Origin of the sequence: Acidithiobacillus sulfurivorans (assembly GCF_018853815.1) — a bacterium.
Classification (GTDB): domain Bacteria; phylum Pseudomonadota; class Gammaproteobacteria; order Acidithiobacillales; family Acidithiobacillaceae; genus Acidithiobacillus; species Acidithiobacillus sulfurivorans.
In genome coordinates this window covers 1-57,671 of sequence record NZ_JAAOMP010000036.1, presented here as the reverse complement: position 1 = coordinate 57,671, position 57,671 = coordinate 1, and the positions used below count along the sequence as shown (strand labels likewise).

Below are 57,671 nucleotides of genomic sequence, written 5' to 3'. Positions count from 1 at the left end.
AAAGAAACGTGGCCAGAATAATCGTCATTACTTCAGGAAAAGGTGGCGTCGGCAAAACCACCACCAGCGCAGCTTTTGCCAGCGGCCTCGCGCTGCGCGGGTATAAAACGGTCGTCATAGATTTTGACGTGGGCTTACGCAATCTTGATCTCATTATGGGTTGCGAGCGTCGGGTGGTTTACGATCTCATCAACGTCATTCAGGGCGAGGCAAAGCTCCAGCAGGCCCTGATCAAGGACAAACACTGCGAAAACCTGTATGTGCTCCCCACATCACAAACCCGCGATAAAGATGCCTTGACCGTTGAAGGGGTTACCACAGTTATGGACGAACTGCGCAAAGACTTTGATTATATTGTCTGTGATTCGCCAGCCGGCATTGAATCAGGGGCGCTCATGGCCTTATATCATGCGGATGAGGCGATCGTCGTCACCAACCCGGAAGTTTCTTCAGTGCGCGACTCCGACCGGATTCTGGGCATTCTTGCTGCACGATCACGTCGAGCCGAACAGGGAGAAGAACCAGTCAAGGAACATTTGCTGCTGACCCGTTATTCCGCCAAGCGGGTGGAAGACGGTGAAATGCTTTCCATGGAAGACGTCAAGGAATTACTAAGGACGCCGCTATTGGGTGTCATTCCCGAATCAGAAGTGGTGCTGCAGGCTTCCAACCAGGGTATTCCCGCCGTGCATATGGGAAACACCGATGTGGCTGAAGCTTATAAGGATGTAGTAGCTCGCTTCCTGGGTGAAGAAAAACCCCTCCGATTTATTCAGGCTCCGAAAGTGGGTTTTTTCAAAAAGCTTTTTGGAGGCTGATATGTCCTTACTTGATTATATTCTCGGTTCCCGGAAAAAAACGGCCAATGTCGCCAAAGACCGTTTAAAACTTATTCTTGCCCATGAAAGGGAGGAAGGGGGACCTGATTTTTTGCCCGCCCTGCAAGAAGAATTACTGGCGGTTATTGCCAAGTATATTCCCGTGGATAAAAACAACATCAAGGTCAGTATGGAACGTAAAGGTGACTTTGAGGTGCTGGAACTGAACATCCTGTTTCCTGATCAGCATTAAGTTTTTATCAAAGGCTCGGGCCAAAGTCGCTGCAAAACACCCTCCAGGCCAACTGCCGCTTTTAGGGTGTTTTTAGCTTTAATTTTTCTCAGCGCGCAAATGATCCAGCCACTGACTGGAAATTCTTTCCAGTAAGCGATTCTGACTCTGACGTGCAGTCAGGTTATCCAGATCTACCCAGGCCAGGGGCTGGTCCTGGCCGGCGCAGGAAAATACCGCTTTGGTACGCTTGCCGGTTTCCGGATCAATCTGCCACTGCAAACACTGGGCGCAGACGCCTTTGAGCATACACTGCATCGGGCTTCCTACCGTGGCTACCGCTTCCAGATCACTGCGGAAATAAGCACTGAGAGATCCTTTCAGAGCCTGCTGAAAGCCTTTTAATAATCCGGTAGAACCCATGACCATCAAGCGATCTACCTGTTCCAAGGCTACCGCCCCTTGCACCGTACTCTGACCGGAAAGTTCAGCGGCTCCGTAGGCACGTAATAATTCCACCATATCACTGGCTTCAACACTTAAGTCCTGAGGACGATGCGTTGTAATCAGCGGGCCACTCCCCGTGCACCAGATAATCTGATCCGCCGCTTCTTCCAGCTCCCCCTGATTATCCAGTTCACTGGCTTTACCCAGGGCGGCGACATACAGGACCCGATTACCCGCAGCACGCAGCGCGGGACCGATATCGAGCATGACCGCAGCACCCCAACGTCCTGCCACCACCAAAATCGTTTTATTTTGGGGAATATCGGTCGGCGCTCCCGTCGGACCCATTAATATCAAGGGATCGCCGGGTTCCAGGCTACCTACCAGACGCGGTCCGGTTCCCCACTGCAGTACCATCAGACGCACCGCATCTTCTTCGACGCCAGCACCACTGACGGTCAGAACCGGAATCTGCAAGCGGGTATTATTCACAACCGGGCTATGACTCTCAAAAGTCTGCAGCCGGAAAAACTGGCCCGGCCGGAAATTACGGGCGGCCTGGGGGGCTTTAATCCACATTTCAGTTACCGCCGGATTACTGCGATCCACGCGCAACACCCGCATGGTCAGCAAATCCCGCAAGGTTTCCTGAAAATCTAACAGCTTATGTTGAGCTACCGGAGCGAGGGCGGTAAGGCTGTGCATGACCTGCGGATAACTGGCTTTAGCCGAGGCAATGGCCTTGACCACGCTACCATGAAACACCGGATGCGTATCACCAATGAAGCTGACGCGATGCGCTTGCTCATCCGTATAGGAAGTGAATGGACCGGCTTCCGGTGCCTTGCAGTGTTCAGCCACCTGCACCGCCTGGAGAGCGCTCTTGCCGTGGGCAACATGGGTCTGAAAATGATCCCCATCCAGCAGCAGGGTACCGGGATACTCTCTTTCATAAATGGTATTCGGTACGGTTCCCGCCGCAATAAACACCGCACGAGCAGGCAAACGCAACTCCTGATCACTGGTCAGCCAACGGCCTTCAGCTTCGCGCATCTGCCGGAATACCATGTGGGCAATGTGTCCATAGGTATCCAGTTCAGCACGCAAGGGGTCCAGACCCTCTGCGTAATACAGGCCCTCTTCCATGGCCTTGATCAATTCTTCATGGTTGCGCGTATAAGCCGGGGATTGCCGCATACCCTTGCGATAAGCCAGCGTGACCCCACCCCAGGATTGAATCAGGGGGACAAAATTCGGGGATTCTCCGGTTTCCTGCGCGCGTTCCCGTTCCTGGCGAACGGCCCGCCCGTGGGCAAGAAATTCTTCGAGAATTTCCGTGTCTTCGGCAGAAAGTCCGGCACGCATTTTTTCTTCCCCGACGCGCTGGGACATCTGCTCATAACGCTCAAGGGCTTTTTCAACCTGACGAATGTAATAGGCCTGTACTTCGGTGGCGGTATCCACTGCTGTGAGACCACCACCAATGACCACTGCCGGCAAGCGTACCTGCAAATTGGCGAGGCTGCTCTTTTTCCCGGCACCGGTCAGCTGCAGGGCCATCAGGAAATCACTGGCCTGACGCATGCCCCGCGCCAGACTTTCGCCCATGGGGACTACCCTGGGCAAACCCGCACCGGTGGCAATACAGACATGATCAAACCCCAGAGACCAGGCATCTTCCAGGGTGATGGTGCCACCCAAACGCACGCCACCAAAAATCTGAAAGCCGGGACGCCGGGCCAATGTCAGGTAAATGAGTTTGAGAAAGTTCTTGTCCCAACGCACGGTGATGCCATATTCCGCAACTCCGCCAAAACCCAGCAGAATCCGCTCGTCCAGGTCTTCCTGCAAGGTGCTCCAGTCACGAATCGGCGCGGTCAACCAGGCTTCCGGCAGCGGTTCGATTTTCAGTCCATCAATACCCACTACTGCACAGCCTTCCTGCAGCAGGTGCTGGGCCATGGTGAACCCCGCCGGCCCCATGCCTGCCACCAGCACCTTGCGCCCATTATATGGTTGCGCAGCAAATTGAACGGCGCGCAATGGATTCCAGCGGGTCAGCAAATCATACAGCTCAATCCCCCAGGGGAGATTGAGGACATCGGTCAAAATGCGGGTTTCAACCTGGGGAATGTTGACCGGGTCCTGCTTCTGGTACACACAGGCTTTCATGCAATCATTGCAGATGCGATGGCCAGTAGCGGGAACCATGGGATTATCAACCATGGCCATGGCCAATGCGGCCAGATTCAGTCCGTCCCGTTTGAGAATCTGCATTTCCGAAATTTTTTCTTCGAGGGGACAGCCCGTCAGGGTCACGCCCAGAGGATCAACCTTCAGGCCCAGTTCCGGCACGCCTTTTTTCTCGGGGAATCCCCTGGAGCAAAAATCACCGTCATGATCATGACAATAGAGACAATAATGGACTTCGCTCTGCACGCTGCGCGGGTCCATGCGCAAATCCGTCAGATGAAAGCTGTCGCGGCGACGCAGGGTGCCGTCGGGTGCCACAAATGGTGTACCGGGCACCTGATCGAGTTTTTTGAGTGGCACGAGGGCCTCATGATCTACCCGCTGGGGCAAACGGAAGCTCGACCAACCCGTAACCGCCAGAGCTGCCTGGGGATCCTGAAGAATCCGGGCACACCATTGGATCAGGCGCTGAATCTCCTCAGCATGGGTATTTTCATCCTTGAGCCAATCTTCACCGAGCCGGGAAATCGCCCACTCACGATCCGTATCTGGCCAGGCGCGTTGGCGTATCTGGCTATCCAGCCATTGATCAATATCCGCAAAAGTCTCCGGGAATTCTCCGCGATAACGCCGGGCGCGGCGCAACACAAAATGCTTTTTGAAATCCATGACGACATCATGACTGCGGGTTTGTGTCTGTAATTCAGATACTTCTTTTTCCAGACCGAATAAGCGGGTAATAAACTGTTCCAGATGGGGAGCCAGACGCAGCAGAAATTCGCTTTGTTCCTTACTCGCCGGAAGCAGGCCCTGGGCACGGTAATCATGCAGGGCTTCGGCAAGGGCGGTATCTGATTTATTCAGACTCGCAAAAAATTCCTGATCCAGGCGCGCAATGCCCTCATCTGTAAAAAGCTCTTTATATTCAAAACCAACTAAATTCAGCACCCGTATCTCCCCATTCGCGCAGAGGCATACACGCCATCCACTTTCATCAAACTGTCACATTTTGCTGGCATTATAGACGTATGTCACGTTTTCAGGACGAAACTATGCCTCATTACCGCAGTATTTTCCTGTCCGATGTCCACCTCGGGACCCGAGGCTGTCAGGCAGAAAGTCTGCTCGACTTCCTGCGCCACAATTCCTGCCAGCAATTATATCTGGTCGGCGACATCATTGATTTATGGCGACTCAAGATACGCTGGTATTGGCCGCGCAGCCACAATACCGTCGTCCAGAAAATCCTGCGTCTGGCGCGTTCGGGTGTCGTGGTCCGCTATATTCGCGGAAATCATGATCCCGTCTATGAGCTGCTCTCTGATTATGTTCAGGGTCAGGATGATGAGAGCATTTCCCTGGGCGATATTGCCATTCTCAGTGAGACCGTTCATGAAACCGCCGATGGAAAAAAACTCTGGGTCATTCATGGGGATCAATTTGATGCGGCCATGCGTTATGCTACCTGGCTGATTCATCTCGGTGATCATGGTTATACCCTGTTACTCTGGCTCAATCGCCTGCTGCAATCCGCCTTCCGTCGTCTGGGCCTGCGCCGGCACTGGTCCCTGAGTGCCTACATCAAGTACCGGGTCAAAAAGGCCGTGCAATTTATCAACGACTACGAACATCTGCTTGCCGAAGAAACCGCCCGCCGGGGTTATGCCGGGGTTATTTGTGGCCATATTCATCATGCTGAACAAAAAAGCATTGATGGCATACTTTACTACAATGATGGCGACTGGGTGGAAAGCTGTACGGCGCTGGTGGAACACATGGATGGCCAGATGGAAATTATCCACTGGCCCATCACCTTGCGTTTTGATCAGGATGTTGCCGCCTGAAACCGGTTTACGGGCTAAATATCCAGTCGGGAGACAAAGCGGGCGTTTTCTTCAATGAATCGCCGACGCGGTTCTACCGCATCACCCATCAACATGGAAAACACTTCATCGGCCGCGATGGCATCTTCCACGTCAACCCGAACCAATCTACGATTTTCAGCATTCATGGTGGTTTCCCAGAGCTGCTCCGGATTCATCTCACCGAGACCTTTGTAACGCTGTATTTCCACGCCCCTGCGGGCATCTGCCAAAAGCCAGTCCATCGCCTCCCGGAAACGCTGAACCTCGCGATTTTTCTCGCCCCTTTTGATTACTGCACCAGGATGCATGTTGCCTTCAATATTTTTGGCATATTCAGCCAGATGCCGGTATTCCCCTCCCGCGAAAAAATCCTGGTCAAAAAAACGGACTTCCTGACTGCCATGATGTTCACGCCGGACCACCAGTCGTAATCCGTCCGCTTCGCCGATTATCTCGACTTGATAATGTTCTGCGGGTAAAGCTGTTGCACTGAGGGCACTACGTAGCCATTCAGCAAACTGGTCCCAGTCGCCATTATGAGCGGTTTCTGCAGTAATGGGCGGCAGGGTTGCCAGCGCCCAGAGCAGAGTTGCGGGATAACGCCTTTCCAGACGCTGTACCAGAGCTTCAATATTCTGGTATTGCCGCATCATGCCAGCAAGCTGATCCACACTGACGGCTTCACTATTTGCAGAAAGGTGAAATTCAGCACCATGCATGGCGATTTCACGCAGATAAGCTGCCAGTTCCGTATCATCTTTGATATAGCGTTCGTCTTTGCCTTTTTTAACCTTGTATAAAGGTGGCTGGGCAATATATACATGACCACGATTCACCAGATCCGGCATTTGCCGGTAAAAAAATGTCAGCAGCAAGGTACGAATATGACTACCATCCACATCCGCATCCGTCATGATAATGACGCGGTGGTAACGTAACTTGGCCAGATTAAAATCTTCCTTGCCGATACCGGTGCCCAGAGCGGTAATGAGGGTGCCGATTTCATCCGAAGACAGCATTTTATCGAAACGCGCCCGTTCGACGTTCAGAATTTTTCCTTTGAGGGGCAAAATGGCCTGATGACGACGATCCCTGCCCTGTTTCGCAGAACCACCTGCCGAATCTCCTTCCACCAGATAAATTTCACAGAGACTGGGATCTTTTTCCTGACAATCCGCCAGTTTGCCCGGAAGGTTGGCAATATCCAGAGCCCCTTTGCGGCGCGTCAATTCACGCGCCTTGCGGGCGGCTTCCCGGGCCCGTGCGGCGTCGACGATTTTCGCGGCAATAGCCTGGGCTTCCTTGGGATGTTCATCCAGAAAAATAGTAAGGGCCTCGGCCATGGAAGATTCGACCACCGGTTTCACTTCACTGGAAACCAGTTTGTCCTTGGTTTGTGAGGAGAACTTGGGATCTGGCACTTTTACGGAAAGTACCGCTGTCAATCCTTCGCGAGCATCGTCACCAGTGATGGAAACCTTGGCTTTGGCCAGGGTTCCTTCTCTTTCCATATACTGATTGAGGGTGCGAGTCAGTGCGGCGCGAAAACCAGCCAGATGGGTTCCACCGTCATTCTGGGGAATATTGTTGGTGAAGCACAGCACGGTTTCGTTATAGGCTTCATTCCACTGTAGCGCCGCTTCTACAACAATCCCGTCGCGTTCGCCAGCCAGGGTGATCACATGCGGATGAATGGCGGTTTTACTGCGATTGAGATGTTCGACAAAGGCGCGAATGCCGCCGTGGTAATGGAAAATTTCTTCCCGGTTCACACGTTCATCCAGGAGCGTAATGTGTACTCCGGAATTCAGAAAAGCCAGTTCGCGCAGACGCTTGGCGAGAATTTCAAAGTGGAACTGGGTATCGGCAAAAACCTCCGGAGAAGGTTTGAAACGAATGAGGGAACCATGTCTGCTCGAGGCTTCTCCCCGGGCGATGGGAGCCAGAGGGGCGCCATCCGCATAGGACTGGGTCCAGACAAATCCATCCCGGTAAATGCGCAGCTGCAGGGAAATGGACAGGGCATTCACTACCGAAACGCCGACACCGTGCAATCCACCCGAGACTTTGTAGGAGTTATCGTCAAACTTGCCACCAGCGTGCAGGATAGTCATGATGACTTCAGCGGCAGAACGACCTTCTTCGGCATGAACATCTACCGGAATACCCCGTCCGTTATCACTGACACTGACCGAATCATCGTCATGAATGGTGACCACAATGGTATCGCAATGCCCACCCAGCGCTTCATCAATGGCATTATCTACCACCTCAAAAACCATATGATGTAAGCCACTGCCATCATCGGTGTCACCAATGTACATGCCCGGGCGTTTGCGTACTGCTTCCAGCCCTTTCAACACCTGGATACTGGAAGAGTCGTACTTTTGCGTCATATTACTATTTCCTTTTCAAGCTGGCCCTGGGCCAGATAAAAATGACTGCCTTGAACACCTGCCGGTATTTGTCCGGCTGCAGTCACCGCAGCAAAAACCTGTATATTGAGCACATTCAGTTGTTCAACCCACCAGTTTCTGGCGGATTCATCCAGCTCGGCCGCAAAATCATCAATCAATAGGGTCGGTAAAGCAAAACCAGCTTCCCTGAGCAGGAGCAACTGCGCAATGCGATAGGCAAGGCCCAAGACGCGCAACTGCCCACGGGAAAGAATATCCAGGGCCATTTTCTGGCGAACCCGAAAAACCAGATTGGCCCGGTGTGGTCCACTATGGGTATATCCCATTTCCCGATCCTGTCCCAGATCGCGCTGCAAACTTTCCTGCAAGGCCAATCCTTCTTTCCAGCCACTCTGCAGATGCAAACTCAATACCTCAGTAGCGCCAGACCAACTGGTCCAGAGTTTCTGCAGATAAGGCTCTATGCGTGTCAGATAATCCTGACGGCGTTGCTGAATACCTTCTCCGGCCAGAGCTAATGCCGAATCCCAGGGACTTTTGCCTTGGGGTTTTTTCAGCCAGGCATTACGCTGTGCCAGAGCTCGACGATATTCCCGAAAAACAGTGCCGTAGTATGGATCCACATAATAAATTCCCCAATCCATGATCCGTCGCCGATCATCCGCCGTGCCGGCAACAAAATGACTATTATCATCATGTAGGCTTTGCAGAGGCAGGATATCCAGCAATTCCCAGGCTGAATGGATAGACTCCCCATCATAACGTATTTCCCGCTCTTCGCCACGTCTGCGCATAGCCAGGAAATGATCAGACATCCGCACACTGAGCAGGTATTCCGAATCGCCTTCGCGCAGAACGTGGCGCGGTCCATGCCGCCAGGTTTGTCCGGTACCCAGAATGTGAAGGGCTTCGAGGACCGTACTTTTTCCTGCACCGTTGGCACCAATCAACCAGTTCCACCGGGCATGGGTGGAGAGTTGTAAATTCTGAATACAACGCAACGACTGAATTTGCAAAGTCTCCAGGGTCATCAGGCAGTTTTTTTCAGGACCGGATCAGAGCCGCACCGGCATCAAAATATAAACCGGATTATCCGAGTCCAGTGGTGTGAAAACGGCTGCACTGTTGCCGTCCTTGATGCGCATGCGAATATTTTCCTGAGAAAATATCTGGATGCTATCGGTGAGATAGCGGCTGTTGAAGGCAATGTTCATTTCATCATTTTGATATTCTACAGAAAGTTCGATTTCTCCTTCTTCCTGTTCTTCGTTACGACTGCTCAAGGTCATCAGATTTTTGCCCAGATGGACCTGGGTGGTGGGATTACGATCACTGACTAGTACTTCACTTTGTTGCAGGGCGCTTTTGAAGCTTTGGCGATCAAGAATCGCGAAAAAAGGATGTCCCTGAGGAATAACCCGCCGATAATCAGGATACTTGGCATCAATCAGTTTACAGGCAAATTGTTGATAACCATCATCCAGTACAAAACTGGTATCAGAAAGCGAGAGATGAATATTACCACCGTTGACAATACGCAGTAATTCCATGACGGCTTTGCGTGGAAGAATGCACTGGAAACTTTCGTCTTCCAGACTATTGGCAAATGGCAAAGTCATCATGGAAAGGCGATGACCATCCGTGGCTACCAGGCGCATTTCCTGACCTTGTACTTCGAGAAGAACCCCATTGAGAAAGATGCGGGCATCATTTTGCGCCATGGTGTTGGCGGTTACGGCCAGCGCCTCCCGAAATAAAGCGGCTTCGCAATCACCCTGGCAGCGACTGCTGTGAATATTGAGATAGGGAAATTGTTCAGCGGGTAGTACATGCAGGGTAAAGCGACTTTTAGCGGCTTTCAGTAACAGTTTTTCGCCATCCTTGTGAAACTCCAGAGGGGTGTGTTCTGGCAAGGCCCGGCAAATATCATAAAGTTTACGGGCAGGAACCGCGCAACTTCCGGGAGTATCTACCGGATGATCCTTGTCTACACTGAGCTGCACTTCCTGATCTGTGGCGATGAAACGGCAATGTTGTCCGGCAGCTTCGATCAGCACATGGGCAAGAATGGGTTGAATAGGTCTGCGATCAGCAATATTCGCCATATTCGCCAAAATGGGCAGTATGTCTTCACGATCCATGGTGAGTTTCATCAGGAAATGCTCCTTATGGTATTAATTAAATAAATTATATTCTTCTTTTTAACTACTATTATTATTAAGGGCCTGAAGGCCTGTGGAAAACCCACATAAGTCATTGTTAGGCGTATTTTTTTTGCATTAGACATAGCGCCGGTAAACTGTGGATAAGCCGGTATGATCGGGGATAAAAATGAGCGGCAGTTTTCATACATGCTCAGCACAGTACTTTTCCATGGGCTTTTCCACAGCTTGTTCCTTAACCCGGTCATGCGCCCAGTATCCGTAGCAAATTGTTATAATCTTCATTGATTTGAGAGTCTTCCTGACGAAGCTTTTCAATTTGTCGGCAGGCATGTAGTACGGTGGTGTGATCGCGACCACCGAAGGCCTCACCGATTTCCGGCAGGCTGTGATTGGTCAGCTCCTTGGTGAGCGACATGGCGACTTGGCGGGGGCGGGCAATATTACGACTGCGCCGCTTGGACTGCATGTCAGAGCCACGTATATGAAAATATTCGGCAACGACTTTCTGGATGTTTTCCAGGCTGACCATGCGTTTCTGAACGTCAATGAGATCCCGCAAGGCTTCCCTGGCAGTATCCAGATTGTACGGCTTATGGGTAAAATTGACGTGGGCGACGACCCGCCTTAACGCGCCTTCCAGTTCACGCACATGGGAGCGGATTTTTTCGGCAATGAAAAAAGCTACTTCTTCGGGTAGTTCTATGCCAATTTCTTCAGCCTTGCAAAGAACAATAGCCATACGGGTTTCCAGATCATGCGGTTGAATGGCGACGGTGAGTCCCCAACCGAAACGCGACTGGAGTCTTTCTTCCAGACGTTCGACTTCCTTGGGGTAGCGGTCACAGGTAATGATGATTTGTCGGCCACCATCAAACAGCGCGTTGAAAGTATGAAAAAATTCTTCCTGGGTGCGATCCTTGCCAGCAAAAAACTGAATATCATCAATAAGTAGGGCATCGAGTTTGCGATAACGCTGCTTGAAATCGTTGATGGTGTTATGTTGCAGAGAACGCACCATGTCCATGATGAAACCTTCGGCGCTGACATAAAGCACTTTGGCGTCTGCGTTGCGCTGGAGGATGGCATTGCCAACAGCTTGCATGAGATGGGTTTTACCAAGACCGACTCCCCCATATATGTACAGGGGATTGTAGGATTTACCCGGATGCTCGGAAACTTGTCGCGCTGCCGCTACGGCGAGCTGGTTGGACTTGCCCTCTACGTAGGATTGAAAGGAAAAGCCGGGATTGAGGCGATTACCGTTGCGCGGATCTGTACTGACGGGGCTGGGCGCAGTGCTGCTTTGGGGCTCCGGTGCAGGAGCCGCCGCTGTCGTATCCAGATTGAAGCGGAGCAGCATCCCCGGAGCCAGCTCGGCGAGAACGGCTTCCAGCAAATCCATCAGCCGTTCCCTGACCCACTGCATGACAAAGGGGTTGGGGGCAAACAGATGAAATTCGTTACCATGCAGCTCGCCACGCAAAGGGCGAAGCCAGGTATTGAACTGCTGAGGTGTTGTCTGTTCCTGCAGCTGTATGCAGAGAGCTTCCCAGAGGGCATCTCCGTTGTGCAGCGCGGATAAGTTTGAATCACGGCTCATACGTAACCTGGTCGAGTGCTTGGCGGTAAAATCGTGATGTTTGGACACGACAATCAGTCGCTGCAGTATAGCCAAGTGACACGATCTGCGCCAGTATATAATCCGGCCAGCCGGGATTTGTTAACTGAACAGGGCTAAATTTTTTTATTTATCCCTATAAAACCCAATATTAATAGTTTATCATCATGTTTTTTAAATGCTTTATTTGTTTATTTTATTTTATATACTTTATAAAAAATAATTTATTAACAGCGATAAAAATAATTTTTTATGATATTTTTAATAATAATTCATGATCCGTTTTAGATATGAAACAGGATAATTCATTAACTGTGGTATCTCTCTGATCTTACAAAGGAAGAATTCTTATGTCGAAGGGATCTGTCGTAATTACCGGGGCGGGCAGTGGGATCGGACAGGCCTTGGCACTGGCTTATGCGGAACCGGACCGGCCGCTGTTACTCCTGGGCCGCAGTCTGCAGAGCCTCGAAGCTACGGCAAGTCTGGCGCGTTCCCGAGGGGCTGTTGTGCGGGTGATGAAAGTTGATGTGGGTGATGTGACAACCCTGGACGCGGCGGCTCTAAATTTTTCGGATGAATTTGGTGAAATCAAGGTGTTAATTGCCAATGCAGGAATCAGTCATGGGACTCTGGCCAGGGAGCAGGATGATCGTCCGGTTTTTGCCGAAATCATCACCACCAATTTGCTTGGTATGGATAACACCTGTACGGCCTTCCTGCCTTATATGGCGCAGGGTGGGCGCATTGCCGGAATTGCCAGTGTCGCCGGGTTTCGTGGCCTGCCTGGAGCGGCTGCCTATTGTGCATCCAAGGCGGGAGTGATTGCCTATCTGGAAAGTCTGCGACTGGAATTGAGGGTACAGGGTATCCGTGTTTGTTGTATCGCTCCAGGTTACATTGCCACTCCGATGACGGCGGCTAATCACTATCCCATGCCCTGGCTGATGGCCCCGGAGCAGGCGGCGCAGAGAATGCGTAGGGCCATCGACCGTGGTCAGGCCTGGATGGTTGTTCCCTGGCAGATGGGGATAGTGGGAATGATTTTGCGGCACTTACCCATTGCTCTTTATGATCGGCTGTTTGCCCGGGTTGCAGGGAAGGCACGGAAAACTGGCTCTGCATAAGGCGTTTGGGTTCTGTGCCGGCCCCCTGAAACCGCAGCGGGATGAATAAGTTTTCCACAAAGCGTTTATAAGGAGCTTATGGCACTTTGTTCTTAACATGCTTTCGGTATGTTTTTTAATTTATTGGTTTTTAAAGAAAAATAAAGTTACAAAACAGGTGAAATCTGTTTCAGTAATGGAACAAAGCTTAAAAATCTGAGTTCTGCGGTTTATATCCACAAAGTTATCCACAGAAAATACAGCACAACCTGACGAAAAAGCCCCCATGCGGGGGCTGACATTTCTGGGGGGATGCAATTTGATCAGGCAGCTTGAAGTCGCGGCTTCACAAACCACATCTGGATCAGGCTCAGGAGCATTTCCAGCAAGGCAATTGGACAGGACAGAGCGCCACCAATCAGTACCAGCCAGACGAAAGCCGGATTCTGATGGGTCAGGAACCAGCCACTGAAATCTACGAGCATGGCAATAAAAGGCAGGATGATCAGTGGGTATTTGATGCTGTTGGGGAAGCGCGATTTGCTGAATATCCAGCCAGCCACCCAAAAAATTACGCCGAGCATGGTCAGGTGAATCATACCGTTCAGCAGCATGGTACTGAGGCTCATCCCCGTATCGACCTTGGCCACGGTTTTGACATCGCCGTAAGTAACCAAAGGCGGGTTGTGAAGGACCTTGGTCATGGCAACACTGTGACACTTCAAACAGTTTCCGGCGATCAAGGGTTTTATGGCCGAATTGTAATCCGCCTCGGTTTCGCCTGAAGCAATCCAGTGATTGACTGCGGCAACCATTTTCGGTTTATCGGCTGCCGACATCCCGGCGTAACCCATCATGCGCGGCAGGACGGTTTGCAGCGTGCTGGAACTGCGATTGCCATAATAATGTTCAGCAACAGCCTGTACTGTAAGGCCATTATTACCACCTACTGTAACGTATACATAGGCTTCTGCGACCAAAAGGCCCAATCCCACCAGGAAAATAAATCCCGTATGGACCAGTTTTTCTGCTAGACTCAACTCCGGCAATTGCCGCATGTGGTTTTCCTCCATGAATGATGTCGTTAGGATAGGATTTGCGTGGCAAGTGAAAGCAATTTTCCTGCCGGATTTGAGGTTTGTCCATGCACAATATTTTACTTCACGAACTCTCTGAAATTCCTCCTGTCGTGCTCAGTATTGCCGGTTCTGACCCTAGTGCTGGCGCCGGCATACAGGCTGATCTGTTAACTTGTGCCCGTCTTGGCGTCCACGCCTGCACCGCCATTACCGCGCTGACCATTCAGGACTCAGTCAATGTTCAGCGCTTTAGTCGGGTGGCCCCGGCGGAATGCCTGCAGCAGGCTCAGGTCATACTGGATGATATTCCGGTACGGGTGATCAAGATCGGGATGTTGGGCTCCGCTGAGATGGTCAGAGCCGTGGTCGAACTCCTGAATGCTTACCCGCAAATACCGGTGGTGCTGGACCCGGTCATGACGGCTGGTGGGGGTACTTCTTTGGCTGGCATGGGATTGCGGGAGGCTATATGCACGGAGCTTTTACCAAAGGTGACCATTATCACGCCCAACGGGCCTGAGGCGCAGGCTTTGACGGGCGCAGCAGACTTGCAGGCTGCTGCTGCACAACTCAATGCTCAGGGTGCCCAATGGGTTTTATTGTCCGGTGGACATGGCGAAGGCCCGAAGCTGGAAAACCTGGTTTTTCGGGGGGGCATTCTGCAGCAGACTTTTATTCAGGAACGACTTCCTCATCAATATCATGGTTCAGGTTGCACCCTGGCTTCTGCTGTTGCTGCGGGACTGGCCAAGGGTTTAGAAGTGATGCAAGCCATAGAAGGAGCCCTTGATTTCACCCATGCCGCGTTGCGTCATGCCTACCCTCTGGGGAGTGGTCAGTTTTTTCCCAACCGTTTTTATCATCCTGAAAGCAGCCATTGAAATGAGTGCAAAAACGCGCAATGCCATTGCCGGTTTATACGCCATTACCGATCCGCGCTGGATGCCGGAAGCGGTTTTTCTGGAAAAAGCCGAAGCCGCCTTACGGGGCGGGGCAAGGATTTTGCAGTATCGGGATAAGGGCGACCCCCGGCAGGACCATGCGCGGCGACGGCAGCAGGCGGGTGCCCTGCGTGAACTTTGCACTCAGTATGGCGCCCTGTTTGTGGTGAATGATGATCCCGAGCTGGTGCGAGCGGTTCAGGCCCCGGCTCTGCATGTCGGCGCAGACGATGCGCCTTTGGCCGGGTTGCGCCAGGCTTTTGGTCGTGATCTGTGCATTGGCGTATCCTGCTATGCTTCGCTGGCTAAAGCTCAGGAAGTCGTCAAGGCCGGGGCGGATTATGTGGCTTTTGGTGCTTTTTTTGCCTCGCCGAGCAAGCCGCAGGCCCCTCGCGTAGATCTGCAGGTTTTGCGAAAGGCCCGTGCAGAACTGGATATTCCACTGGTCGCCATTGGCGGAATTACCGAGGATAATGGCGGAGCGCTGATTGCTGCAGGGGCTGATGCCCTGGCGGTGATTTCCGGGGTGTTTGCCTCGGAACAGGTGGAAGCAGCCGCCCGGCGCTTTGCGGTATTATTTGATCATCCCAGGAATATTCCCAAGGAGTAATGATGACCCAGACTTCTCACGATTTATTCAAGGCAGCCCAGCTGTGTATTCCCGGCGGCGTGAATTCTCCGGTGCGGGCTTTTCGTGGTGTGGGCGGAGATCCCATCTTTATGGACCATTCCGAAGGCGCGTATTTTTGGGATGTGGAAGGCAAACGCTATGTGGATTATGTAGGCTCGTGGGGGCCCATGATTCTCGGTCATAATCATCCGGAGGTTCGGGCCGCCGTTCATGCCCAGGTGGATAAGGGTTTGGGTTTTGGTGCCCCCACCGCTATTGAAGTAGACATGGCCGAGATGGTTTGCCGGCTGGTTCCGGGTATTGAGTCGGTGCGCATGACCTCCAGTGGCACCGAAGCGGTGATGTCGGCTATTCGCCTGGCCCGGGGTTATACCGGCCGCGATAAAATCATCAAGTTTGAGGGGAATTACCACGGCCATAGTGACAGTTTGTTGGTAAAAGCCGGTTCCGGCGCCCTGACCCTGGGGCAGCCCTCCAGTGCCGGGATTCCTCGGGAAGTCAGTCAGGATACCCTGGTTCTCCCTTACAACGATTTGTCTGCGGTAGAACAAATGATGCAGCAATATGGTTTTGATGTGGCCACCATCATCGTTGAGCCGGTAGCGGGTAACATGGGTTGTGTACCTCCAGAGCCGGGTTTTCTGGAAGGCTTACGGGCGCTGTGCGACCAGTATGAAACGATCCTGATATTTGATGAAGTCATGACCGGCTTCCGGGTGGCGTTGGGAGGTGCCCAGAGCCTTTATGGGGTGCGGCCGGATTTGACGACTTTCGGGAAAATCATCGGCGGCGGATTGCCGGTGGGAGCACTGGGCGGTCCCAGGGAAATCATGGAATATCTGGCTCCTAATGGCCCCGTTTATCAGGCGGGGACCCTGTCGGGGAATCCGGTGGCGATGGCGGCGGGCCTAAAGACCTTGCAGTTGCTGAGCGAGCCCGGATTTCATGACAAGCTGGCCGTGCAAACCCGAAAATTGTGCGACGGACTGGCGGAGCGCGCCAAGGCTGCCGCTATCCCGTTACAGATTAATCAGGTTCCGGCCATGTTTGGCTGGTTTTTCAGCGACGAACCCGTACGCGGTTTTGATGCGGTCATGCGTGCCGACAGCCGGCGCTATGCGCGCTTTTTCCATGGACTGTTGGCGCAAGGCGTTTATCTGGCACCCAGTGCCTACGAAGCCGGGTTTGTTTCTGCGGCGCATGGTGATGCTGAAATCAAGGCCACCCTGGATGCTGCAGAATTGGTTTTGGCACAATTGAAGGAGGAAGCATGACCACTTTATTTACCCGCATTATCGCCGGCGAAATCCCTGCCCAGAAGCTGCTGGAAGACGAACATTATCTGGCCTTTCTGGACATCCGCCCGGTTCGTCCCGGACATACCCTGGTTATTCCCAAAAAGGAGCATGATTATATTTTCACCCTGGATGATCAGACCCTCGCCGGACTATTACCCTTTGCCAAACGCGTGGTTCCGGCGCTGGAAAAAGTCACCGGGTGCAAGCGGGTCGGGATTATGGTGGCCGGGCTGGAAGTTCCTCATACCCATATCCATCTGATTCCCATGAATGCTATTCCGGACCTGAATTTTGCCCATGCTACGGATACTCCGGCAACGGAACTGGCTGTCATGGGAGATCAGATTCGGGCGGCCTTACAGGGCTGAGGCTACCATGCCGATGCTGTTGCGCTATGCTTTGGTGCTGTTCCTGACAACCTTGCTGGGTGTCAACATGGCCTGGGGCAAAGGTAAAAACTGTCCACCCCAAGTGAATATCAATCAGGCCGGCACGGAACAGTTGCGCTGTTTGAAGGGGGTGGGCGAAAAGCGTGCTGTGGCTATTGTCGCTTTTCGCGAAGCACATGGCCCCTTTCCGGGGCCAGCCGCCCTGGGTGCCGTATTAAGCCCGAAAATTGTTGCCCGCCTACGGCCACAGATTATCACGCAAGGTCCGGATTGAGGGGGCCAGCCTGAGAACGGCTCTTGGCCGGAAGGCTTTTTGCTCCCACGTCCCTTGCCTGTTGTTCTAAGGCTCATCCTGCTGTCAGGAGAGAACTCGCCCTTTGGGCTCAGACAGCTCTCCTGACGGGCGCAGGATTTCACCAAGAACAACAACGGCGCGGGCCAAAGTCGCGGCAAAGCCTCCCGGCCAAGAGCCGTTCTCAGGATCAGTATTCACATCAAAATGATGTCGTACTGCTCTTGGGTATAGGTGGCTTCCGCCTGTACCTTGATGGGGCGGCCGATGAATTCCTCAAGCGCCGCAAGACTGGTGCTTTCTTCGTCGAGCAGTTTTTCCATAACCATGGGTGAAGCCAATACGACGAAACGCTCGGCAGGATAAGCCCGGCTTTCCCGGACAATTTCCCGCAGGATTTCGTAGCAGATGGTTTCTGCCGTTTTCAGAAAACCACGACCATGACAATAGGAGCAGGGTTCGCACAGGGTCTGGCGGAGGCTTTCGCGGGTGCGCTTGCGGGTCATTTCCACCAGGCCCAAGGCTGAAATCTGGGTAATATTGCAACGGGTGCGGTCATTCTGAATGGCTTTTTCCAGGGCGCGCTGCACCCGTCTTTTGTGTTCCTCATCATCCATATCAATGAAATCAATGATGATCATGCCGCCAATATTCCGCAGGCGCATTTGTCGGGCAATGGCAGCGGCGGCTTCCAGATTGGTTTTGAAAATGGTGTCTTCCTGATTGCGACGCCCGACAAATCCCCCGGTATTCACATCCACCGTTGTGAGCGCCTCGGTCTGATCAATGATCAGGTAAGCGCCGGATTTGAGGGTGACCCGGCTTTGCAGGGCCCTTTCAATTTCATCTTCCACATTGTAGAGATCAAAGAGGGGGCGCTCGCCGCTATAGTGCTCCATGCGGTCGGCGACTTCCGGAATGACGTGCTGGCAAAAACTCACTGCCGCCTCATAAGTCTCACGGGAATCAATGCGTACCCTTTCGATGTTGTCCGACATGACATCGCGCATCATGCGCATGGCGAGGTTCAAATCACTGTGAATCTGGCAGGGAGCATTGCTGTTTTCCAATTGGCGGCGGATCGAACTCCACAGGCGGCGCAGAAAATCAATGTCTCCGACAAAATCCTGGTGTTCAACCCCTTCGGCCAGGGTGCGGATGATGTAGCCACCGGCTTCATCAGCAGGAATGGCGGCTTTGAGTTCGTCCTTGAGCCGGGACCGTTCTTCCGGTGACTCAATGCGGGTGGAAACCCCGATACGGGGAACAAAGGGCATGTAGACAAGGTATCTTCCCGGCAAGGTAATCCGGGTTGTCAGACGCGCGCCCTTACTGCCGACCGGATCCTTGATGACTTGTACCAGAACTTCCTGACCTTCGTGCAACAGGGTACAAACATTGCGGACTTCATGATGACCGGGGCGGGTTTCAATGTCGGTTTCGCCGTTTAGTTCTTCGCTGTCATCCTGAATGTCGGCAGCATGCAAAAAGGCGGTGCGATCCAGTCCAACATCGACAAAGGCGGCCTGCATGCCGGGTAATACCCGGCGCACGACGCCTTTGTATATATTCCCGACCAGTCCGCGATGGCCGCTGCGTTCTACCTGCAGTTCCTGGAGTACGCCGTTATCTACCAGTGCGACGCGGATTTCCTGGGGGGTGACATTGATGAGAAGTTCTTCGCTCATGTGGATCCTGAAAATGCGGGTGGCGGAAAGCCGCATTGAGATAAAAGCCGGGCTGTTTCAAAAAGGGGCAAGCCCATGACGCCACTGAACGAGCCCTGAAGATGTTCGACAAAAATCGCACCCAAGCCCTGTATGGCATAGGCCCCCGCCTTGTCTGCAGGTTCCCCGCTGGCCCAGTAATCCGCCATTTCCTGGGGGCACATGCTGCGCAGGCGCACGGTGCTGCTGTGCAGGAGTTCATCGACCTGTCCATCATGCAGCAGGGCAACTGCCGTATGTACCTGATGGTTTTTCCCGCCGAGTGTCGCGTACATGGCATAGGCGTCGGCAGCGTCGCGGGCCTTGCCAAATGCTTGTCCGGCCAGAGCAACCACCGTATCGGCGGCAAGAATCAGATTTTCTGGATGACTTCCTGCCAGGGCCGTGGCTTTGCTGCGCGCCAGGCGCTGCGCCAGACGTTCCGGGGGTTCACCGGCTTGCGCTGTTTCATCGACATCGGCAACCTGCACCTGCGGGTCATAGCCCAGTTGCCGGAGCAGGGCCAGTCGCCGGGGAGAAGCCGATGCCAGAATCAGCTTGCTCACGAAGTGGGGCTGGCATTCACCAGAAGCAGCTCGGCGGTTCCCGCCGCCAGGCCGGAACCCGTTGCCAGGGCCAGAGACTGGTCGGGGACGCCATTACGCCGCAGATTGCGCAAAATGGCTTCGGCGCGCTGGGTGGCCGCATTGGCTCCCAGCGGCTGGGGAGCTACCCGCACCAGAATTTCATGGGCATTACTTTGCTTGAGAATGCGGGAAATAGCCTGCAAACGTTGTTCACCATCATTACTCAGACGGTTGTCGCTGCCAAAAAGACTATCGGCGGGCATGGAAACATGCACGCCATCGCTGGCGGCCTGCACCTGGGCATATACGGTCAAAGCCTTGCCATAAGCAGGCAGGCTCGTGGTGCTGGTGCTGGTAATGGCAGCACTGCTGGATATGCCGTTTAGCGAACTTGGTGGTTGTTTGGCAAGGCTGGCGAGATGCTTTTCTTCGGCCTGTAGCATCTGTTTTTGTTGTTGAATTTCTGTCTGCAAATGTTGGGTTTGCGCGCTGGTCATGGTTTTGCTGGCCAGTTGCTGGCGGAGTCGCGCATATTCGTTCTGCAGGGCCTGATGCTGGCTAGTCAGTGAGTGAACCTGTTGTTGTAGCTTGCTCAGGCCGGTCTGCTGATGGATGGATTGGCGTTGTTCCTGCAGGCCGGCCATCCGGGCGTCAAAAATGGCTTTGTCGACCTGAAAGATGGCCGGGTTGACCTGATCACGGGTCATCATTTGCAGGGATTCCTGCAAGCCCGACAAGGTAGTGGGTGGAATGGCGGGTCCGCTGCGCTGGGCATTCTGCAGGCGTTGCAGGGATTGTTGTAATACCCGGGTGGTTGCGACATCGGCACTGGCCAGCGCGGGAAATGACAACAACAGGGCGGCAGCAATCAGAGCGTGGGCGCGCATTATTGAGACTCCTTGGCTATTTGTGCCTTGGTGGCATCTATTTGCTGGTGGGTTATGGCGATCTGGCTTTGCAGATGGGCGATCTGGCTCTGCAGGGCCTGGCGCTGACTGCTGCCGGGAGAGCTCTTGAGACGAACCTGAATATTATCCAGCAATACTTTCGCCAGCAGGGTTTCGCGCTCTGCCAGGAGATAATCGCCCCGGGACTGCGCGGATTGAGCGGCTGTCAATGCTCTTTTAACCGGTGCAAGCTGGGCATCATTGACGGCAGGTGAAAGGGCCAGAATGTGCTCCCGACCTGCCTGCACGGCAATGGCATCGGAACTGCTTTGCTGGGGGCTGACTTCCACCATTTGCGCACAGGCGCTTAGTCCGAGACTCAGGGTCAGGGCAATACCTATCCGGATGACTCCCGGTTTTATCCACATTTGCTTCACGTCAGCGTCACTCCTCTGCGCCACGATGATAGGGTAATCCGGCCTGAATGCTCCAGGCCCGATATAATTGTTCCGCTAAAACTACCCGCACAACAGGATGCGCCATGGTTAATGCCGACAGTGACCATTGCCAGTCGGCTTGTAGTTCGGGGTCCAGTCCATCCGGTCCGCCGATCCAGAAGGTGACGTCGCGGCCACCCAGAAACCAGACATCCATACGCTGCGCCAAGGCCTCACTGCTCAGTACTTTGCCACCCACTTCCAGGGCGACTTTCTCGGACCCTGCAGGCGTGGCAGTCCGTATTCGCTCCCCTTCTTCACGCCGCCACCGGATCGGGTCGCCACTGCGTCCCCTTTTGGCCATGGGCAGGGCGCGCCATTCCACTCGACACTGCGGCGGCATTCTGGCTGCATATTCAGCGACACCGCTTTCCACCCAGGCCGGCATTTTGTTGCCGATGGCAAGAATCCGGAGCCGCATCAATAATCAGCGGCGTTCGTTTTGCCCACGCATCTGGGGAAGTTCTCCCCAGAGCCGTTCGAGCTGATAAAAATCGCGTACCTCAGGGCGCATGACGTGAACAACTACATCGCCGAGATCCACCAGCGCCCAATCACCCACGCTGAGCCCTTCTTTTCCGAGTGGCCGGACGCCTTCTTCGCGCATGCGGGCCATGACATGTTCAGCCAGGGCCTTGAGATGACGGTCGGAGGTGCCAGAGGCAATAATCAGATAATCGGTAATGTCGGTCTGTTTACGGACGTCGATGGCTTTGATATCGAGGGCTTTGTGTTCATCAAGAACAGTCACAATAATGTCGCGGAGATTTTCTGCTGTCGCCAAGTGCAATAATCCTTTGTGTCGATTTACGGGCTTTGGTAGAGCCCCTTGCTCTCAATATAATCCAATACTTCGTCGGGTAACAGGAAACGCGGACTTTGGCTGTTGGCCAACAGACTGCGAATGCTGGTCGCGGAGATCTCCAGAGCGGTGATGGTCTGGAAAAAAATGAAGCCGGCGGGTTGTTCGCGGAGCTGGTTGATATCGTCGCAACGCCGTTGATAGAGGGTTTGCCGCAAAGCTTCGGGGAGTTCGGCAGCCGGCCAGCCCGGTCGTCCGGTGACGATAAGATGGGTTAATTCCAGAATCTGTTGCCAGTCGCGCCAGGTATCAAAACGCAAAAAGGCATCCATGCCAATGACCATGGCCAGTAAGGCATCCGGGCGTTCCTGACGCAGGGCGCGGAGGGTGTCCACGGTATAGGACGGCCCCTCGCGTCTCACCTCCAGATCACTGACGGCAAAGCGGGGGTGGTGGGCGACGGCAATGCGGGTCATGGCCAGACGATGTTGGGCGGCAGCCCAGGGACTTTTACGATGGGGCGGATGACCTGCAGGAATCAGCATCACCTCGGCAGTTTTGAGGGCCTGACGGACTTCCTCTACGGCGCGCAGATGCCCGTAGTGGATGGGGTCGAATGTCCCCCCCAGAATAACCAGATCATTGTTGGTGGAAATCTTCATACCCCGAATATAACGAAGGGCGGAGGCGGGGGGAAGACAGCGACAAAAGGCCGGTCCCGCGTTTATGATGTGCGCTTTGCGGAACAGATCAGGAATCAGGTGACTAAATCATCGACGGGATCTTCCAAAGGAAGCTTCGGACAGCAGTCGCAGGTGTGGATTATTGTCGCATTATTGCGTGGAGCGGCAATCCTGCCGGGTTCATGGCGCGCGGTGCTGGGTTCTGCGCTCGGCGATTTCGCCCGGCAGATTATGCGGCGGCCCCGCCAGGTGGTGGACGCAAATCTGGCCATTGCTTTTCCCGATCTCTCTTCTGTGCAACGTCACGATTTGCAGCGCCAGCATTTTCGCGCCCTGGGTCAGGCCGCCCTGGAACTGGGGCCCCTGTGGTTCTGGCCTTTGCCCCGGGCTTTGGGCCTGATTCGTGAAGTGCGCGGGGTAGAACAGGTGGATGCTGCGCTGGCAGATGGGCGTGGTGTCATTTTGTTTACCGCCCACCTCGGGGCCTGGGAAGCGGCCGTGCAATATATTGGTCATCGCTGGCCGGTGACGGTGCTGTATATGGACACCCGCAACCCGGCGTTAAATGCATTGATGGCGGCAGGTCGGGGACGCAGTGGCGCACGGTTGACGCCCAAGGAAGAGGGCATTCGGCCTCTTTTGCATACTTTGCAGCAGCATCAGGTGGTGGGTATTTTGCCGGACCAGAATGTGGATCCCCGGGAAGGAGACTATGCCCCTTTTTTTGGGCGACCCGCCTGTACCACCCCTTTGCTGGGGCGGCTGGCTCTGCGTCGGCAGAGCCCGGTATTCGGTCTGTTTGCCTATCGTCTGCCACGTGGTCAGGGTTTTCGACTGGAGTTTGTGCCCATGCCCGAAAATTTTCCTGCAGGTGCAGCGGTGGCAGACGCCACGGCCATGAATACCGTGCTGGAAACCGCTATTCGCAAGGCCCCGGAACAATACTGGTGGGTGCATCGTCGTTTCAAGGATCAGCCGGAGGGCTGGGATTATCCATACTGAAGTATTTCTTCAACATTATTTCTCTCAGGGCTTGAAAATGGTTTTTGGTACCCCCATTAACCAGAGCATGGTGATTGGGTCACCGGGATGAAATAAGGAGATTATTCCATGGTTGATGAAAAGAATTCTTCGGTACAGTCCGTGCGTTCTGTGGATCCGGTAGAGCAGTTTTTTGATTCCCTTTTACCGGGCGTTTTTCGTCCGGTAAATAACGGTAATCAGAATGGTTCAGTGCGCGCACATATTGCCCATATTGATGTCCTGGACCGGGATAACGAAATAGTCATTCGCGCCGAAGTGCCCGGTATGGATAAGGAAAAGCTGGATATCCAGGTTCATGGTAACCAGGTATATATCAGCGGCAGCAAGGAAGAAAACAAGACGGAAGAAGAAGGTAAGTATATTTATCGTGAGCGCCGTTATGGTGATTTTTCACGAACCGTACAATTACCTGTTGATGTAGATGCCAGCCAGAGTAAGGCAGCCTATAAAGATGGCGTTCTGGAGTTGGTTCTACCCAAGGCGGAATCTGCCAAAAGACGGAAAATCAGCGTCGAATAATGTTTCGACAATAGCTGAAAACATAAATGGGCTGGAGGATTATCCGGCCCATTTTATATTGCGAATATTCATGCTTATTTACCGATACAGAAGCGCGAAAAAATCTCTCCGAGAATATCTTCTACATCAATTTTTCCGGTAATTTGCGCCAGGGCATTGGCCGCTTCCCGCAAGGTTTGCGCCAAGAGCTCCGGAGGGACGGCGGTTATTTGCAGGTGTAGCGCATCCGTCACTTTTTCTGTCGTGTCGGCCAGCGCCTCGACGTGGCGCTGCCGGGCACTAAATGCACAGGCGCTGTTTTCCATACCCATCTGCAGCATGATTTCTGCTTTCAGGGCATCCAAACCATTTCCAACCAGCGCAGAAATGGCCAGACAGGCTTCGTGGACCGGTGTCTTGGGGAGCTGGGTTACCAGATCCTGCTTGTTCCAGATAATTAATCGGGGTATGGATGGCAGCGCATCAAGAATGGCCTGGTCTTCTGCTTGCCAGCCAGCGTGGGCGTCCGCTACCAGCAATATCAGCTGGGCACTTTGCAAAATCTGCCGCGCCCGGGAAATGCCTTCGGCCTCAACCAGATCCTGAGATTCCCTGAGACCTGCCGTATCAATGAGTTCTACGGGCAGGCCGTCGAGCAAGATTTCCTCGCGCAGCAAGTCACGGGTAGTTCCGGGAACCGGGGTAACAATGGCCGCATCCCGCTGGGCCAGCGCATTCATCAGGCTGGATTTGCCAACATTGGGGCGACCGGCAAGAATGACGCGACCACCCCGGGCGAGACGGGCACCTTGCCGGGCTTGCTGTTGCAAGTGAAGGAGCTGCTTCTGCAAGGTTTCGAGACCATGATGAACCGCGCTGTCGTGCGCAGTGCCGAGGTCTTCTTCGCTGAAATCCAGCCCGGCCTCCACCAGGGCAAGAAGTTGCAATAATTGCCCATAGATGGCGTCGACCGCCTTGGAAAAAGCGCCTTCGAGACTTGCTGAAGCGGCACGTACCTGTGCTTCGCTGCGCGCATGAATGAGGTCTGCCACGGCTTCTGCCTGAGCCAGATCCAGACGGCCATGGAGAAAAGCGCGTTCGGTAAACTCACCTGCCCGCGCTGCACGGGCGCCATGAGCGACCGATTCCTGCATTAAGGCGGCCAGTGCCAGAGGACTCCCATGTCCCTGTAGTTCGACCACGTCTTCACCGGTATAGCTGTGCGGTGCCGGGAAATAAAGGGTAATACCGTGATCTATGCCCTGGCCATCGCGGCCGTAAAAGCGCCGGAAATGGGCATATCGGGCGGACCAGTTCGGGCTTTCCGGACCCAGTCCACAGAGGGCCTTGCCAATGCGCAGGGCGGCTGGACCAGAGAGGCGCAAAATGCCGACGCCCCCCTCTCCGGGCGGCGTCGCAATGGCGACGATGGTATCTCCCTGCTGATAGCGCATCTATAAGAACCTCGCCACGATTCAGGAACCGATGAGAAATCCGGCTGCGAAAAGCCGTGCCGCCCTAGTCTTTGGCGGCCATGATGTGTCGGGTGATCAGATATTGCTGACCAATGGAAACGACGTTGTTGGTCAACCAGTAGAGTACCAGACCTGCCGGGAAAAAAGAGAAAAACACCGCAAAAATGACCGGCAGAGCCGACATGATTTTTTTCTGCATTGGATCGACGGGCGCAGGGTTGAGGCGTTGCTGAAAAAACATGGAAATGCCCATGAGCAGCGGCAGGATGTAATAAGGATCGGGCACTGCCAGATCATGAATCCAGAGGATGAAGGGTGCCTGACGGAGTGATACGCTTTCTACCAGAACCCAGTAAAGGGCAATGAAAAAAGGCATTTGCAGAAGAATGGGTAAACAGCCCGCCATCGGATTGACCTTTTCCGTACGGTAGAGCTCCATCATGGCCGCGCCCAGTTTCTGTTTATCGTCACCACATTCTTTTTTCAGTTTTTCCAGTTTGGGCTGGAGCTTGCGCATGTTGGCCATGGACCGGTAACTGATGGCCGAGGGATAGAAGAAGATCGCCTTGATGACAATAACCAGGAGAATAATGGCCAGACCCCAGTTGCCAACCAGACCGTGAAACCATTTGAGTACCAGATGCATGGGCTCGGCAATAATGGCAAACCAGCCATAATCAACCGTCTGCTCCAGACCCCGACCCAGTGCCGCCAGGCGACTTTGTTGTTTGGGACCCAGAAAAATCTGCTGGGTAATGGTGGTGCTCTGCCCCGGAGCCAGGGTGGGTAGCGGCGTATTTACCCCCGCCACATAATTACTGCCGGAAGGTCGGGCATAAACCTGCACATGCTGCGCCTGTTCGGCGGGCAGAACGGCTGCCAGAAAATAATGGTCCATCATTCCGGCCCAGCCGGGTCCTGCTTCAGTGTGGGGGTGGTCACGCATGTCGCCAAAACTGACTTCACTGAAGTTCCCGCCATGCATCAGTACTGCGCCCGTAAAAATGGACATGAACATGTGACTTTCGGCGCGATCATTACGCAGAATCTGATCAAAATAGCTGCCGTTCCAGGGCTGGGTTCCGCTGTTGGTTACCTGGATGTGTTCTTCAGCAAGATAACTATCGGGCTGAAAAACCCAGGTTTTGGTGATCGTCAAAGGTCCGGCCTTGCCCTTCAGGACGATCGGGCTGTCCGTATCCGAAGATGGCTTCTCTTCCGCAAACTGGGGAATAAGTAGTTGTCCGTCGCTTCCCAAAAATCCACTTTGTTGGGTCGTCAGTTTGGCGGAGCTTGTGTCCAGAATAGGGTAAGGAGCGGGATTATTGCTGGCTACGGGATAAGCACGCAGGCCAAGATTCTGGATGTCTCCACCATGCAGGCCGATATGACCAGTAAATACCTTGGTGCTGAAAGGCACGGAAGGACCGCGCGCCGGAGCCATGGCCTGACTGACGGCTGCAGGTACCGTCATGGTACTGGGTGAAACCGTCGGGGCGGTGACGGGAGCGGCGCTGGGAGAGACCGCCTTGCTGACGGTGCTGGTTGCGGGCGTCACGGGTTTCGGCGCATTTTGCGCCTGCCAGGCCTGAAACAACAGAAAAAAGACCACGGCCAGTGCAATGACAAGAAAAGTTTTCTGATTTTCCATGGAGCCCCAGAGTGTTAAGGAACGGGATCAACACCGCCCGCGTGCCAGGGGTGGCAGCGACCGATGCGTTTGATGCCCAGCCAGGAACCCTTGGCGATGCCATAGCGTTCAATGGCCTGACAGGTATATTCGGAGCAGGTCGGATAAAAGCGGCAATGATGGCCCAGCAAGGGACTGATGGCATATTGATAGGTACGTACCGCCAGCACGGCTGCGCGGCGCGCGCTCATGCTTTCCCCAGCAATTGCCGGAAATAACCACCCATAACGCGCATACTGAGTTGTCTGGCCCCATTCCGGGCAACCACCATGACATCCTGTCCTGCCGAGCGCGTTTGCTGCAGGCGAAAGGCCTCGCGCAGACGACGTTTGACCTGGTTACGAATGACGGCGTTACCTACCTTGCGGCTCACGGCCAAGCCCAGCCGGGGATGAGAAACAGTGTTGGGGAGGGTATACATGACCAACTCGGGAAAAACTTTTTTGCGCCCTTGTTTAATGGTGCGCTGAATCAACGCTTTCTGACGGAGGCGATCCTCGCGGGTAAAGCGATGAGGATGCGCCTGCGCCGGATGCATAAACTTACGGACAGAGACGCTGACGGCCCTTGGCGCGCCGACGTTTCAGAACAAGACGGCCGGACTTGGTCGCCATGCGGGTACGAAAGCCGTGAGTCCGCTTGCGATGGGTAATGCTGGGTTGAAAAGTACGCTTCATTGGAACACTTCCTGCGGGTAAATCCTAAGGGCTGAGAAGATAAGGAGATGCTGTCCGAAAGTCAAGGCATTCGCATGCAACCAAATCCTAAGCACTTTAATACTGGCTAACGTTGTACCACATTGATATATTTTGACAATAATCCGCATCTGACCAAAACAAGGGCACTAGACCTTAAAAGGCAAATAGCTAAATTCAATGACTCCAGAAACTCAGGCGCGCCAACTGATCGACCAGAAGCTGGAGCAGGCCGGTTGGGTGATCCAAGACGTGAAGCAGCTCAACCTCGGCGCAGCGGTGGGGTCGCCGTGCGCGAGTACCCCACCGCTGCGCTCAAATGGCGCAAGGACGACACCCCGCTGCGCTTTCTGTTCGAAGCCACCGGCCAGATCATCCGCTTCACCGACAACGCCGACCCCGCGCCACGCTCGCGCGAAATTTTTCACTTCTTCAAGCCGGAAACACTAGCGTCCTGGTTGGCGCAAACAGAAACCCTGCGCCGCCGCCTGGCAGAGCGCATGCCTGTCTTGCCCGAACGCAACTTGCGCGATTGCCAGATCAGCGCCGTCACCGGGCTGGAGCAATCGCTGGCGCTCAACAAACCCCGCGCCTTGGTGCACATGGCCACCGGCGCAGGCAAAACCTTCACCGCCATCACCTCGGTGTACCGCCTGCTCAAATTCGGCGGCGCCAACGCATCCTGTTTCTGGTGGACACGCGCAACCTCGGCAAACAGGCGCATCAGGAATTCATGGCCTATACGCCGCCGGACGACGGCCGCAAGTTCACCGAGCTGTACAACGTGCAGCGTCTCAGCAGCCCCAGCATCGACCCGCACGCGCAGGTGTGCATCAGCACCATCCAGCGCATGTACGCCATTCTGAGTGGCGAGCCCATCGACGAATCCGCCGAAGACCTGTCGCTCAACGATGTGCAGCAGACGGTGGCGCAGCAAAAGCTGGTGCGCTACAACCCCGCCGTGCCGGTGGAAACCTTCGACTTCATCGTCATCGACGAATGCCACCGCAGCATCTACAACCTGTGGAAGCAGGTGCTCGACTACTTCGACGCCAGCCTCATTGGCCTCACCGCCACGCCGGACAAGCGCACCTTCGGTTTTTTCAACGAGAACATCGTCGCCGAATACACCTACGAGCAGTCCGTGGCCGATGGCGTCAACGTCGGCTATGACGTGTACGAGATCGAAACCGACATCACCCAGAAGGGCGCCGAGCTGAAGGCCAAAGAGTGGGTGGACCACCGCGACCGCGCCACCCGCAAAAAGCGCTGGAGCGAAACCGAGGAAGACACCGCCTATACCGGCAGGGAGCTCGACCGCTCCGTGGTCAATGTGAGCCAGATTCGTCAGGTCATCCAGGCGATGAAAACCGCCGTGGAAACGCAGATTTTTCCCAACCGCCGCGATACCCCCAAAACCCTCATCTTCGCCAAAACCGACAGCCACGCCGACGACATCATCAACCTCCTGCGTGAGGTCTATGGCCAGGGCAACGCCTTCTGCAAAAAGGTCACCTACCGCGCCGAGGGAGACGCCGACAGCATCCTCAGCAGCTTTCGCAACGACTACCACCCGCGCATCCCCGTCACCGTGGACATGATCGCCACCGGCACCGACGTGAAGCCCCTGGAAGTGCTGCTGTTCATGCGCGATGTGCGCAGCAAGGGCTACTACGAACAGATGAAAGGCCGTGGCGTGCGCAGCCTCGACGGTGACAGTCTCAAGCGCGTCAGCAACAGCGCGGACGGCGCCAAAGCCCGCTTTGTGCTGATCGACGCCGTGGGCGTGGAGAAATCGCTGAAAACCGAAAGCCGCCCGCTGGAGAAAAAGCCCGGCGTGGCGCTCAAAGACCTGCTGCAAGGCGTGGCCATGGGCAGCCGCGACGACGACACCGTGCTCAGCCTCGCCAACCACCTCGTGCGCCTGGCCAACGCCGAAGCCCAAGGCAAAACCGTCAGCGAAGCCACCCTACGCCTGTGGAGCGCCTACGCCCGCGTGCAGGCCGGGCAGGTAAAGGGCAGCGAATCCCGCCGCCAGCTCACCGACCTCCTCAGCCTGGTGCGCTTTGCCCTGGGGTTGGACGGCGAACTCAAACCCTTCGCCGCCGCTGTCTGCGTGCGCCCCGAGCCGATGAAGATCATTGCCGACCCGGCCTGCGGCACCGGCAGGTTTTTTCTGGGCGCCTACAACTGGCTGACGCGCCCGGGCGCGCAACTGAACAAGGCGCAAAAAGAGTTTCTGCGCGACCAGACCTTTCACGGCAACGAGATCGTGCCCAATACGCGCCGCATGTGCCTGATGAATCTGTTCTTGCACAGCATTGGCGAGCTGGATGGCGAGCCGCTGGTGGCGCGTTCGGATGCGCTGATTACCGAGCCCGGGCGCAAGGTGGACTATGTGCTGGCCAATCCGCCCTTCGGCAAGAAGAGCAGCATGACCATCACCAACGAGGAGGGCGAGGAGGACCGCGACGCGCTGACCTACGAGCGCCAGGACTTCTGGGAAACCACCTCGAACAAGCAGCTCAATTTTTTGCAGCACATCGTCAGCCTGTTGAAGCTGGACGGCAAGGCCGCCGTGGTGCTGCCTGACAACGTGCTGTTCGAGGGCGGCGCGGGCGAAAAAATCCGCCGCAAACTGCTGGAAACCTGCGATGTGCACACCATTCTGCGCCTGCCGACGGGCATTTTCTACGCGCAGGGCGTCAAGGCCAATGTGGTGTTTTTCGACGCCAAACCCAAGGACGGCAAGGTGCATACGCAAGGCGTGTGGTTCTACGACCTGCGCACCAACAAGCATTTCACCCTGAAAACCCGCACCCTCAAGCTGGACGACCTGCAGGATTTCATCACCTGCTACCACGCCGACAACCGCCACGCGCGCATCGCCACCGAACGTTTCAGATTTTTCAGCTACGACGACTTGATGGCCCGTGACAAGGCCAGCCTGGACAACCTGGCCGAACTGCCACCACCGGATGTGTTGCAGCAAGAAATCATCGACCATCTGGAAGCCGCATTGGCTTCATTCCGGGATGTGGCCCTCAGACTTCGCTGAGAAGCTTGTATGAGCTTTGGGTCTAGGCTGCCATTCAGCGAACAATAGGCTTGAAGCGCAAACGATGGGGCTTGGCCCCCTCCTCACCCAGGCGACGCTTTTTGTCGGCTTCGTATTCATGGTAGTTACCGGCAAAAAATTCGACATGACCATCGCCCTCAAAGGCGATGATATGGGTGGCGATGCGATCCAGAAACCAGCGATCATGGGAAATGACCAGGACGCTACCGGCAAATTCCAGCAGAGCATCTTCCAGGGCCCGCAAGGTTTCCACATCCAGATCATTGGACGGTTCGTCCAGTAGCAGCACGTTTCCACCGGCTATCAGGGTCTTGGCGAGATGCAGGCGACCGCGTTCCCCACCCGATAACTGGCCCACCAGTTTCTGCTGGTCGTTTCCCTTGAAATTGAAGCGACCACAATAGGCGCGAGACTGGATTTCAAATTTGCCAACGGTCAGAATATCCAGGCCCCCCGAAATTTCTTCCCAGACATTGTTTTTGGCCGCCAGGGCATCGCGGGACTGATCCACGTAAGCCAGTTTGACGGTAGAGCCGATGCTTACTTCGCCGCTGTCGGCCTGTTCCTGACCAATGATCATCCGGAAAAAAGTGGACTTGCCAGCGCCGTTCGGACCAATCACGCCGACGATGGCACCTGGAGGAATCTTGAAGCTGAGATTTTCAAACAGGAGCTTGTCGACGAAGCCTTTGCTGACATCCTTGAATTCAATGACTTCATTACCCAGTCGTTCGGCAACGGGAATAAAAATTTCCGAAGTTTCATTGCGCGTCTGGTATTCGTAGGAGCTGAGTTCTTCAAAGCGGGCCAGGCGCGCCTTACTCTTGCTTTGCCGGCCCTTGGCATTCTGACGGACCCATTCCAGCTCCTGTTGCATGGCTTTGATGCGCGAAGCTTCGCTGCGTGCTTCCTGTTCCAGACGTTTTTCTTTCTGCTCCAGCCAGGCCGAGTAATTGCCTTTATAGGGAAAGCCACGGCCGCGATCCAGCTCCAGAATCCATTCGGCGGCGTTGTCGAGGAAATAGCGGTCATGGGTGACCGCCACCACGGTCCCGCTGAAGCGCTGCAGATACTGTTCAAGCCAATCGACTGACTCGGCATCCAGATGGTTGGTCGGCTCGTCGAGAAGCAGCATGTCGGGACGACTGATAAGCAGGCGGCACAGGGCAATGCGGCGTTTTTCGCCACCGGAAAGAGGCCCTACCAACGCATCCCAAGGGGCCAGGCGCAAAGCATCAGCGGCCACTTCCATCTGCAGTTCAGCCTGGTGCCCGTCACTGGCGGCGACGAAGGCTTCCAGTCGTCCCTGCTCGGCGGCCAGGGCATCAAAATCGGCGTCCGGTTCGGCATAAGCGGCATAGACGGCTTCGAGCTGTTGCTGCGCGTCGATGATTTCACCGAGACCTTCCTCCACCACCTGACGCACGGTTTTGTTGGGATCGACATCGGGTTCCTGAGGCAGATAGCCAATTTTCAGGTCCGGCATGGGCAGGGCTTCGCCTTCAAACTCCCGATCCACCCCCGCCATGATTTTCATCAAGGTGGATTTCCCCGAGCCATTCAGCCCCAAGACCCCGATTTTCGCCCCAGGGAAAAACGATAGAGAGATGTCTTTGAGCAGCGCACGCTTGGGCGGTACGGTTTTACTCAGGTGATTCATGGTAAATACATATTGGGCCATGGCGTTTTCCATCCGGGAGCGTGGTGGGTTGATTGCGGGGCAGTGTAGCGCAGACCAGAGAACTTGTGGACACCTCATCCGCCCGACAGGTTGCTTTAGCCAGCGGTGTTTGTTCCTTTGAGACATTAGGTGTAACATTTTTGGTAAGAAAATGTCTAAAATTTTTACGCGTAGATTTTCATTAAATTTTCTGGATTGCTCCTAATGTTTGTTCGCCCGGATCATGGGGCCTATCCACTTGTTTCTGGAGGGTATATGGGACTGACTTCTGACGATACAGAGTTGGGTATGATGCTACCGCTGAGAAGCGGGCTCAGTATTGCAGAATATCAGCAAACTCTAGTGGAGGAGTTTGGTGAAGCTGTTTTTGAAGATATTCCGGCGATGCTATGTTCAGAGAAGTCTGCGGAGGGTCTGGGAGATGCTGTAATTTTTTCGGCGGACAGTAATGATTCTGGCGCACACTTTTATTTTGATGGCTGTGAATCGGAGAGTCTGCTTTTCCGCTTGAAGGGTGTTTTTGCGCGGGAAGACTATAAGAAAGCCCTGATTTTTGTTGAATTGGGTGACTTTATTTTTATGTTTTTTTCGGACCTGAAATACCTGTTTGAAGGGCGCTATTGTTTTGATGTGCCGCGTATGATCTACCGCAGAGCCTCGCGCAGAGCCAAGCGGGTGCGACTGGAAGGCGCTATTACCTTACGTAAGGTGGGTGGTGTTGAGATGGTGGGGCAACTACACGATTTCAGCCCTAGCGGCGCCAGCTTTTTTGCCCCTAGAGGTTCATATCAGCCCGGCGAGAATGTGCTTGCTGAATTTACGATTGCTGACTGCGGAACCTGTGAAACGGTGGTTACGGTTGTTCGCGTTCAAGAAGAAGGGGCTCCAGCAGGTCAGTGTCTGGTCGGAATCCGGATGTCTCTCACCCGCGATCAAAAAAAGCGCGCCGAGCACTTATATTTATGTAAAAAAGCCGAGGAAATTCAGAAACGCCCGGAATACTCCAGAAACACACGCATTTTTTAATAAAATAAAAAATTTTTGAAGGATTAATTTTGCCAAAAAAATTCTTCAAATAACAGCATAAGAAAATAACGATATTATTATAAACCGCTGTTACTTGGTGTTACATTTATGATATATAAGAAAAACCTTGGTTTCTCTGTTTGCTCTTCCCTCCCGAAAGTTGTATCATTTTCTTTACAAGTCCAGGTTTGCTTTCTGGAAAAAATAAATGGCTATCAGAATGAATTGAGTGAGGTTGGTGTAAAAATTATGTCTACTACAAAACCTGATAATGATCAGAGCGGGCAAAAAGCGGCGGTAATAAAACAAGTGGCACTCTCAGAGTGGGCATGGATAATGCTCAAGGAGCTGAGCGTTTTCTATGGGGTAAGCCCGACGGAAACGCTGGAAAGCCTGGTGCTGGATGCGGTTTTGTCCAAACAGGGGAGTTGTACGGCTTTTTGCAGCGATGAATAGCCCCTTTAACAGACCAGATACGCTGGTCAGTTTTTTGGGGCTGGATAGTGAAGATTTCATTTTATTAGACCGGTATTGGCGTTTATTTGCCCAAAGTGCCGAACAACTGGCCAGGGATTTTTATAACTATCTGTTTTCACATCCGGCTACCGCCGCAGCTTTCAGAAACTTTTCAGAAGCGCAAATTGAAGCTCTGGTTCAGCGCCAAGCGGAGCATGGATATGGTCTTCTGAACAACCAACTGAACTCTTCCTGGCAGACTGCCATGCAGCAACTGGGTGCCAAGCACCACCATTTAGGCATTGATCCTGCCTGGCTGGCCGGTGGCTACACCATTTACTGGCGGAATTGGCAGCCGATTTTGGAAAAGCACGTTCCAGCCGAACACCAGTCGCGTCTGGGACAAATCCTCATCAGCCTGCTGATGGGTGACTTAATGAGTCAGTTAAGTGGCTACGCCCGGGCAGCACGGGAAACGGATGGTGAGCGCAGCGCCGTTTTTGATGTGTTGCTCGATACCCTGGCAAGCACCCGAATTGAAAAAGATACGGAAAACACCAGTCTTTTACAGGTGTTATGTGAGCGCTTGCCGCGTAAAAGTCGTTATATCACCCTGGCTGGCTATTTTCTGTGCTCCAGTAGAGTCAATGATCTATTAACTCTGGAAGCTTCGGCCGGTTTGCGCTTGTCCATGCCCTATCTCCCTTATTCTGCAGAAGATCCCTGTTGGCAGGCCTTGCAACAAAATCAGGTCCTGGTTTATTCAAGTGATGATCCTGCAGCACCGGAATGGATCCGGAAATTGCGACCCCGCGTTCAGGAGATGGTGTTTCTGCCTTTTTCGTCGGGTGACTTGCAAGGTTTAGGTTTTATTGGCGCTCGGGCAAAAGGATATTTCAAAAGAATCGGGTCAGATTATTTTGAGGCGTTTGCCCATCTCGGCGAAATCGTTCTGCAATTACGTAATCGTATGCTCCGGGATCCCTTGACTCAAGTTCCCAACCGCCTTTTATTTATGGATCGCCTGGAAATCGCCCGCCGGCAGGCCAGTCGAGAGGAGTCTTTACTCGGGGTGGTGCTGCTGGATCTGGATGGTTTCAAACCGGTCAATGACCGTTTTGGGCATGGCGCCGGTGATCGCTTGCTGCTTTCTGTCACCCAGCGGATTCGTCAATGTTTGCGTTCGGGAGACACCTTGGGAAGGTTGGGAGGGGACGAATTCGGTCTGCTTTTTCCATCGCTGAGTTCCATAGACGACCTGGATCTCATTTGTGGCCGGATTTTGGAAGCCGTGCGTACGCCCGTGGAAATAGATGGCGAGTGGATCCATGTGAGTGCCAGTCTGGGAGTGACACTATATCCTCTGGATGAAGTATCCGTAGAAACACTTTTGGCGCATGCGGATATGGCATTATATGCGGCAAAAAAACAGGGAGGTGATCAGCTCAGCCTGTATAGTCTGACTCTGGATGAGGCCGCACAAAACGCGGCCAATATGCGACTGCTTCTCGAAACAGGGCTTAAAAATAATCAGTTAGTGTTGTATTACCAGCCAATCGTCAACAGTTTTGGCGGCGTATCAGGGGTTGAGTCTTTGCTTCGAATTCGTGATCCTGATCGGGGTTTGCTGGGTCCCTCAGCTTTCTGGGCCGGTCTGGATCATCATCGCTATGCCCGGGATGTGGGTATTTTTGTGATGGATGCCGCTTTTCGGCAAGGCCAAATCTGGCAGCAGCAAGGACTTGCCTTGCGTGTTTCCATTAATATCAGTGCGCATCATTTACTGGATGCGCGTTTCCTGGATGATCTGGAAAGGGCTCTACGAAAATATCCTGGTTTGCCTGCTGAGCAGATCGAAATAGAAATTACCGAATCAGCACCACTGAACGATCTGCTGCATGCTCAGGAGCGTCTGGCTGCCTGCAATGATCTGGGGGTACGGGTAGCTCTGGATGATTTTGGAACGGGGAACGCTTCATTGACCTATCTTCAGCAGCTCCCCGCTCAGTCGGTGAAGTTGGATCAAAGCTTTGTCCGCGACATGATCAACGACCCCAAGGACCTGGCTATTGTAGCAGCCGTTATTACTGCCAGTCGTATGTTGGGTCTGGATGTGATTGCGGAAGGGGTGGAAACAGAAGCCCATGCCAAATTATTGGCGAAAATGGGTTGCGGTCACTTGCAGGGATATTTGTTTGCCAAGCCCATGCCCGGAGAAGATATTCCCCTCTGGTTGCAGCAGTTCAAGAATCTGAATTTGAGTGTGCTCAGCCATTCTTCCATTGATATCTTGCCGACTTTGCTGGAAGGTCATGGACAACGGACCGAGAATTTTCTGCTGGCCATGCGCGAGCAAAAATCCATTCCGCAACATGTATTGGAACAGGATGCCGAAGAAAAATGCCATCTGGGTCGCTGGCTGAAGGGGGACGGATCCCTGCGTTTTGGCGAACAGTCCGAGTTTTTACAGATTTTGCAGCGCCATGAAAAAATACATCATCTGGCACGCCAGGCAAAACTGGCGCTGGATAACGGAGATGTAGCCAATGCTCTCTATCTGGGCTCCGTTCTTGAGTGTGAAAATAACAAAATGATTCAGGAGTTGCGCAATCTGGTTTATGACGAAGAGAGGGAGCTGAAGGGTAACCATTGTACCCAGCATTAAGTGCCAGAAACGCGCGTATACATGTTACTGAGTCGCGGCGGCGCCATCGACAAGCGGCGGATGCCGCAATCCACCAGCAAAGGGGCAATTTGTGGATCCCCGGCGGCTTCTCCGCAAATCGAAACCGGAGCATGACTGTCCTGGACCATTTTTCGGCATAACTCCAAGACCGCCGGGTGTGCGGCATTACCCAAGGTTTGGAGTAAAGCATTACTGCGATCGCTGGCCAGCGTGTATTGGGTAAGATCATTACTGCCAATGGACACAAAATCCGTCAGGCCATTGAACTGCTTCATGCACAGCGCGACCGCCGGAACTTCTGCCATGATTCCGAACGGCACGGGCCAACGGTGAGGATGGCCTGCAGCTTCAAGCTCCCGATGTGCCTGATCCAAAATCATTCGGGCACTGCGCAATTCTTCCGGGTTGGTGACCATGGGCAGCATGATATGGAGATCGTGATCCTGGCCTGCACGCAGCATGGCCCGCAGTTGCAGGGCAAAAATGTCGGGATACGCGAGCAGAGCGCGCAATCCTCGCCTGCCGAGGGCGGGATTGGCCTCAGTCCCTATGGGTATAAAAGATAAAGGCTTGTCAGCCCCGGCATCGAGCGCCCGAACGACGATGGGCAGGCCCTGCATGGGTGCCATGACCTGACGTAGAGACTGGCACTGGCTTTCTTCATCGGGAAGCGTTTTCTGATCGAGAAAAAAGAACTCGGTACGCAGCAAACCGATACCCGTAGCACCAAGGCGCCTGGCCGCTGCCGCTTCCGCAGTGCTGGCCACGTTGGCCCAAAGCTCCAGCGTGCTGCCATCGTTCAGGGTGATTTGGCCGTAAGAACCCGCTGAATTTTGGTCTTGATGCATGCGTTCCCGATCATGCAAGGTTACGAGAATCTGGGCGTCGGGGTCGGGCCATAATTCGCCAGTTTTTCCATCCATGGCCACATATTGAGTGTTCGCAAAAACAACGGGGTCCGCGTTGATGACGTAAGGAATACCAGAGCCACGCAAGAGAATGGCGGCATGCGAGTTTGCGCTGCCATGTCGATCTATCACGCCAAGAACCTGTTTGGGGTTGAGGCGTAAGGCCACTGAAGGGAGTAACTCATTGACCAATAAAATAGCGGGTGGCCCCTGCCAGGGCTGCGAATCTGCCGTCACCCCCAAGGCCTGGAGAACCCGATTACCTAAATCCCGTAAATCTGCAGCGCGGGCACGGAGTATGGGGTCGCTGAGGGCGTCGATTTGGGAAGCGGCCTGCGAAATACTTTGTGCCCAGGCAGAGGCGGCATCCAGATGCTCGTTCTGGATCAGGGTGGTGGTTTTTTCCAGAAGGGCAGGGTCACTCAAGAGCACATTTTGAGCCTCTAAAATAGGGTGATCGCTGAGTTGTCGCCGCACCTCAGCGATGGCCTCAAGAAATTTGTGAAGGGCTTTTGCACAGTCATCACAATAGGACCGGGGTACTGTTGTCACGAGCCCATCACGGATAATGAGGGGTCCTTGGGCGAAACCGGGAGCCGCCCCCTGAGGGTGCTTCGTGGCTTCATTTTCAACAGGGGTTGGAATTTTTGCAGGAGGATGCTGATTTTCCTGCAGGCAGGCTGCTGCCCTGTCCAGGAATGCATCGGCATCCGGCCCTGAAGTCTGGAGATAAATTTCATCTCCCTGGCGCAGGTCCAGTCCCAGAATGGCGGTCAGACTGGAAGCGGAAACCCGATTATCCGGGTGTTTTGCTGCGGCGATGAAGCTGGGCGTGCTCCGGGCGAGGGCGAGTTTTGCCAATGCGGCTGCCGGGCGCAGATGCAGGCCAGCGGGATCTGACAAGTGCAAACTGCGCTGATGTTTCGGAGTGGCTGCTGGTATTTGTCGGTTTTTTTCAGCGGTGATGTTGTCGGGAGCCAGTTGTTGTTGCTTCATGCGCAGCCCGTTTTCCGCTTCTTGCTGCACCTCGGCCAGAGAGGCGCCGCCGCTGGCGGCCAGGGCAGCAGTCATGGCGCCCTCCACAAAGGGTCCGCTACTCATCAGGACCCGCGCCCTGACCGATTCTGGCAGGAGACCTAAGGCGGTTTCTGTACTCAGCAGCGCACTACCCATGTCCATGAGTACCAGGGTTCCCATGGGGTTATCCAACGATTCAATGGCGGCCAGAATTTGCAGGGCATCCGTGCCCAGATCTGCTCCTTCATCACCCGCACCTGCTGCAATGGCCAACCGTACGTCGGAACCGGTGACCTGACGAATGAGGGTTTCGGTGGCCAGGGCCAGGGCTCGACTGTGGGAAACCAGCACAAGGCCGACAGTATTTATTCTGGATTCGGCAGTGTTCATGGTGGCTTAGGGCTTTGCCAGACAGTCAAAAAGCAGGCTCGCAGAAGTGGCCCCCGGGTCGGCATGACCTATTGCGCGTTCGCCCAGATAGCTGGCCCGGCCTTTGTGGGCGATCATGGGAATCGTTGCATCCCGACCTTCCCGGGCTTTTTGTGCGGCCATTTCTAATCCCACCTGCTTGTTCAGGACGCTGACAGCGGGGCTGAGGGCATCGACCATGGTTTTGTCTCCCGGTTCAGCCTTGCCCAGTCTCTGGATACCAGCCAGTCCTGCCTGCAGACAAAGAGCCAGCCCGGCATCGTCTAGTTGCAGCTGATCTCCGGCGACTTTGGCGGCTTCGAGGAAAAAGGTTCCATACAGCGGCCCCGAAGCACCGCCCACGGAACTGATCAGGGTCATACCTACCAGTTTCAACAAAGCTGCGGGGGTTGCTGGCTTGTCTGCCTGCAACTTTTCGACGACCTTGGTAAAGCCACGGGCAAGATTGCTGCCGTGATCACCATCACCAATGGCCGCATCCAGCGCATTCAGTTCGGCAAGATGCGCCTTGAATTGCTGCTCTGCGCAGACAATCCACTGATTCAGGAAGTTGAGGCTATATTTCATGTCAGGATTCCTGCTTTATAAACCCCAGCGCAGCGCCGGGGTTCGGACCGGGGCGTCCCAGTACTGACGCATGGTTTCGTCAAGACGCAACAGAGTAATGGAAATACCGGCCATATCCAGGCTGGTCATGTAGGAACCCACCAAACGCCGGGACACCTTGAGGCCATGCTTGGTGGCGACCATTTCAGCAGCGCGATAAACAATATACTGTTCCACCAGGGGCGTAGCACCGAGACCGTTAACAAATAACAGGACCTCATCCCTTTTTTTGAAGGGCAAATCTTCCAGAATGGGCAGCATCAACATTTCCGTCAAAGTATCTGCAGGTTGTAACGGGATACGCTGCCGCCCGGGTTCTCCATGAATACCAATACCAAATTCAATTTCGTTTTCACCCAGGGTAAAGCTGGCTTGACCGGTTTCCGGGTTGGTACAGGGGCCTAGCGCCAGGCCCATGGAACGGGCAGAAGCATTGACTGAACTGCACAATGCGGCGACTTCATTCAGGCTGGCACCAGCCTCGGCAGCACCCCCACAGATTTTTTCGGCAAGCACCGTGGCTCCGACCCCACGCCTTCCGGCCGTATATAAAGAGTCTTTAACAGCCACATCATCGTCCATAATGACGGCGCGTACCTCCACGCCATCGCTCTGCAGCAGTTCCGCAGCCATTTGAAAGTTCAGGACATCACCGGTGTAGTTTTTGACAATATGCAAAACGCCTTTGCCACCATGTACAGCAGCAGAGGCCTCCTGAATCTGGTCTGGGGTTGGGCTGGTGAATACCGCGCCAGGACAGGCGGCATCGAGCATACCCAGACCCACAAAACCGCCGTGCATGGGCTCATGTCCTGATCCACCCCCGGAAACCAGGGCGACTTTGCCGTTTTTTGGCGCATCGGCGCGCACAATGTAATGCGGGTTGTCGTGGACGCGAATCAGGTCAGGATAAGCCAGTGCCATGCCCTGCAATGCTTCCGTGACAACCTGACCCGGAGCGTTGACCAATTGTTTCATGATGCACCTCCCTGGTTTATTTGTCGGCAACATCAATTTGGGTTTTGACTTCATCCAGAGCCTTCTGCAGTTTTTCCAGCTTGAAGCCGAGGCCCTTCTGTTCAACACGGGGCTGGCGTTCTTTCAGCAGCTTGGCACGGACGCAGAGGGTTCTGCTGATGCACCAGTCGTAGAAATAGACGGCAATGGCGGCACCAATAAGCGGACCGACAATGGGAATCCACCAGTATCCATGGGGTCCAGGAAAGGCATTGGGTCCCCAGCCCTGTAGCCAACAAAACAGACGAGGCCCAAAATCGCGGGCGGGATTGATGGCATAGCCGGTCCCTACACCGAATGACAGGCCAATAGCCGCGACGGCAAAGCCAATCATCAATGGCGCCAGGTTGGACCCTGGTCCCACGTTCATGTTGTCGATGATGGCAAAAACAAAAAGCACCAGGAAAAAAGTCGCGATGACTTGATCGAGCAGCATCAAACCGAGGTGGCTGCCATAGTATGCGGCAGGAAACGTCGCAAAGATGCTGAAGGTGGTCAGGCCCCCGGGATCCGCTCGGGAGACGACATGGTTGGCCAAATTCCAGGCATTGATAGCCCGGAAATAATCGTAGTAGACAATAGCCGCTCCTGCAAAACAGCCCGCCACCTGAGCTATCCAGTAGGGTACGACTTTTCGCCAGGGGAAATTACCCTTGAGGGCAAAAGCTAGGGTGACTGCCGGATTGATGTGCGCCCCAGATACACCACCAGCCACATAAACAGCCATGGCCACGGCAAAAGCCCATCCCCAGACAATGACCATCCAGCCTCCTGCCCCCTGAAAAATAACCATGGTCCGGTGGGATTCCGTAAGACCGACTACGGCAACCGCCACGCAGCCCGCTCCAAATGCCAGCAATACAAAACATCCCACAAATTCTGCCAGCATTTCTGACCAGACAGACTGGGCGCGCCACCCTGCCTTGACACCGAATTTTACAGATGTGTCTTCAGCCATTTTTAATCTCCTTCTCGGCTTTCAGTCCACCCAGGCAAAAGAACGGGAAACGGCCTTTTTCCAGGACTGATAATAACGGTCGCGATCAGCGTCGGGCATCTTCGGCTCCCAGGTTTTATCAATACCCCAGTTGGCGCGGAGATCTTCAATATTGCTCCAGTAACCAACGGCCAACCCGGCGGCGTAGGCGGAGCCCAAGGCTGTGGTTTCGATCATTTTCGGGCGCAGGACCGGCACTTTCAGCATGTCGGACTGAAACTGCATCAGCAACTCATTCACTACCATGCCGCCATCCGTGCGCAGACTGCTGAGAGGAATACCGCTGTCAATTTCCATGGCCTCAACTACGTCACGCACTTGATAGGCCGTAGATTCCAGCGCTGCCCGGGCAATATGGGCTTTATTGGCAAAACGAGTCAGTCCGGCAATAACCCCTCGCGCATCATCTTTCCAGTAGGGGGCATACAGGCCAGAAAAGGCCGGAACCACATACACATCCCCATTATCCGGTACGCTCCGCGCCAGTGGCTCAATCTGTCCGGCGACATCAAAAAAGTGAAGATTATCCCGCAACCACTGCACCAGTGCCCCGGTAATGGCGATGGCGCCTTCCAGTGCGTAGCGGGGTTTTTCATCACCAAACTGATAAGCCAGAGTGGTCAGTAGTCCGGCATTGGACTGTACCGGTTCGGTGCCAGTGTTCATGAGCAGGAAAGAGCCGGTTCCGTAGGTGTTTTTTGCTTCTCCTGGAGCAAAACAGGTTTGTCCTACCAGAGCGGCCTGTTGATCGCCGAGCATTCCGGCGAGGGGCGTGCCGCGCAGTGGTGCGGTCTTGATTTCTCCATAAGGCGCGGAAGACGGCACGATTTTGGGTAAACAGGCCTCAGGAATATGAAATTGTTCCAGCATGTCCTTGTCCCAGGCACAAGTTTGCAAATCCATCAGCATGGTGCGGCTGGCATTACTCACATCCGTAACATGCACGCCGCCGTCAGGGCCACCCGTGAGATTCCAGGCCATCCAGGTATTGATGTTGCCGAAAAGCGCGTCACCCTTCTCGGCCTGACGTCGGGCTCCTTCCACATTTTCCAGAATCCACAGCAGTTTCAGGCCGGAAAAATAGGTGGCCAGTGGCAGTCCGGTCTTGCTGCGAAATCTTCCCTGTCCACCATCCCGGGCAAAGCGTTGTACCAGTTGGTCGGTGCGGGTATCCATCCACACCAGCGCGTTATAAAGAGGTTTGCCGGTATGACGATCCCAGAGTACGGTAGTTTCGCGTTGATTGGTGATTCCTACAGCCGCCAGATCGCTGGCGCTGAGGTTTGCCTTGGCGAGGGCGGCACCGATAACCTCATTACTGTTCGTCAGGATCTCCAGCGGATTATGCTCTACCCAGCCGGGTTTGGGATAAATCTGTTCATGTTCTTTTTGCGCTACGGAAACAATGTTGGCTTGTTTATCAAAAACAATAAAGCGGGTACTGGTCGTACCCTGATCAATGGCCCCTACATATTTTGACATTTTGATATCCTCCTCAAAAAAAGATTTTCAAGATATGGTCTATGCGCCTCCTTATCGGATTTTTTCCGCGATTGCAGATGACTGCAGGTATGTTTTCAGTTTTTCGGCAGTGTTTTCAGGCACATGCAAGGCCATTTTGGAACGTCGCCACAAAATGTCCTCTGGTTCCCGCGCCCACTCCTGGGTCACCAGATAATTCACTTCGGACTGGGTGAGTTCCCCACCAAAGTCTTCACCCAAATCAGCCATCTGACGGGCATCACCCAATATTTTCAAAGCACGTGTGCCATAGGCGCGTGCCAGACGGTAAGCCAGGTGCGCCGACAAAAACGGGTACTGTTCAGAAAGCATACGGACGAATCCGGCAAAATCCCCGTTGCTGATGTCGCCCCCGGGAAGTGGCGCTGTTGCTGTCCAGCTGTGGCCCTTGGGGTGCCCGAGAACGGGTTGAAGCAGGGAAAGGGCGTGTTCAGCGAGGCGCCGATAAGTCGTAATTTTACCCCCGAATACAGAAAGCAGCGGCGGAATATCATTGCCGCCTTCCATATCCAGCACATAGTCCCGGGTGACTGCGGAAGCATTGGCAGCATGGTCATCATAGAGAGGGCGTACCCCGGAATAACTGCGGATAACGTCGTTTGGATGGAGCGGGGTTCGGAAATAACGGGATACGCTTTCACAGAGGTAAGCCGTTTCCTCCGGGGAGATGCTGACCTGAGCCGGATCTCCTTCGTAGGGAATATCAGTGGTGCCAATCAGGGTGTATTCATACTCATAGGGAATGGCAAATACAATTCTCTTGTCAGGATTTTGGAGAATAAAGGCGAAATCACCCGGATAGATGCGCGGAACGATAATGTGGCTTCCCTTGACCTTGCGCACGGTTTTTTGAGTCTGAATGCCGAGCTCCTTGATCAGGACATCACCGACCCATGGCCCGGCAGCATTGACCAAAGCCTTGGTGAAAACGGTTTCTTCCTTCCCGGTTACTTGATCCTTCAGTTGCGCTTTCCACAGCCGCTTTTCCGGTTGAGCAGAAAGCAGCCGCGTGTGGGTCAGGATTTTTGCACCACGTTCGGATGCATCCAAAGCATTGAGGGCAACCAGTCGGCTATCTTCCACCCAGCAATCTGCATAGGTGAATCCCTTAACGAATTCGGGCTTGAGAATTTCTGCTGCTGGATGTGGTCCGAAATGCACGGCTTTTGAGTTGGGCAAGCGAGAACGGGGGGCGAGATGATCGTAGAGCATAAGCCCCGCACGAATCCGCCAGGAAGATCGCCCCGTTGGACTTTGGGGCAGAACAAATTCCAACGGCCAGATGATATGGGGCGCAATGCCGAGAAGTCGTTCGCGTTCCATAAGAGCTTCTCGAACCAAGCGAAATTCGTAATACTCCAGATAACGCAAGCCGCCATGTATCAGTTTAGTGCTGGCAGAGGACGTATGTGCGGCAAGATCATCCTGTTCGACTAGTAGCACGGAGAGTTTTCTACCGCTGGCATCGCGAGCAATCCCGACGCCATTGATTCCACCACCTATAATCAGTAAATCGTAAGGTTCGGGCATCACGCCTCCTCATTGCAGCCGCCAGCGATCGATGTAACAGATAGACGAAACAGATAAATAATTAGTAGACTTAAAAATGCATAAACAAAACTAGTCTTTAAGTATTAGTTCATGATTTATACTAAAGCAAGGCGAAGAGAGGGCATTATTACCATCATATTTTTTAATGAATGCTTTTTCTCGAGTTGATGGAAGCGCACAGAATGTGATCCAAGGCGGAACCCAAAAATTCTACATGGATACTGGGAGGTATTTAATTGAAAAACCTGAGCTTACTTTTTATTGAAGCGGATTTGGTGGTGCCTGCTAAGCTTTCTGAGCCAGCGTATTTTCATGATCTTAATCTGGATCAAATTATAAGCCATATTATTCATGGTAGGGAAGAATATAAATTAGATCAATATTTTTATGGCTTGAATAAAAATCTGGAACAAATCCAGTATCGCCAGGAAATCATGAAGGACCTGGAGAAAGAAAAACATTATAAAACCATATTATCATTTTCTAAAAATTTGTCTGATATTCGCAACACTTTGGATCAAATAGAGAAATTGTATTACTCAAAGCAACAGCAACGTTGTTATCTGGAACTCGCGCTGCGGTATCAAAAAAACCTTGAAGACTTTCTGGAAAAATTGGAATCGGAACAATTACAATCAGCTGGATTGAAAGAGCTAATCAATCAATGCATGATAATTTTAGATTCAAGCAAATTTATTGAATTTAAAAACAAAAATGCGGCTATTGTCGAAAGTTTAAAAGAAATAAGATATTGTGTTTTTATTTCAGAAAACAAAGTTTCAGTTCGCTGCAGCGAAGAAGATGACTACACAAAAGAGGTGGCAAAAAATTTATATTTATCAGATAGTTCGCTTGGTGGTAATAATATAGTAAGCAACCAGACATTTGATTTGAATCATGTAGAAGCGCAGATCCTGGAAGGCGTGGCTAAATTGCATCCAGAACCTTTTGCTCAACTGGATACCTATTGTAAGCAGTATATGCGGCCACTTGAAGCGGATGAGGCTGCATATCCATCTGACTCGCTGAGAGCCACCCGGTACCCTTTTATGGATCATAATATTCTAGTCTGGGAGCGAGAATTGCAATTTTATTTGGCTTATCTGGAATATATCGCTCCCTTAAAGCATCTGGGGTTAGCGTTTTCAATCCCGGATATGGCCATTAATAAAAAGCAGGTTCGGGCGGAACAGACTTTTGATTTGGCACTGGCAACCAGACTTTTGGAGGAAACCGGGCAGAAGCTTGTCGTAAATGACTTATCTCTTACTAATGATGAGCAGATTTTGGTGATCACCGGACCCAATCAGGGTGGAAAAACCACTTTTGCCAGAACGTTTGGTCAACTGCATCATTTGGCTGGGTTGGGATGTCCTGTGCCTGGGCTGAATACACAACTTTGTTTTTGCGATGCGATTTATACGCATTTTTCATATCGTGAAGATATTCGTGCTGGACATGGAAAGCTGGAAGAGGATTTAATCCGGATTCACGAGAATCTAAAGGTAGCTACTGCCTCCAGTATTTTTATAATGAATGAATTATTCGATTCCACAACCTATGATGATGCGCTGTATTTAAGTGAACAAATAATCCATAAATTGCTAGCCAATAAAATAGTTACGGTGTGGGTGACATTCATTGATGCGTTGACTTTAATCAGTCCGCAGATTGTCAGTTTGATGAGCATGGTGGATACTGATGATTTAACCCATCGAACATTTGAAATACGTCGAAAGCCAGCGGATGGCTTGGCTTATGCATTGTCCCTAGCTGAAAAATACGGTTTGACGTACGCACTGTTGATGGAGAAAATAGATGAATAGAATTAGTCTTCTCTATTCTGATGACAGGGTTTATGATTTTAAAAATATTCCTGATCATTCAGAACAGTTGATTGCTGATCTGGAATTGTCCGTATTATTTTCGGTAATGGCCAATAAGGATGAAAAGATTCTTGAGGCTGTGCAAAAGATATTGCTTGGCCAACGGAGCAACGAAATGCTGGTTATTCTTTTTCGACAACAGATACTCAAGGATTTCATGCGTCATCCGCTGTTGGTATCCGAGATTTATCAGCACAGCCTTGATACCTTGGAAGCCTACCGGGATTCCTTGAGGTTCTGGTTATCTGCGAAATCGGCCAGCAGGCGCTTACGCACTAACGTGGAACTGATGGGTATGCTGCTTGCGCAATTGGTAAAAATTCGCAATTTGGGCACACAATATTCACATGTTGAGTCAACTGGGCTGAAGACTTTTTTCAAATTTTTGCAAACGGATTTTAGTGATGAAGTGCTGGATAAGCTACGTTCACAGAATTCTGTGTTGCGTTTTAATCATGGTTTTTCTATCAATGCAAAGCTGGATCATAATAACCGTAGTAGTAAATTTTTGCTGAACAGGGAGCAGCCATCAACACATTGGTTGCAAAAGTTTCTCTCATTAAATAGTTCTACAGAAGAATATTCTTTTACCATTTCCCAGCGCGATGAAAGTGGTTTAACGGCCTTGACCGAATTTCGTGATGCTGCTTTGGAGCCAGTAGCGGTAATTATGGATGTTGCTGTTCAGCAGTTTCTGGATTTTTTTACGCGATTGCGTGATGAATCGGCTTTTTACCAAGGCGCTTTGAACTTGTGCGAGGCACTGGAAAATCGAGGGGATGTTTACTGCTTTCCAATACCGGTGACCAGACAGGACCCCGTTTGTGTGGCCAGCAAATTGTATGATCCCTGCCTTGCCCTTTCACAGCAGGAGACGCTGGTTATGAATGATCTGCGGGCTGAAAACAAGTCATTCATCCTCATAACGGGTGCCAATAGTGGCGGGAAAAGTACCTTTTTGCGGGCTTTGGGCGTCAATCAGTTACTGCTTCAGAGTGGTTTGCCAGTGGCCGCCGAACAATTCACAGCGAGTCTTTGTGATGAAGTTTATACCCACTTCAAGCTGGAAGAGGACGTGAGTATGTGCAGTGGGAAATTTGATGAAGAGCTTCTCCGCATGGCTGCTCTGGTCCCTAAACTGAAAGCGACAGCTATGGTTTTGTTTAATGAATCATTTGCCGCAACCAATGAGCGTGAGGGTTCTGAAATTGCCTGGGAGATCTGTAATGCCCTGCTTGAAAAGGGTATAAAAGTTGTTTTCGTTACGCATTTATATACTTTTGCACGTAAACTTTATGCGGAGAAAAACCCTGTACTACTCGCTTTACGAGCCGCCTCCAATGAGGAACCAACCAAAAAATTCACGATCTCGGAAGCAAAGCCGCTGAGCACCAGTTTCGCAAAGGAAATTTATCAAAAGGTTTTTGCTGATTAAAACTAATAATGGCTTTGCAAACGGATTAAATAAATCTATAAAGTTGTTGTATTAGATAAAATTAAAATATGATAATTATCTTAATATCTGTGCACAACTTGCACTTCATAATTTCTCAGACTATACCTACTGTCACAAAGCGTTAGAATTTTAAAGAAGGCCTAGAGCATTATTTCGGGTTTGGGGGTTTCTGTGACAATTTATACTCGTCCATGCAGGCTAAGTCGCAGGGTTCGGAAGTTGCCGCAATGATAGTTGTCGGGAGCAGCAATATGGACATTGTCCTGCGCGTGGCCCGTGCACCTGGTGCCGGTGAGACAGTGGTTGGTTCTGATTATGCCATGCATCCTGGTGGTAAGGGGGCTAATCAGGCGGTTGCGGCGCAAAGAGCGGGTGCTTCTGTGTGCTTTGTTGCCTGTTTGGGTTGTGATGCCTATGGTGAAATCCTGCACGATAACCTGAATCGGGAAGGGTTGGATTTAAGTGCTCTCGTTCACTCTGCTATGCCTACTGGGTTAGCTTTTATTTTACTGGAAGAAAACGGGCAAAATCGGATTACCATCATATCCGGTGCAAATGCTGCGTTGACGCCAGAGCAGGTCCTGCCAGCCATTCAGCAACGCGATATTCTTTTGATGCAACTGGAAGTTCCTTTGGAAGTTGTTAAGGCTAGTGCTCAGCAAATGCACAAGATGGGTGGTTTAGTCATCCTTAATGCTTCGCCAGTACAACAAGATATGGAAGAAATCCTTTCTCTTGCGGACATTCTTCTGGTTAATGAAATAGAGGCGATGCAATTACTTGCCTTATCTGAGCCAGTTAACGCGCAAAACGCTATTGCCATGGTTGAGCAACTGGCATCAGGACGGCAGTCGGCCGTTATTACTCTAGGCAAGGCTGGAGCTGCATGGGCGACGAGTCAGGGGAAATCCGGTCTGGTTCCCGGGTTTAGCGTCGATGTCGTCGATACCACAGGCTGTGGAGATGCTTTTGCCGGTGCCTTCAGTGCTGCTATTGCCACGGACCATTCCATGGAGTCTGCCATCATTTTTGCCAATGCCGCAGGGGCCTTGGCTGCAACCCGTGAAGGTGCACAAGCTTCGTTGCCTCTGCGCACGACGATAGAAAGCTTTATTGCGCAGAATATTTCCACAAATTCCAATAATTACTTGAGGGCCTGACCATGAAACACAAAACGACTTCGGCATTGATGGCTGCAATGGCTTTATCTTTGGGGTTTTCTGGCATCGCGAGTGCGCAGGATGCCGCCCCCCAGCATTATACTTTCGGTCTGATGTTGTCCGCCATGACACCTTATTTTGCCACCATAAAAAGTGGTGCAGAAGCGGAAGCCAAGAAGCTTGGCGTACAATTACTGGTTGAAGATGGTAATAATAATTCAATCACACAAAATAATCAGATAGATACATTAATCGCCCGCAAGGTGAATTTGCTGCTGATTAATCCCACCGACGCCAAGGCCTTGGTTCCTGCCGTTGAAAAAGCCAATGCTGCACATATTCCCGTCATTTATATTGACCGTAAGGCTGACGGTGGTCATGCCATTGCCTATTTTGCTTCGGATAACAAACAGGCAGGAGCACAAGCCTGTCAATATATTGCCAATAAACTCCATGGACAGGGTAACTTGTTCATGCTTCTGGGAATATCCGGCGCTTCTGCAACCAACGAGAGAACCGCCGGTTGTGAGTCGGTTCTGAAAAGTTACCCACATATCAAAGTGGTGGCCAGACAATCAGGCGGGTTTAGTCGCGAAGGTGGGCTCACGGTTATGCGCGACGTCCTGATTGCCAACCCGAAACTCAATGCCGTGTATTCGGAAAATGGTGAAATGGCCATTGGTGCCATGCGTGCTGCTCTGGCGGCTGGTCGTTTAAAAGGACTAACCATCGCCATGATCGGTAGCGGTAGCGTCGGCGAGACGCAATTGGTAAAGGAAGGGAAAATTGCCCTGAGTGTTGCGCAGCAGCCGGCAGTCATGGGAGCCCTGGGCGTACAGGCCGGTTACAGTTACCTGTCAACGGGTACGGTTTTTGTTCCGGTACCATTGCATATGGATCTTGCGCCGAGCCATTCATGAAATCTGCAGACATGGCTGGCGAAAGAGCTGGCCAGGCCCCTCTGTTGAGCTTGCGCGGCATTGGTAAACGCTTCGGAGCGGTGCAGGCGTTGCGCGATATTGATCTGGATATCTGGCCAGGAGAAGTGCTGGCCTTGCTGGGAGATAATGGTGCTGGCAAATCTACCCTGGTAAAAATTATTGCGGGTGCCCAGGCGCCAAGCACGGGGACGATGCATTTTAACCATAAGGCCGTGCGCCAGTTTGATCCGCGTTATGCCCGGGATCTGGGTATTGAAACCTTGTATCAGGACTTGGCTGTTGCTGAAAATCTGGATGTTGCCGCCAATATTTTTCTGGGCAGGGAGCGCAAAAGACGTCTGCTCGGCATTTTCCCCATCCTGGCGCGACGGGAAATGCGCAAACAATCGGCGCTGGCTCTCCAGAAACTTGCTATTGAACTCCCTCTGCGGCAACCGGTTGGAGAGCTTTCGGGGGGACAAAGGCAGGCCGTAGCCATTGCCCGGGCCGCTTACTGGCAGGCGAAGCTGGTGATTATGGATGAACCCACTGCTGCCATCGGGGTCGGCGAGCACTCAGCCATCCTCCATTTGATTCAGACGTTGGCGGCATCGGGTGTGGCGGTGATTCTGATTACCCACACCATGCCCGACGTCTGGCAGGTGGCTTCTCGTATCACGGTACTTACACGCGGTGAAAAGGCGTTGGATGGGAATCCAGAAAATCTCGATGAGAACACGGTCGTTAAAGCCATGCTGGTGGGTAAAGGCGTGGCTGCATGAACGCCTCGGAACTGAAGGGGCACGCCCTCCGTCAGTTCCTGATGGATCAGGGGGTTTTGTTGGCTTTTATTGCCCTGCTGATTTTCTTATCATTTGTCGCCCCCCATTTTGTTTCCAGCAATAATTTTTTCAGCATCTTGACTGATGCGGCGCCATTGGTACTGCTGGCATTAAGTGAGTTGATGGTGATGTTAGTCGCCGGAATTGATCTTTCTGTTGGTGCCGTGGCCGGGCTCACGGGTGCCCTCGCCGCAACCATGATGTTGCTGGGCTTTCCTTGGCCTCTAGCGCTGTTCCTGGCTCTTTTGGCGGCCACATTAGCAGGGCTTTTACAAGGCGCCATCATCAATTACCTGCACATTACGGACTTTATAGCCACGCTGGCCGGACTTTCTATTTTTTCGAGCCTGACCCTGATTGTCACCAATGGGGAGCCCCTGAATATCAATGACAATGGTTTTAACGCCATTGGCGAAAGTCACATTCTGGGTATCCCTGATCAAGTATGGATTGCGGGTTTGATGGTCATTCTGGTCGCGCTCTTTCTGGGTCTCAGCGCCTCTGGGGCTTATTTATACGCCATTGGTGGGAATCGTGTCGCTGCCTATCGCGCGGGAATTCGGGTACGCCGCCTGCGCAGTCTGGCCTATGCTTTTTCCGGATTTTCAGCGGGGCTTGCCGGCGTGATTTTTGCCGCACAATTGGCCACTGCCGATCCCAATGCCGGTCGCGGCGACGAACTGCCGGCTATTGCGGCGGTGGTTATTGGCGGCGTTTATCTGTTTGGCGGCCGAGGCACCGTCTGGGGTGCGTTGATTGGTGCGCTGTTGCTGAGCACTATTCTGGATGGTCTAGTTTTACTGAATATTTCACCCTTCTATACCGAGCTGGTGGAAGGTGTTGTCATTTTGCTGGCAGTCATGCTCGGTTATTTGAAGAAACGCGGTACGGTTTGATGAACCCCGAAAGTTCGGGAAAGAGAAAAAGGAGTGGTTATCGCAAATACACCCTGCATAAGGGCGCTATAAATACTGAGAATAAGGAGAGTGCCATGATTAAAAAATATAATTATAGTAATCGTCCATCATTGTCTGGAAGGATTCTATCCAGACGCTTTCTGGCCTGCAGTCTGGCCGTTTCATGTGCTATTGCCCTGGGAGCGCCAGCATTGTCCAAGGCGGCCACCCCGGCCAATTCGCTGATTCCTGCCAATACCATTCTGGATAAGGCTATTGCCAACACGAAAATATCGGCCATGGTCGGCCTGATTAACTTTAGTTATCTTAATCATGCCCATACTGGTCAAGATACGCATTCCTTGGCTTTGGGTGGGCATTTGTATGTACACAGTCCACAACTGGCAGGATTCAGTCTGGGAGTCGGTGGAGACTTTGCCACCTGGACCGGTTTTTACCAGCATGAAGATCCAGAACTTACAGGTCCCTATCCCAGCCATGGCATAGCCATTGTTCGCCAGGCTTATTTGCAGTATCACTACGGACCCTTTGTCATTCGTGGCGGCCGGCAATTTATTAATACCCCGTATGCCAATTGGGATTATTACACCTACAACCCCCGGGCTTTTACGGGCGTCAGCGCGGTGGTGGACATTATTGGTCATCCCCAGGCTGGACAATGGTCCGGTAATAGTGCACTGGCTCTGGGTGGGTCGCCAGCAACCCTGAGCTTCATGGCTGCCCGGATGTACAGTTATGCCAGCCGTTACAGTGCTACTTTTACCACGGGCAATCGCTATACCAGCGCCCATACTAATGGTTTTTATGTGCTTGGTGCGCGCTATCAAACCCCGTTTTTGGGTAGTCATGTTGATTTGCAGGCCTGGTATTACGATTTTTATGGGTTTGCCAATATGTTTTACGGGCAGGCGGGTATCAGCCATCCCCTTACCAAAAATGTTTCCTTGTTCGGAAATTTTCAGGTGGTTTCTGAAGGGAACTCTGGAGCCGGTACGAGTTATCTGAGCACACTGAATGCCGACTCGGTAGATGCCCAGGTTTATGGGGGGCGTATTGGCGTCAAATTTGGCAGTCATCATGATGATAATGTGGCTTTGGTAGCAACCTATAGCCCCGTAAATTACAACTCCTTTCGTCATGGTGGCATGATTCACCCCTACAATGATCTCAGCGGTACCAGTTACACCACCACCATGCAAACCGGCATTTCCGATTTTGGACCGGGGTACGCTTATGGTATTGCCTCCAACTTTGGTTTCTTAGCCAACAAACTCAAATTGAATGCTAGCTTTATTCGTTATCTCGTCCGTTATGGGTTTGGCGGTAGTGTTTATAGTTATGGCGGCGCTTACGGATTTCCAACGGGAACAGCCATTCCCGATCAGCATCTCTGGTCCATGGATGTCGGTTTATCCTATGACCTGTCCAGTATTTTCAAGGGCCTTTATGTGGCCGATTATACGGATATTTCCATGGCGCAAAATCAGGCGGGTTATCCACATTATCAAAACCCGTATTTCAGCAACCGCTTTTACTTCAAATATCGTTTTTGAGGAGAATAAAATGAAATCCATGCATAAAAAAGTTATTGCAGTTTGTGTAGGGCTGGCCCTTGGCAGCGGCATGGCCGGAACGGCGATGGCGGCTTCAGCCCCCAGCCTGAGTGTAATCAATTGGTGGACAGCAGGATCGGAAGCCAAGGCCATGCATGTCCTGGTGGAAATGATGAAGGCCAAAGGGGTGAATATTCAGAATGACGCCATCGCTGGCGGCGGTGGTGCGCAGGCCCGCACTATTCTGAAGACGCGCCTCATGGAAGGTCAGATTCCGGGTGCCGCGCAAATTAAGGGTGTGGAGATCCAGCAATGGGGACATACGGGTCTGCTAGCCAATATTGATGCCGCAGCCCAGTCTGAAGACTGGGACAAAAATGTTCCTGCTGTGATCAACAACTTTATGAAATATAAAGGTAATTATGTAGCGGCTCCCATGGATCTACATCGTCTGAACTGGCTTTGGTACAACCGGGCCATTCTGAAAAAAGCCGGAATTGCCACCGCTCCGCAAACCTGGCCTGAACTTATGGCGGATCTCGCCAAGGTCAAGGCCGCAGGCTTTACGCCCATGGCTGGTGGCGGTAATGGCTGGATGATTGCCACCGAATTTGATCCGATTGCTTTGGAGACAGGTGGACCCGCCTGGTACAAGGATGTTTTTGTCAAACTGGACCCCAAGGCTATTGACAGCCCAACCATGGTCAAGGCATTGGAACGGTTGCGCGCCATTGAGGCTTACACCCCCAAATCCCTGGCGGGCCGCACCTGGAATTTTGATACGGCTTTAGTAGCTCACGGAAAAGCGGCATTTCAGATCATGGGTGATTGGGCCAATGGCCAGTTTGAATTTCTCCATGTGACTCCGGGTGGTCCACAAGTGGGTTGCGTGGCTTTTCCCGGCACGGCCAAGGAATTCATTTATAATGTCGATAGCTTTATTTTCTTCCGGCAGAATACTCCCGAGAAGCGGGCGGCGGAAATCAAGCTGGCAGAAACCATGGTCAGCCCGAAATTCCAGTTGCTGTTCAATAAGTACAAGGGCTCCATCCCGGATTTGATGAATGTTTCCCTGAATGGTTACAACGCCTGCCAGAAAAAATCCCGGGCACAGTTTCTGGTTGCCCGTAAAGATAATGGTTTGGTGCCCAGTTTTTCCCAGAATATGTCCACCTATGGTCCGCCCACCGGAGCATTTATTGACTCCCTGGATAAGTTCTATACTTCCAATGAAAGCCCGCAGGCTGCGGCAGCAGCCATGGCCAAACGGGTAGAAGTGGCCAAGAGTCAGGATTAATAGCTTAGGTATTGCCCGGTCGCCTGTACAGGCCGGGCTTGTTCCATTGATGTGTGCTGCAGAAGGATCCTCACATGCCATTCACCAAGGCAGAATTCAGTGGACGCGATCGGTTGATGGCAAAAATAGTGCTTTCGCCGACCATTTTGGCTGCTACCTTTTTTATCTATGGTTTTATTTTATGGACGATTTGGTTGTCCTTAACACGCTCAACCATTTTGCCCAGTAATCATTTTGTCGGACTTGCCAATTATTATGATCTTTTTGGGAGCTCACGCTGGTGGCGCTCATTAACGAATCTCGGAATTTTTGGTGGTCTTTATGTTCTGATTTCCTTGTCCATCGGTCTTGGTCTGGCTATTCTTCTGGACCAGCGTATCAAGGGCGAAAGGCTTTATCAGGTTGTTTTTCTTTATCCCATGGCGCTTTCCGCTGTGGTTACCGGGGTAGCCTGGCGCTGGTTGCTGGACCCCGGCTTTGGCTTACAGGCCATTGTCCGTTCAATGGGGTTCCCGCATTTTGCCTTTGCCTGGATAGATGATCCAGACATGGCCATATATACGGTAGTTATCGCTGCAGTGTGGCAGACGACCGGTTTTATGATGGCCATTTTTCTGGCGGGGTTGCGTGGCGTAAGTTCTGATATCGTCAAGGCGGCGCAGATTGATGGTGCCAGTAATGCGCGTATTTATTTGCGCGTAATTCTGCCCAGTCTTGCGCCCACTTTTTTTGTGGCGTTGGTGTTATCTGTCGGATTAGCTATCAAAAGCTTCGGTTTAATTATTGCTCTGACGGGTGGTGGACCCGGATACAGCACCAATGTCCCGTCCATTTTTATGTACGTTTTCTCGTTTCAACGGGGTGAAATGGGGGTGGGTGCAGCCAGTGCCCTCATGATGCTGGTCATCATGATGATTTTTGCCTTGCCCTTCCTTTATCTCGACTCGCGGAGGCAGGCCTGATGCGTACTACATCCATTTTAAGCCCGAGAAGATGGGTTGTTTATAGTCTTTTATCTCTGGCCGCGCTGTTTTTCCTGTTGCCCTTTTACGTCATGTTGGTGACCGCCTTCAAGACCATGCCGGAAATTTACTCAACGGGTATTCTGGCGTTACCCAGCAGCCTGAATTGGTATGCCTGGGTGCATGCCTGGAGTGCCGCCACCATTGGTGCAGCCAGTTCAGGGATTCATGGTTATTTTCTGAACTCTTTTATTCTGGTAATTCCCGCCGTAGTCATTTCTACAGCCATTGGTGCCTTTAATGGTTATGTGCTGACGCATTGGCGTTTTCGTGGCTCCAATGTATTTTTTTATATGTTGCTACTCGGCACCATTATTCCCTTCCAGATTGTTTTGTTACCGATGGCCTGGGTAGAAGGTCGACTGGGCATTGCGGGCACGTTGATTCCTGGCCTGATGTTGGTGCATGTGATTTATGGTCTGGCATTTACGACTTTGTTTTTTCGCAATTATTACGTCGGCATTCCGCATGATCTGGTGAAGGCGGCACGCGTGGATGGTGCCGGATTTTTCAGTATTTTTTTTCGGATCATGTTGCCAGTCAGTACGCCGATCATCATGGTAACGGCGATTTGGCAGTTCACCATGATCTGGAACAATTTCCTTTTTGGGGTGGTATTTACTCAGGGAGGACAACAGCCGGTCACTGTGGCTATCAACGATCTGGTGGATACGGTTACCAGCGTTCATATGTGGAATGTAGATATGGCGGCTGCCATTTTTGCGGCACTACCCACCTTGTTGGTGTATCTGATTGCCGGGAAATATTTTGTACGTGGATTAACGGCTGGCGCCGTAAAGGGATAAAAATGGGACGCCTGATACTCAAGGATATTCATAAAAAATTCGGTAAGGATGAAGTGCTTCACGGCATTAATATAGAAACCGAGGAAAATCAGTTTCTGATTCTGGTTGGACCTTCGGGCTGTGGAAAAACGACCTTACTGAACATTATCGCTGGTCTGGAGCAGGAAAGTGCTGGCGATATTCTCATTAATGATCGGCGGGTGAACGATCTCAGCCCTAAAAATCGGGATATTGCCATGGTCTTTCAGTCCTACGCCTTATATCCATCCATGTCAGTCCGCGACAATATTCTTTTCGGACTGGTTAACCGTCATGTCCCCAAAAATGAACGCGAGCAGATTTTGCAGGATGTGGCGCACATGCTGCAGTTGGACCATCTTCTGGATCGTCGTCCACGGCAGCTTTCAGGAGGACAGCAGCAGCGCGTGGCCATTGGCAGGGCCATCGCCCGGCGCCCTGCACTGTTTTTGTTTGATGAACCACTTTCCAATCTGGATGCCAAGCTACGCGTAGAGATGCGCACAGAAATCAAACGTCTGCATCAGCAACTAAAAACCACCATGGTTTATGTGACCCATGATCAAATTGAGGCCATGACCATGGGCGATCTCATTGCCGTGATGAATGATGGAATTATACAGCAGCTGGGTACCCCCGATGCCATTTACAATGACCCTGCCAATCGTTTTGTTGCCGGTTTCATGGGTCACATAAACCATGGTGGTTTTTAGTTGCTGATGCAGACGTTTGATTTCTGTGCGCATCTCTACGCGTAGCTTGGCA

51 protein-coding genes and 1 pseudogene are annotated in these 57,671 nt (G+C 52.7%); 27 read left to right on the top strand and 25 right to left on the bottom strand.

Annotated features, from left to right (window positions below; genetic code table 11):
* Positions 1–8 precede the first annotated feature (8 nt).
* Entirely contained in the window at positions 9–818 is an 810-nt protein-coding gene (gene minD / locus HAP95_RS03945; protein WP_215883050.1) for a septum site-determining protein MinD, read from the top strand.
* A 1-nt stretch (position 819) separates the two neighbouring features.
* Complete coding sequence (gene minE / locus HAP95_RS03940) at positions 820–1,071, top strand: cell division topological specificity factor MinE (RefSeq protein WP_215883049.1); 252 nt, start codon at positions 820–822, stop codon at positions 1,069–1,071.
* A gap of 78 nt (positions 1,072–1,149) precedes the next feature.
* Here the strand turns inward: minE and HAP95_RS03935 are convergent, their stop codons facing one another.
* Positions 1,150–4,638 carry an FAD-dependent oxidoreductase gene (locus HAP95_RS03935; RefSeq protein WP_215883048.1) on the bottom strand — a complete coding sequence of 1,163 codons (3,489 nt, stop codon included), beginning with the start codon at positions 4,636–4,638 and terminating at the stop codon, positions 1,150–1,152.
* A 104-nt stretch (positions 4,639–4,742) separates the two neighbouring features.
* Here HAP95_RS03935 and HAP95_RS03930 point away from each other — a divergent pair, with 104 nt between their 5' ends.
* Positions 4,743–5,534, top strand: coding sequence for a UDP-2,3-diacylglucosamine diphosphatase (locus HAP95_RS03930; protein ID WP_226825937.1), 792 nt, complete (start codon positions 4,743–4,745; stop codon positions 5,532–5,534).
* Positions 5,535–5,548: 14 nt separating this feature from the next.
* Here the strand turns inward: HAP95_RS03930 and gyrB are convergent, their stop codons facing one another.
* The 4 genes from gyrB to dnaA form a co-directional block, all read right to left on the bottom strand.
* Positions 5,549–7,951 carry a DNA topoisomerase (ATP-hydrolyzing) subunit B gene (gyrB, locus tag HAP95_RS03925; protein ID WP_215883047.1) on the bottom strand — a complete coding sequence of 801 codons (2,403 nt, stop codon included), beginning with the start codon at positions 7,949–7,951 and terminating at the stop codon, positions 5,549–5,551.
* Positions 7,948–9,003, bottom strand: a complete 1,056-nt coding sequence (gene recF, locus HAP95_RS03920; protein ID WP_215883046.1) for a DNA replication/repair protein RecF — start codon at positions 9,001–9,003, stop codon at positions 7,948–7,950. The genes gyrB and recF overlap by 4 nt, the downstream gene beginning before the upstream one ends.
* Positions 9,004–9,027: 24 nt before the next feature.
* Positions 9,028–10,125 carry a DNA polymerase III subunit beta gene (gene dnaN, locus HAP95_RS03915; RefSeq protein WP_215883045.1) on the bottom strand — a complete coding sequence of 366 codons (1,098 nt, stop codon included), beginning with the start codon at positions 10,123–10,125 and terminating at the stop codon, positions 9,028–9,030.
* A 253-nt stretch (positions 10,126–10,378) separates the two neighbouring features.
* Positions 10,379–11,812, bottom strand: a complete 1,434-nt coding sequence (dnaA, locus tag HAP95_RS03910) for a chromosomal replication initiator protein DnaA (protein WP_226832529.1) — start codon at positions 11,810–11,812, stop codon at positions 10,379–10,381.
* A 293-nt stretch (positions 11,813–12,105) separates the two neighbouring features.
* On the opposite strand from dnaA, the gene HAP95_RS03905 reads away from it, so the two are divergent.
* Positions 12,106–12,882 (top strand): SDR family oxidoreductase, encoded by a 777-nt coding sequence (locus HAP95_RS03905; RefSeq protein ID WP_215883044.1) that lies wholly within the window; start codon positions 12,106–12,108, stop codon positions 12,880–12,882.
* A 302-nt stretch (positions 12,883–13,184) separates the two neighbouring features.
* Here HAP95_RS03905 and HAP95_RS03900 read toward each other — a convergent pair whose 3' ends face one another.
* On the bottom strand, positions 13,185–13,919 hold the full coding sequence (locus HAP95_RS03900; RefSeq protein ID WP_215883043.1) for an Aq_1264-related membrane protein: 735 nt from the start codon (positions 13,917–13,919) through the stop codon (positions 13,185–13,187).
* Positions 13,920–14,005: 86 nt separating this feature from the next.
* Here HAP95_RS03900 and thiD point away from each other — a divergent pair, with 86 nt between their 5' ends.
* From thiD to HAP95_RS03875, 5 genes are read left to right on the top strand one after another with little or no spacing between them, the layout of a single operon-like run.
* On the top strand, positions 14,006–14,821 hold the full coding sequence (gene thiD / locus HAP95_RS03895; protein WP_215883042.1) for a bifunctional hydroxymethylpyrimidine kinase/phosphomethylpyrimidine kinase: 816 nt from the start codon (positions 14,006–14,008) through the stop codon (positions 14,819–14,821).
* A gap of 1 nt (position 14,822) precedes the next feature.
* Positions 14,823–15,491 (top strand): thiamine phosphate synthase, encoded by a 669-nt coding sequence (thiE, locus tag HAP95_RS03890; RefSeq protein ID WP_215883041.1) that lies wholly within the window; start codon positions 14,823–14,825, stop codon positions 15,489–15,491.
* Between the two features lie 2 nt (positions 15,492–15,493).
* A complete protein-coding gene (gene hemL / locus HAP95_RS03885; protein ID WP_215883040.1) occupies positions 15,494–16,786 on the top strand; it encodes a glutamate-1-semialdehyde 2,1-aminomutase in 1,293 nt (430 codons plus the stop codon).
* Positions 16,783–17,178 (top strand): HIT family protein, encoded by a 396-nt coding sequence (locus HAP95_RS03880; RefSeq protein ID WP_215883039.1) that lies wholly within the window; start codon positions 16,783–16,785, stop codon positions 17,176–17,178. Before hemL ends, HAP95_RS03880 begins: the two co-directional genes overlap by 4 nt.
* Positions 17,179–17,185: 7 nt before the next feature.
* Complete coding sequence (locus HAP95_RS03875) at positions 17,186–17,473, top strand: ComEA family DNA-binding protein (RefSeq protein ID WP_215883038.1); 288 nt, start codon at positions 17,186–17,188, stop codon at positions 17,471–17,473.
* A 215-nt stretch (positions 17,474–17,688) separates the two neighbouring features.
* Here HAP95_RS03875 and rng read toward each other — a convergent pair whose 3' ends face one another.
* From rng to nadD, 7 genes are read right to left on the bottom strand one after another with little or no spacing between them, the layout of a single operon-like run.
* Entirely contained in the window at positions 17,689–19,179 is a 1,491-nt protein-coding gene (rng, locus tag HAP95_RS03870; protein ID WP_215883037.1) for a ribonuclease G, read from the bottom strand.
* Positions 19,176–19,763 (bottom strand): Maf family protein, encoded by a 588-nt coding sequence (locus HAP95_RS03865; protein WP_215883036.1) that lies wholly within the window; start codon positions 19,761–19,763, stop codon positions 19,176–19,178. Before HAP95_RS03865 ends, rng begins: the two co-directional genes overlap by 4 nt.
* A complete protein-coding gene (locus HAP95_RS03860) occupies positions 19,760–20,671 on the bottom strand; it encodes a hypothetical protein (RefSeq protein ID WP_215883035.1) in 912 nt (303 codons plus the stop codon). The genes HAP95_RS03865 and HAP95_RS03860 overlap by 4 nt, the downstream gene beginning before the upstream one ends.
* Positions 20,671–21,099, bottom strand: a complete 429-nt coding sequence (locus HAP95_RS03855) for a hypothetical protein (protein WP_215883119.1) — start codon at positions 21,097–21,099, stop codon at positions 20,671–20,673. The genes HAP95_RS03860 and HAP95_RS03855 overlap by 1 nt, the downstream gene beginning before the upstream one ends.
* Before the next feature lie 16 nt (positions 21,100–21,115).
* Positions 21,116–21,589 (bottom strand): 23S rRNA (pseudouridine(1915)-N(3))-methyltransferase RlmH, encoded by a 474-nt coding sequence (rlmH, locus tag HAP95_RS03850; protein ID WP_215883034.1) that lies wholly within the window; start codon positions 21,587–21,589, stop codon positions 21,116–21,118.
* Between the two features lie 6 nt (positions 21,590–21,595).
* Positions 21,596–21,952 carry a ribosome silencing factor gene (gene rsfS, locus HAP95_RS03845; protein ID WP_215883033.1) on the bottom strand — a complete coding sequence of 119 codons (357 nt, stop codon included), beginning with the start codon at positions 21,950–21,952 and terminating at the stop codon, positions 21,596–21,598.
* A gap of 23 nt (positions 21,953–21,975) precedes the next feature.
* Complete coding sequence (gene nadD / locus HAP95_RS03840; RefSeq protein WP_215883032.1) at positions 21,976–22,632, bottom strand: nicotinate-nucleotide adenylyltransferase; 657 nt, start codon at positions 22,630–22,632, stop codon at positions 21,976–21,978.
* 99 nt (positions 22,633–22,731) lie between these two features.
* On the opposite strand from nadD, the gene HAP95_RS03835 reads away from it, so the two are divergent.
* Positions 22,732–23,655: a lysophospholipid acyltransferase family protein gene (locus HAP95_RS03835; RefSeq protein WP_368356547.1), complete on the top strand. Its 924-nt coding sequence runs from the start codon at positions 22,732–22,734 to the stop codon at positions 23,653–23,655.
* Positions 23,656–23,763: 108 nt separating this feature from the next.
* The gene (locus HAP95_RS03830; protein WP_215883031.1) at positions 23,764–24,216 is read left to right on the top strand and encodes an Hsp20/alpha crystallin family protein; all 453 of its coding nucleotides are present in this window, start codon (positions 23,764–23,766) and stop codon (positions 24,214–24,216) included.
* Positions 24,217–24,290: 74 nt separating this feature from the next.
* Here the strand turns inward: HAP95_RS03830 and mnmE are convergent, their stop codons facing one another.
* The 5 genes from mnmE to rpmH form a co-directional block, all read right to left on the bottom strand.
* Positions 24,291–25,649, bottom strand: coding sequence for a tRNA uridine-5-carboxymethylaminomethyl(34) synthesis GTPase MnmE (mnmE, locus tag HAP95_RS03825; RefSeq protein WP_215883030.1), 1,359 nt, complete (start codon positions 25,647–25,649; stop codon positions 24,291–24,293).
* 64 nt (positions 25,650–25,713) lie between these two features.
* Positions 25,714–27,321, bottom strand: a complete 1,608-nt coding sequence (yidC, locus tag HAP95_RS03820) for a membrane protein insertase YidC (protein WP_215883029.1) — start codon at positions 27,319–27,321, stop codon at positions 25,714–25,716.
* A gap of 14 nt (positions 27,322–27,335) precedes the next feature.
* Positions 27,336–27,551 carry a membrane protein insertion efficiency factor YidD gene (gene yidD / locus HAP95_RS03815; protein WP_010640496.1) on the bottom strand — a complete coding sequence of 72 codons (216 nt, stop codon included), beginning with the start codon at positions 27,549–27,551 and terminating at the stop codon, positions 27,336–27,338.
* Positions 27,548–27,898 carry a ribonuclease P protein component gene (gene rnpA / locus HAP95_RS03810; protein WP_215883028.1) on the bottom strand — a complete coding sequence of 117 codons (351 nt, stop codon included), beginning with the start codon at positions 27,896–27,898 and terminating at the stop codon, positions 27,548–27,550. The genes yidD and rnpA overlap by 4 nt, the downstream gene beginning before the upstream one ends.
* Positions 27,899–27,902: 4 nt before the next feature.
* On the bottom strand, positions 27,903–28,037 hold the full coding sequence (gene rpmH, locus HAP95_RS03805) for a 50S ribosomal protein L34 (protein WP_215883027.1): 135 nt from the start codon (positions 28,035–28,037) through the stop codon (positions 27,903–27,905).
* 518 nt (positions 28,038–28,555) lie between these two features.
* Here rpmH and HAP95_RS17455 point away from each other — a divergent pair.
* Positions 28,556–29,235: pseudogene (locus tag HAP95_RS17455) on the top strand (DEAD/DEAH box helicase family protein); the annotation flags it as partial.
* Between the two features lie 183 nt (positions 29,236–29,418).
* Entirely contained in the window at positions 29,419–31,113 is a 1,695-nt protein-coding gene (locus tag HAP95_RS17255) for an N-6 DNA methylase (RefSeq protein WP_368356549.1), read from the top strand.
* Between the two features lie 34 nt (positions 31,114–31,147).
* Here the strand turns inward: HAP95_RS17255 and ettA are convergent, their stop codons facing one another.
* On the bottom strand, positions 31,148–32,815 hold the full coding sequence (gene ettA, locus HAP95_RS03790; RefSeq protein ID WP_215883026.1) for an energy-dependent translational throttle protein EttA: 1,668 nt from the start codon (positions 32,813–32,815) through the stop codon (positions 31,148–31,150).
* Positions 32,816–33,070: 255 nt separating this feature from the next.
* Between ettA and HAP95_RS03785 the strand changes: the two genes are divergently transcribed.
* From HAP95_RS03785 to HAP95_RS03775, 3 genes are all read left to right on the top strand, one after another.
* On the top strand, positions 33,071–33,841 hold the full coding sequence (locus tag HAP95_RS03785; RefSeq protein ID WP_215883025.1) for a PilZ domain-containing protein: 771 nt from the start codon (positions 33,071–33,073) through the stop codon (positions 33,839–33,841).
* A gap of 108 nt (positions 33,842–33,949) precedes the next feature.
* A complete protein-coding gene (locus HAP95_RS03780) occupies positions 33,950–34,297 on the top strand; it encodes a hypothetical protein (protein ID WP_215883024.1) in 348 nt (115 codons plus the stop codon).
* Entirely contained in the window at positions 34,290–36,962 is a 2,673-nt protein-coding gene (locus HAP95_RS03775) for an EAL domain-containing protein (protein WP_215883023.1), read from the top strand. The genes HAP95_RS03780 and HAP95_RS03775 overlap by 8 nt, the downstream gene beginning before the upstream one ends.
* On the opposite strand, the gene HAP95_RS03770 is transcribed toward HAP95_RS03775, so the two are convergent.
* The 6 genes from HAP95_RS03770 to glpD are packed head-to-tail and all read right to left on the bottom strand — an operon-like array spanning position 36,959 to position 45,008.
* Entirely contained in the window at positions 36,959–39,298 is a 2,340-nt protein-coding gene (locus HAP95_RS03770; RefSeq protein WP_215883022.1) for a phosphoenolpyruvate--protein phosphotransferase, read from the bottom strand. The genes HAP95_RS03775 and HAP95_RS03770 overlap by 4 nt on opposite strands.
* A 6-nt stretch (positions 39,299–39,304) precedes the next feature.
* Positions 39,305–39,904 (bottom strand): dihydroxyacetone kinase subunit DhaL, encoded by a 600-nt coding sequence (gene dhaL, locus HAP95_RS03765; protein ID WP_215883021.1) that lies wholly within the window; start codon positions 39,902–39,904, stop codon positions 39,305–39,307.
* A 15-nt stretch (positions 39,905–39,919) separates the two neighbouring features.
* Positions 39,920–40,921, bottom strand: a complete 1,002-nt coding sequence (gene dhaK / locus HAP95_RS03760; protein ID WP_215883020.1) for a dihydroxyacetone kinase subunit DhaK — start codon at positions 40,919–40,921, stop codon at positions 39,920–39,922.
* A 16-nt stretch (positions 40,922–40,937) separates the two neighbouring features.
* Entirely contained in the window at positions 40,938–41,918 is a 981-nt protein-coding gene (locus HAP95_RS03755) for an MIP/aquaporin family protein (RefSeq protein WP_142088325.1), read from the bottom strand.
* 21 nt (positions 41,919–41,939) lie between these two features.
* Positions 41,940–43,439, bottom strand: a complete 1,500-nt coding sequence (glpK, locus tag HAP95_RS03750; protein ID WP_215883019.1) for a glycerol kinase GlpK — start codon at positions 43,437–43,439, stop codon at positions 41,940–41,942.
* 51 nt (positions 43,440–43,490) lie between these two features.
* Positions 43,491–45,008 (bottom strand): glycerol-3-phosphate dehydrogenase, encoded by a 1,518-nt coding sequence (gene glpD / locus HAP95_RS03745; RefSeq protein ID WP_215883018.1) that lies wholly within the window; start codon positions 45,006–45,008, stop codon positions 43,491–43,493.
* Positions 45,009–45,265: 257 nt separating this feature from the next.
* Between glpD and HAP95_RS03740 the strand changes: the two genes are divergently transcribed.
* The 11 genes from HAP95_RS03740 (at position 45,266) to HAP95_RS03690 (ending at position 57,619) form a co-directional block, all read left to right on the top strand.
* On the top strand, positions 45,266–46,855 hold the full coding sequence (locus HAP95_RS03740; protein WP_215883017.1) for a MutS-related protein: 1,590 nt from the start codon (positions 45,266–45,268) through the stop codon (positions 46,853–46,855).
* Positions 46,848–48,350 carry a MutS-related protein gene (locus tag HAP95_RS03735; RefSeq protein ID WP_215883016.1) on the top strand — a complete coding sequence of 501 codons (1,503 nt, stop codon included), beginning with the start codon at positions 46,848–46,850 and terminating at the stop codon, positions 48,348–48,350. The genes HAP95_RS03740 and HAP95_RS03735 overlap by 8 nt, the downstream gene beginning before the upstream one ends.
* A gap of 212 nt (positions 48,351–48,562) precedes the next feature.
* On the top strand, positions 48,563–49,531 hold the full coding sequence (locus tag HAP95_RS03730) for a ribokinase (protein ID WP_368356546.1): 969 nt from the start codon (positions 48,563–48,565) through the stop codon (positions 49,529–49,531).
* Between the two features lie 2 nt (positions 49,532–49,533).
* Positions 49,534–50,451 (top strand): substrate-binding domain-containing protein, encoded by a 918-nt coding sequence (locus HAP95_RS03725; protein ID WP_215883014.1) that lies wholly within the window; start codon positions 49,534–49,536, stop codon positions 50,449–50,451.
* Complete coding sequence (locus HAP95_RS03720) at positions 50,448–51,233, top strand: ATP-binding cassette domain-containing protein (RefSeq protein ID WP_215883013.1); 786 nt, start codon at positions 50,448–50,450, stop codon at positions 51,231–51,233. Before HAP95_RS03725 ends, HAP95_RS03720 begins: the two co-directional genes overlap by 4 nt.
* Positions 51,230–52,189 (top strand): ABC transporter permease, encoded by a 960-nt coding sequence (locus tag HAP95_RS03715; protein ID WP_215883012.1) that lies wholly within the window; start codon positions 51,230–51,232, stop codon positions 52,187–52,189. Before HAP95_RS03720 ends, HAP95_RS03715 begins: the two co-directional genes overlap by 4 nt.
* Before the next feature lie 95 nt (positions 52,190–52,284).
* Positions 52,285–53,763, top strand: coding sequence for a hypothetical protein (locus HAP95_RS03710; protein ID WP_226832525.1), 1,479 nt, complete (start codon positions 52,285–52,287; stop codon positions 53,761–53,763).
* 10 nt (positions 53,764–53,773) lie between these two features.
* Positions 53,774–55,060, top strand: a complete 1,287-nt coding sequence (locus tag HAP95_RS03705) for an ABC transporter substrate-binding protein (protein ID WP_215883011.1) — start codon at positions 53,774–53,776, stop codon at positions 55,058–55,060.
* A gap of 74 nt (positions 55,061–55,134) precedes the next feature.
* The gene (locus HAP95_RS03700) at positions 55,135–56,022 is read left to right on the top strand and encodes a carbohydrate ABC transporter permease (RefSeq protein ID WP_215883010.1); all 888 of its coding nucleotides are present in this window, start codon (positions 55,135–55,137) and stop codon (positions 56,020–56,022) included.
* Complete coding sequence (locus HAP95_RS03695) at positions 56,022–56,888, top strand: carbohydrate ABC transporter permease (protein WP_215883009.1); 867 nt, start codon at positions 56,022–56,024, stop codon at positions 56,886–56,888. Before HAP95_RS03700 ends, HAP95_RS03695 begins: the two co-directional genes overlap by 1 nt.
* 2 nt (positions 56,889–56,890) lie before the next feature.
* On the top strand, positions 56,891–57,619 hold the full coding sequence (locus tag HAP95_RS03690) for an ABC transporter ATP-binding protein (protein ID WP_303646378.1): 729 nt from the start codon (positions 56,891–56,893) through the stop codon (positions 57,617–57,619).
* The last annotated feature ends 52 nt before the right edge of the window (positions 57,620–57,671 follow it).

What these genes read in the sequence shown, in the direction of transcription:
- minE (WP_215883049.1), top strand. Translation starts at nt 820, where the DNA reads ATGTCCTTACTTGATTATATTCTCGGTTCCCGGAAAAAAACGGCCAAT.
- HAP95_RS03930 (WP_226825937.1), top strand. Translation starts at nt 4,743, where the DNA reads ATGCCTCATTACCGCAGTATTTTCCTGTCCGATGTCCACCTCGGGACC.
- gyrB (WP_215883047.1), bottom strand. Translation starts at nt 7,951, where the DNA reads ATGACGCAAAAGTACGACTCTTCCAGTATCCAGGTGTTGAAAGGGCTG.
- recF (WP_215883046.1), bottom strand. Translation starts at nt 9,003, where the DNA reads ATGACCCTGGAGACTTTGCAAATTCAGTCGTTGCGTTGTATTCAGAAT.
- dnaN (WP_215883045.1), bottom strand. Translation starts at nt 10,125, where the DNA reads ATGAAACTCACCATGGATCGTGAAGACATACTGCCCATTTTGGCGAAT.
- HAP95_RS03905 (WP_215883044.1), top strand. Translation starts at nt 12,106, where the DNA reads ATGTCGAAGGGATCTGTCGTAATTACCGGGGCGGGCAGTGGGATCGGA.
- HAP95_RS03900 (WP_215883043.1), bottom strand. Translation starts at nt 13,919, where the DNA reads ATGCGGCAATTGCCGGAGTTGAGTCTAGCAGAAAAACTGGTCCATACG.
- thiD (WP_215883042.1), top strand. Translation starts at nt 14,006, where the DNA reads ATGCACAATATTTTACTTCACGAACTCTCTGAAATTCCTCCTGTCGTG.
- thiE (WP_215883041.1), top strand. Translation starts at nt 14,823, where the DNA reads ATGAGTGCAAAAACGCGCAATGCCATTGCCGGTTTATACGCCATTACC.
- hemL (WP_215883040.1), top strand. Translation starts at nt 15,494, where the DNA reads ATGACCCAGACTTCTCACGATTTATTCAAGGCAGCCCAGCTGTGTATT.
- HAP95_RS03880 (WP_215883039.1), top strand. Translation starts at nt 16,783, where the DNA reads ATGACCACTTTATTTACCCGCATTATCGCCGGCGAAATCCCTGCCCAG.
- HAP95_RS03875 (WP_215883038.1), top strand. Translation starts at nt 17,186, where the DNA reads ATGCCGATGCTGTTGCGCTATGCTTTGGTGCTGTTCCTGACAACCTTG.
- rng (WP_215883037.1), bottom strand. Translation starts at nt 19,179, where the DNA reads ATGAGCGAAGAACTTCTCATCAATGTCACCCCCCAGGAAATCCGCGTC.
- HAP95_RS03860 (WP_215883035.1), bottom strand. Translation starts at nt 20,671, where the DNA reads ATGCGCGCCCACGCTCTGATTGCTGCCGCCCTGTTGTTGTCATTTCCC.
- HAP95_RS03855 (WP_215883119.1), bottom strand. Translation starts at nt 21,099, where the DNA reads ATGTGGATAAAACCGGGAGTCATCCGGATAGGTATTGCCCTGACCCTG.
- rlmH (WP_215883034.1), bottom strand. Translation starts at nt 21,589, where the DNA reads ATGCGGCTCCGGATTCTTGCCATCGGCAACAAAATGCCGGCCTGGGTG.
- nadD (WP_215883032.1), bottom strand. Translation starts at nt 22,632, where the DNA reads ATGAAGATTTCCACCAACAATGATCTGGTTATTCTGGGGGGGACATTC.
- HAP95_RS03830 (WP_215883031.1), top strand. Translation starts at nt 23,764, where the DNA reads ATGGTTGATGAAAAGAATTCTTCGGTACAGTCCGTGCGTTCTGTGGAT.
- mnmE (WP_215883030.1), bottom strand. Translation starts at nt 25,649, where the DNA reads ATGCGCTATCAGCAGGGAGATACCATCGTCGCCATTGCGACGCCGCCC.
- yidC (WP_215883029.1), bottom strand. Translation starts at nt 27,321, where the DNA reads ATGGAAAATCAGAAAACTTTTCTTGTCATTGCACTGGCCGTGGTCTTT.
- yidD (WP_010640496.1), bottom strand. Translation starts at nt 27,551, where the DNA reads ATGAGCGCGCGCCGCGCAGCCGTGCTGGCGGTACGTACCTATCAATAT.
- rnpA (WP_215883028.1), bottom strand. Translation starts at nt 27,898, where the DNA reads ATGCATCCGGCGCAGGCGCATCCTCATCGCTTTACCCGCGAGGATCGC.
- rpmH (WP_215883027.1), bottom strand. Translation starts at nt 28,037, where the DNA reads ATGAAGCGTACTTTTCAACCCAGCATTACCCATCGCAAGCGGACTCAC.
- HAP95_RS17255 (WP_368356549.1), top strand. Translation starts at nt 29,419, where the DNA reads ATGAAAACCGCCGTGGAAACGCAGATTTTTCCCAACCGCCGCGATACC.
- ettA (WP_215883026.1), bottom strand. Translation starts at nt 32,815, where the DNA reads ATGGCCCAATATGTATTTACCATGAATCACCTGAGTAAAACCGTACCG.
- HAP95_RS03785 (WP_215883025.1), top strand. Translation starts at nt 33,071, where the DNA reads ATGGGACTGACTTCTGACGATACAGAGTTGGGTATGATGCTACCGCTG.
- HAP95_RS03780 (WP_215883024.1), top strand. Translation starts at nt 33,950, where the DNA reads ATGATATATAAGAAAAACCTTGGTTTCTCTGTTTGCTCTTCCCTCCCG.
- HAP95_RS03775 (WP_215883023.1), top strand. Translation starts at nt 34,290, where the DNA reads ATGAATAGCCCCTTTAACAGACCAGATACGCTGGTCAGTTTTTTGGGG.
- HAP95_RS03770 (WP_215883022.1), bottom strand. Translation starts at nt 39,298, where the DNA reads ATGAACACTGCCGAATCCAGAATAAATACTGTCGGCCTTGTGCTGGTT.
- dhaL (WP_215883021.1), bottom strand. Translation starts at nt 39,904, where the DNA reads ATGAAATATAGCCTCAACTTCCTGAATCAGTGGATTGTCTGCGCAGAG.
- dhaK (WP_215883020.1), bottom strand. Translation starts at nt 40,921, where the DNA reads ATGAAACAATTGGTCAACGCTCCGGGTCAGGTTGTCACGGAAGCATTG.
- HAP95_RS03755 (WP_142088325.1), bottom strand. Translation starts at nt 41,918, where the DNA reads ATGGCTGAAGACACATCTGTAAAATTCGGTGTCAAGGCAGGGTGGCGC.
- glpK (WP_215883019.1), bottom strand. Translation starts at nt 43,439, where the DNA reads ATGTCAAAATATGTAGGGGCCATTGATCAGGGTACGACCAGTACCCGC.
- glpD (WP_215883018.1), bottom strand. Translation starts at nt 45,008, where the DNA reads ATGCCCGAACCTTACGATTTACTGATTATAGGTGGTGGAATCAATGGC.
- HAP95_RS03735 (WP_215883016.1), top strand. Translation starts at nt 46,848, where the DNA reads ATGAATAGAATTAGTCTTCTCTATTCTGATGACAGGGTTTATGATTTT.
- HAP95_RS03730 (WP_368356546.1), top strand. Translation starts at nt 48,563, where the DNA reads ATGCAGGCTAAGTCGCAGGGTTCGGAAGTTGCCGCAATGATAGTTGTC.
- HAP95_RS03725 (WP_215883014.1), top strand. Translation starts at nt 49,534, where the DNA reads ATGAAACACAAAACGACTTCGGCATTGATGGCTGCAATGGCTTTATCT.
- HAP95_RS03720 (WP_215883013.1), top strand. Translation starts at nt 50,448, where the DNA reads ATGAAATCTGCAGACATGGCTGGCGAAAGAGCTGGCCAGGCCCCTCTG.
- HAP95_RS03715 (WP_215883012.1), top strand. Translation starts at nt 51,230, where the DNA reads ATGAACGCCTCGGAACTGAAGGGGCACGCCCTCCGTCAGTTCCTGATG.
- HAP95_RS03710 (WP_226832525.1), top strand. Translation starts at nt 52,285, where the DNA reads ATGATTAAAAAATATAATTATAGTAATCGTCCATCATTGTCTGGAAGG.
- HAP95_RS03705 (WP_215883011.1), top strand. Translation starts at nt 53,774, where the DNA reads ATGAAATCCATGCATAAAAAAGTTATTGCAGTTTGTGTAGGGCTGGCC.
- HAP95_RS03700 (WP_215883010.1), top strand. Translation starts at nt 55,135, where the DNA reads ATGCCATTCACCAAGGCAGAATTCAGTGGACGCGATCGGTTGATGGCA.
- HAP95_RS03695 (WP_215883009.1), top strand. Translation starts at nt 56,022, where the DNA reads ATGCGTACTACATCCATTTTAAGCCCGAGAAGATGGGTTGTTTATAGT.
- HAP95_RS03690 (WP_303646378.1), top strand. Translation starts at nt 56,891, where the DNA reads ATGGGACGCCTGATACTCAAGGATATTCATAAAAAATTCGGTAAGGAT.